The organism is Kitasatospora sp. NPDC005751 (assembly GCF_040630835.1).
Taxonomy (GTDB): Bacteria; Actinomycetota; Actinomycetes; order Streptomycetales; family Streptomycetaceae; genus Kitasatospora.
In genome coordinates this window covers 1-55,591 of the sequence record NZ_JBEXYC010000015.1, presented here as the reverse complement: position 1 = coordinate 55,591, position 55,591 = coordinate 1, and the positions used below count along the sequence as shown (strand labels likewise).

Sequence of the window (55,591 nt, the reverse complement as noted above, 5' to 3'; positions counted from 1 at the left end):
CCCAGCTGCCGACCCGCCGCAGCACCTCCTCGGCGGTCCACCCGGTGTGCTCCAGCAGCAGGCCGCGCTCGCGCCGGTTGGTCACCAGGCAGTCGGCGCCGGCCAGCACGGCCTCGGCGCCGGCCGTGCCCAGTTCCTCCGTCCGGCCGGCCACGTCCACCAGGTACGGCAGGCCGAGGCGCCGGCACTCGGCGGCGCGGGCGGCCATCACCTCCGCCGCGGCGGGGCCGAGGAAGACCAGCCCGACGCCCTCCGTCCAGCCCGGCGGGCCCGGGCTGACGTCCTCGGCCAGCGCCCCGGGGTGGAAGGAGGTGATCCGGTTGCGGTCGGCGTCGGTGGTGCTGGTGTAGCGGGCGGTGGCCAGCTCGGTCGAGACCCGGACCAGGGAGGTGTCCACCCCGGCCTCGGTCAGCCGGTCCCGGTAGTCGCCGAAGTCCCGGCCGGCCGCGCCCAGCAGCAGCGGCCGGCGGCCGAGGCGGCCGAGCCCGTAGGCGACGTTGGCGGCCACGCCGCCGTAGCGCACCTCCAGGTCGTCGACCAGGAAGGAGAGCGACAGGTGCTTGAGCTGGGCGGGCAGCAACTGGTGGGTGAAACGGCCGGGGAAGGTCATCAGGTTGTCGATGACGATCGGGCCGGTGACCGCGATTCTCATGGGGGTACCTGCCTCACCGTGGAGGGTCCGGAGTGACGTGGCCGGAGCGGCCGGAGCGGAGCGGAGGGGGGTGGGCGACGGCGGCGGGACGGGCCGGTCCGGCGCTCGTCGGCCAAGCCCTAGAGGGCCCAGAGGACCCAGCCGAGGAGCAGCAGGTTGGCGGTGCCCTGGGCGACGGCGCTGGCCAGCGCCGAGCCCGTCCAGGCGCGGCAGACGCCGAGTGCGAGGCCCATGGTGAAGACGGACGGCAGGACCCCGGTGATCACCCGGGTGTCGAACGGGTTGAGGCCGTAGTCGCCGAGGTGGACCAGCGCCCAGGCGGCCGAGGTGGCGGCGATCGCCACCACCGGGCCCCGGCCGCGCTCCACCGCGTGGTACAGCACGCCCCGGTAGCAGACCTCCTCGACCAGCGGCACCAGGACGCCCATGCAGACCACCATGGCCAGGCCCGCGACCACCGGGGCGCCCGGTGCCAGCTGCCGGAACAGCTCCGGGATCAGCGACGTCCAGTTGCCCCCGCCCCGCCCGAAGGCGGCGCGGGTGGCGAAGACGGTGTCGGCGTAGGCGAGCACCACCAGGGCGGTGCCGGCCGCCGCGGGCCCGAACCGGAAGCGGCGCAGCCCGGCGGCGGCGCGGTCCGGCCGGTCCAGCACGGTCAGGACCAGCGCGCTCAGGCCCACCGACAGGACCATCAGCGGGATCGCGAACGCGCCGGCGATCCGGACCGAGGCCAGCACCGCGAACAGCAGCGCGGCCGAAGCGACGGGCGTGGCGCGGTGGCGGTCGCGCAGGCGGTGCAGGGTGCGAGCCCGTCCGGTGGCGGCGGGCTCGGGGGGCGCGGGCGCCGCCACCGGACGGTTCGCGGTCATCGCGGGCCCACCTCCGCCACCGCGGGGGCGCGGCGCAGCGAGGGGAGCCACCAGTTGTAGCGGCGGAACAGCAGCAGCGTGGCCGGGACGAAGAGCATCCGGATCAGGGTGGCGTCCAGCAGGACGGCCAGGCCGAGGCCGGCACCGTACTCCTGGAGCATCACCGTGGAGGAGAGCACCATCGTGCCGAGGCTGCCGGCCATCACCAGGCCCGCCGCGTTGATCACCCGGCCGGTGTCGACCACCGCGCCGATGGTGGCGCTCTCCTGGTCGGCCCCGCCGCGCACCAGGTCGCGGACCCGGGTGACCAGGAAGATCTCGTAGTCCATGCCGAGCCCCATCATCAGGACGGTGAGGAAGATCGGCAGGTCGTCGATGATCGCCCGGTCGAGCCAGAAGTGGAAGATCAGCACGGTGATGCCGATCGCCCAGACGTTGCTCATCATGATCGTGAGGATCAGCCGGACCGGGATCAGCAGCGAGCGCAGGGCCACCACCAGCATCACGAACACGCCGACCGAGACCAGCCCGATCATCTGCCAGAAGCTGGAGTTGAGCGCGTTGCCGTACTGGCGGTCGACCTGGGTGGCGCCGCCGACCTGGAGCGCCCCGACGTCCTTCGCGCCCTCGGTGACGTCCTGGATCCGGTCCACGGTGGCGACCGCGGCCTCGGAGTAGGGCGGGTCGGCGAGTTCGACCACGATCCGCAGCGCGCCGTCGTCGGCCAGGTAGTCCCGCCGTACGTCCGCGGTCAGCGCGTCGACCTGGGCGGCCGGCAGCGGGCTGCCGAACGGCCTGGTCACCGCGGAGACCCGGGCGACGCCGGGGACGGCGGCCAGTCGGTCGGTGAGCGCCGTCACCGAGCCGAGGCCGCTCGCGGTGAGCCGGTGGGTGGCCGGGTCGACCACGCCGGCGGCCGGCCGGGTGACCACCAGGGTGGGCAGCACGGCCGCGTCGCCCCACTTCTCGGCGACCAGCTCGAAGCCGGCCTTGGAGTCGGTGGCCGGGCTGAGCGCCACCGGGTCGGCGGTCGAGCGGTGCTGGGCGGTGATCACCGCGAACGGCACCGTGATCACGGCGAACACCAGCACGATCGCCACCTTGCGGCGACGCGCCAGGTCGGCGGCCCTGGCCAGGTGCCGGCCCAGGGCGCTCTCGTGCTCCAGATCGCTCAGCGGGCGCCAGCCGAGCGCGAAGAACCGGTCGCCGAGCAGCACCAGCAGGGCCGGCGTCAGGGTGAGCGCGGCGAGCAGGACGATCGGGATGCCGATCAGCCCGCCGTAGCCGAGCGGCGGGATCCAGTCCACCGGGGAGAGCAGGGTGGCCCCGAAGGCGAGGACCACGGCCACCGCCGCGAGCAGCATGGACTCGCCCGCGTGCGCGGTGGCGTGCACCGCCGCCTCCTTCGGCGGGCGGCCGGCCAGCCGTTCCTGCCGGTAGCGCGAGGAGAGCAGCATGCTGTAGTCGACGCCCGCGCCCAGCATCACGAAGTTCATGATCGTGATGGTGAACTGGGTGAGCGTCACGCCGTGGCCGAGCGCGAACAGCGCCGCCTGGCTGACCGTCATGGCCAGCCCGATCGCGGCCACGGTCAGCACGGCGGGCACCACGGCGCGGAAGAACAGCAGCAGCACCACGAAGATGATCGCGTAGGCGACCGTCTCCATCAGGGCGTTGTCGTCCTCGGCCTTCTTGTAGGTGTCCTTGATCAGGGCGAGCTCGCCGGTCACGTGGGCGTCGACGTCCGGGCCGGCGCCGACGGCGCGCAGCGAGCCGTCGATGGCCGAGCGCAGCCAGTCCACGTCCGGATCGTGCCCGGCCTGTTTGGCGAAGCTGACCGTCACCAGGGCCGCCCGGCCGTCCTCGGCGAGCAGGCGGTTCACGGCGTCGGCGGGCACCGGCACCGGGAAGGAGCGCCAGTCGGTGGCGGCCGCGAAGCCCGCGGCGAGACCGGGCAGCGCCGCGTCGTCGGCGGCCACCCCCCGCTGCGCCAGGTCGGCGAGCCCGGCCGGGACCTGGCCGGCCGCCACCGCCGCGTCCACCGCCTGCCGGCGGGCCTCCGGGGAGGTGCCGGCCCCCGCGGCGGTGAGGTCGCGGTCCACCTGGGTGCGCAGTTGGCGCAGGTACTCGGTGGTGGAGTCCCGGTAGAGGGTGTACGCCGAGACGGACTGCCGGACCTCGCCGGTGCGCTCCTTCCCGGCGATCCGGCCGTCCAGCTCGGCCAGCAGCTTGCGCAGTTGCTCGCCCCGGACGTCCGGGGCGCCGATCGCGACGATCGACTCGCGCTGCGAGCGGTCGGGGAAGGACTGCTCGACGAGCTGGACGGCCCGGGCACTGCTGGTGCCCGGGACGACCTTGGAGGCGCCCTGTCTGGTCAGGACGTCGTTCAGCTGCGAGGCGAACGGGAAGCAGACCGCGATGACCACGGCCCAGACGGCGAGCACGGTCTTCGGGCGGGCGGTGAGCACCCCGGCGAGGCGCAGCAGGCGGCGTTGCACCGCGCCGTGGGTGGTCTCCGGTGGTGCGGGGGTGACGGTCGTGGTCATGCGGTGCCGACTCCCTCGCGGTGGCGCCCGCCCGGGCCGGTGCCGGCCGAGGGGGTGCTGGGGCTGGTGCCGGTGACCACCGCGAAGGTGTGCCGCAGCTCCAGCGTGCCGTTCCTGGCCACGTGTTCGGCCAGGCCGGCGCGGATCAGCTCCAGCGCGTGGTCCTCGCGGCGGTGGTCGACCGCGTCCTTGAAGCCGGCCGCCGCGCCGGAGCGCTGGACCCACTCCAGGGCCGCCTCCGGGGTGTCGGCGGGCAGTACCTGGTGGCCGTCGCGCTGGACGTCGACGGTCAGGCCGGCCTTGGTGAACCAGCGGGCCACCGTGGCGGCGTCCTTCGGCAGGTTCACCCGGACCAGACCGGTGAGCAGCGACGGGTCCGCGGCGAAGACCTTCTCCAGCTGGGTGATCAGGGTCTTGAGCGCGTCGCCGCGGGTCTCGATCACCACCACCCGGCCGCCGGGCCGCAGGACTCTCCTGATCTGCTCCAGCAGCTTGACCGGCTTGCTGTAGCAGATCGCCCAGCCGACCACCACGAGGTCCGCCGAGGCGGTCGGGCGGGGGCGCAGGAACTCCTCCATGTCGCCCTCCTGGAGGGAGACGTCGAGCTCCGGCGCGCGCAGGGTGTCGGGGAGGATCTTGGCCTGCGCCACGGCCAGCATGCCGGGGGACTTGTCCACCGCGTGCACCGAGCCGCGGCCCTCCAGCCGGCGGACGATCTCGTGGGTCAGGTGTCCGGTGCCACAGGCGAGTTCGATGACGTCATCGCCCGGGCGGATCTCCACCTCGTTCAGCGCGGCGACCGAGTGCACCCCCATCACCGGGCTGAAGTAGCTGTCGTAGCTGGAACTCGCGGCGTCGTAGTCGGGCGTGGTGTCGGCGTGGGTGCGGCTCAGGGTGAGGCGCAGGGCACGCGCGGCGAGTCCGAGGCGACTCATGGCTGGCTCCTTCTGATGTGGTCGGATTCCGAGGGCTGCGAGGCCGGTGCCGCGCAGGCGAGGAGCAGGAGGCCGGCCAGGCCGGCCAGGGTGCCGAGGACGCCGGCGGACACCGAGGGGGCGGTGGCCCCGGCGGCGACGCCCGCGACCAGGGCGAACACCGCGGGGGCCACCACGGGCGCCCGGGCGGCGGGGCGGTCCGGGCCGAGCGCCACCGCGACGGTCAGTGCGGCGACGGCGGTGACCACGGCCGCGAGGACGGGGCTCGCGGTGGTGGCCGAGGCGGGCAGGGCGGCGCCGAGCAGCAGCAGCCCGGCCGCCGGGGCCCGGTGGGGCGGGCCCGGCAGCAGGGCGGCCGCGGTCCGGCGCCGCGGCAGGGCGGCCGTCAGGGTGAGCGCGGCGCCGATCGCGGCGGCGGCGCACCAGGGCCAGTCGGGCGCGCCGCCGCCGGCCGGGGGCAGGCCGGCGCCGAGGACGGCACCGGCCGCGCCGCCGGCCAGCGCGGCGATCGTCGGGGGGCCGGGCGCCAGGGGCGCCCCGGGGCCGGCCGGCGGGCCGCCCGGTGCGCCCGCCCGGCTGCCCCGTGCGGGGTCCGGCGTCCGGTTCACGGCCGGGCGGCGGACGAGTCGGCGAGCTCCGCGAGCTCGGCCAGCTCGTCGGTGGCGTCCGGCTCGCCGTCGCGCAGGAACATGGCCGTCTCGTCGCTGAGCGCGTCCAGCACCCGGTTCAGGTGCTCGGTGGTGTGGGTGGCCATCAGGCTGAGCCGCAGTCGGGGCGAGGCGGCCGGCGGCACCACCGGGTTGGTGTAGACGCCCTTGTCGATGAGCCGGCGCCAGAGCAGCAGGGTGTCGACGACCCCGCGGGTGCGCAGCGGGATCACCGGGGTGCTGCTCTCACCCGGGCTGATGCCGAGGGAGAGCAGGCCGGCCCGCAGGTGGTCGGCGTTCTGCTGGGCCCGCTCGGGGCGCCAGGGCTCCTCGCGCAGGATCCGCAGCGCGGTCAGCGCGGCGGCCATGCTGGCCGGGGTCGCGGAGGCGCTGAAGATCAGGCTGCGGGCGTGGTGCTTGATGTAGTGGATGACGTCGTCGTCGCCGACGACGGCTCCGCCGAGCGAGGCCAGGGACTTGCTGAAGGTGACCGTGATGAGGTCGACCCGGTCGGTGAGGCCGAAGTGGGAGCAGGTGCCCCGGCCCTGGTCGAGGACGCCGAGGCCGTGCGCGTCGTCGACGATCAGCCGGGCCCCGTGGCGCTCGCAGACCTCGACGATCTCCGGCAGGGCGCAGAGGTCGCCCTCCATCGAGTAGACGCCGTCGACCACGACCAGCTTGCCGGCCTGGGCCGGGACGGCGGCCAGGCCGCGGTCCAGCGCGCGGGCGTCGTTGTGCCGGAAGCGCCGGTGCTTGGCGCCGCTGAGCAGGCAGCCGTCGACGATGGAGGCGTGCGCGTCGCGGTCGGCGAAGACGACGTCGCCGCGGCCGGCCAGGGCGCTGATCGTGCCGAGGTTGGCCTGGTAGCCCGTGGAGAGCACGGCCGCCGCGGGCTTGCCGTAGAAGTCGGCGAGTTCGCTCTCCAACTGGTCGTGCAGGTCGAGGTTCCCGTTGAGGAAGCGGGATCCGGTGCAGGACGGGCCGTACCGGTCGAGCGCGTCGGCGGCCGCCTTTCTGACCCGGGGATCGGAGGTCAGACCCAGATAGTTGTTGGAGCCGCACATCACCAGCTCACGGTCACCCAGGGTGACCGTGGTGCCTTCGTGGCCGGTGAGCGGGAGGAAGTAGGGATAGATCCCCGCCGCCATGGCATCCCGGGCAGCACGGTAGTCGGATACCTTGGAGAAAATGTCCACCAGATTCCCTCGAATTCGATGATCGGCGTATTCGACGCATCGGTTCACGCGAATTTTGACCCTGGTTTGAACGGAATACCCGCCGCTTGGGCATGGCCGGGCCGGCCGCATCGGACGGGGCCGTGCGGAAGCCTGCCCCGGGGCGGTGCGCGTCGTTGCGCAGCGGCCCCGGGCGTGGTCGTCGAAGCACGACCGGGCATGGCGGATGAGCCGACGGTGTGTTGACGCGGCGCGAACAGCCCACGCCTCAGCTTTGTTGACGTGTTGTCAGCTAGTGCTCGTGGGCTGCCGGCCTGCGCGGACATCGTCGAATCCGTATGTCTCGCATGATCCCCCGTGGATGTCGAACAGCGTTCCCCCTGGCGCGGAGAAAAATCCCGGCGCCGCTTCTTCGATCATCGTGCGCATGAATCTTGAGGTGGCCGGGCGGCGATCCCCGGGATCTCGCCTGTTTTCGGCCGAGGAAACGTAAGCACGCTCCATTCCGGGCTGTCAACACCCGTCCCTTTCGGGCCACTTGGAATTACCGGCGAGTCACATCGGTTCTGCTAGGGTGGGCGCCGACCGTCTGGACGGTCCGTGACGCGGAGAGAGGGACGGAACGGTGCGTGATCATCTGCTCGACGCTGTCGAGCGGCTGCTGGTGCGGGGAGGTCTGGACGCGGTGCGGCTGGACGCGGTGGCCGTCGAGGCCGGCGTCAGCAAGGGTGGGCTGCTGCACCACTTCCCCAACAAGCGGGCGCTCGTCCAGGGGGTCGTCGAGCGGCTGGCGGACCGGTTCGAGGCCGTACTGCCCGGGCCGCAGGCGCCTCCCGGCGCCTTCGCGCTCGCCTGGTTGGAGGCGAGCATCCCGGAGGAGTCACCGGCCGGGGACACCAGCGGGGCGGACCAGGTGCCGGTGGCGCTGCTCGCCGCGGCCGGCGGCCCGGAACTGCTCGACGTGCTGCGGTCCCGCTACGAGCGCTGGCAGCGGCGGCTCGTCGAGGACGGCCTGGACCCGGCCGTGGCCACCCTCGTGCGGATGGCCGTGGACGGCTGGTGGTCGGCCCGCCTGCTCGACCTCAGCCCGCCGCACGACGGGCTGCACCGTGAGTTGCGCAAGCTGCTGGTCGACCTCGCCGGCGGCAGAAGCTAGGTCATCCGAAACGAGACGGGGGACGGACATGACGGCGTACCTGCTGGTGGGAGCGGCCATCGCGGCCGAGGTGACGGCGACACTGGCCCTGCGGGCCTCGCACGGACTGACCAGGCTCGCGCCCAGCGTGGTGGTCGCGATCGGCTACGTCGCCGCGTTCGTGCTGCTGGCCCAGGCGCTGAAGTCGTTGAACGTGGGCCCGGTGTACGCCGTCTGGTCCGGGCTCGGCACGGTCGGGGCGCTGGTCGGCGGCGCGGTCGTGTTCGGCGAGCCGGTCAAACCGGCCTCGCTGATCGGGGCCGTGCTGGTGGTCGGCGGGGTCGCGGTGATGTACCTCGGCGGCGGGCTGAGCCACGAGTGAGCTCCTGATTCGGGGCGCCGCCCGGCGCCCCGCCGCGGGGTGCGCCCCGCTACTCCCACTCCCAGCGGATGCCGACGTGGCCGGGCTGCTGGTCGGGGGCGAGCACGTGGGCGCTGGCCGAGGCACCGATCCACAGCTGCTCGCGGCGGCGGTCGACGTCCTCGCCCGGAGCGCGGTCGTAGCGCTCGCAGTGGACGGGCACGGCCGCCGGGTCGAAGTGCACCTGGAGCACGTACTCGCGCACCGGGATGGCGAACCGGCGGCTGTACTCCATGGTCGGGCCGCCGGGCGGGATCTCCACCTCGTACTCGAAGACCGTGCTGTCCCCGTGGCCGAGCGGGCGGTCCAGCATCAGCTCGCCGACCACCAGGCCGGCCTTCGGCCTGCGGCGGACCCGGCCGAGGCGGCCGTGCCGGACCGAGGTGATCTCGGGGCAGCCGGTGGCCTCCTCGTCGGCCTTGTGCACCACCAGGCAGCGGCCGACGCCGCCGACGGTGGCGCGGACCACCTGGCGCATCCGCAGCAGGTTGCCGCGGCGCTCGGCGTCGACGTAGTACGAGTCGTGGATGGAGAGCCGCTCCAGCTCGCCGACCGGCGGGGCGTCCAGCTCGGCGAAGACCTCGGCGATCTGCTGCTCGCCCGGCCAGACGTCCTCCAGCCGCAGGTGCGCGGTGTTGGCGGCGGCGGCCCAGCGGCCCCGCGGGCGCGGCGGGCCGAGCAGGGCGGAGAGGGTGGAGTGCGGCAGGCCGAGCAGTTCCTCCAGCAGGTGGACGGCGCGCAGCGAACTGGCCCGCTCGGGCTGGCTGCGGCCGCGCCGCCAGTAACTCAGCGTGGTCACGCTGACCCTGACCCCGCGTTGGGCGAGAGCGGCGCGGATCCGGTCGAGGCTCAGGCCGCTGGCCTCGATGGCCAGGTGCAGGGTGTCGGCGAAGCCCCCGGCGGGGGCGGGCCGGCCGGCGCCCGGGGCGGCGGCGGGTGTGGTGGCGGTCGCGGCGGTGGTGACGGTCGTGGCGGGGGGCACGGCGGCGGGTGCGGGCGCGCCGGGGCGCGGTCCGACCAGCCGGAGCCGGGCGTCCTGGGGGTGTTGTGAGCCCATGCGGTTACCTTCCCCAGCAAGCGGGTTCGGCGCGGTCGGTCCGGCGCCGGAGGGCGCCGTGAACGGCTTCACCGAGCTGTGGGGAACCCTATGCACGGTCGAGAGGCTACGTCATCAGTCGTGCGTATGACAGTGGTCACGAGGGGTGGGCCACAGGGTTATCGATCTTGAAACAGAACGGAAACACGCCGTCGGGGCGGTCCCGGTGCGGACCGCCCCGACGGCGTGGGGTCGCGGAGGTGATCAGGAGACGCTGAGCGCGGCGTCGTCGATCACGAAGCTGGTCTTGAGCGAGGCGTCCTCGGTGCCGGTGAACTTGACCGTCACCGTCTGGCCCGCGAAGGCCGACAGGTCGAAGGACTTCTGGACGAAGCCGGTGGCCGCGTTGGCGTTCGACAGGGTGGCCAGCGTGGTCGAGCCGGCCTGGACGGTCAGCTTGTCGTACGCGGTGGAGCCGGACTCGGCGGTGTCGACGTGCACCCAGAAGGAGAGCGTGGCCTTGCAGCCGGCCGGGATCGACACGGTCTGCGCCAGGGTGTCGGTGTGGGCGCTGCCGTAGCCGTCCAGCCAGGCCTTCCAGGAGCCGGCGTGCGCGGCCTCGCCGGAGGCGTTGTCGACGACGCCGGTGGACGCCGTCCACGGCGCGGCGGTGCCGGTCTCGAAGCCGCCGTTGCCGATCAGCTGGGCCGCGGTGCAGCCGCCGGTGGGCGGCGTGGTGGTGCCGCCGAGCAGCGCCGCGTCCAGGGCGTCGGCGATCGGGCTGCCCCAGCCGGTGACCTGGTCGTAGCCGGCCTTGGTGGAGAAGTCCTGGTTCTTGCCGGTGGTCACGTCGTGGAACGTGGTGCCGTAGCCGCTGCCGTTGGCGACGGCGTACAGCCGCGGGCTGGCCTCACCGAGGACGGGCTGCCCGGCGGCCTTGGCCTTCTGGTTGAACTGCGCCGCGTAGCCGGACCAGAGCGGGGCGGCCGCGCTGGTGCCGCCGTAGACCTGCCAGCCGCCGGCGGTGTAGATGGCGAAGCCGCTGGCCGGGTCGGCGTTGGAGGAGACGTCCGGGACGGTGCGCATGGTGCCGCTCACCCCGGTGCCGGTCTGCCAGCTCGGCTTGGCGAAGACGGTGGAGACGCCGCCGCCGGCGGTGCTCCAGGCGCTCTCGGAGGAGTAGGCGCTGCCGGAGACCTTCAGGTTGGTCCCGCCGACGCCGGTCTGGTGCGGGCTGGACGCGGGGAAGTCGACCGCCTTGACGGAGGAGCCGCTGGTGGAGCGGGTGCAGTCGCGCGAGCCGTCGTCGCCGGAGGCCGAGAAGATCGAGATGCCCTGGGCGGCGGCCTGCTTGAAGGAGTTGTCGACCGCCGTCATGGAGGAGGCGGTGGTGTCGGGCTCGCAGGAGCCCCAGGAGATGGAGATGACCGAGACCCGGTTGTCCGCGACGATCTTGGCGGCCATGTCGATCTCGCCCTGGTCGCTGTTGGGGGCCTCGTAGACCAGCTGGGTCGCCTTGGGGGCGACGCCGCGCACGATCTCGCTGTCCAGCTCGACCTCACCCTGGCCCTCGCCGGGGGAGGAGTCGTAGTTGGCGCCGTCCACCGACACGGTGGAGACGGCCGGGCCGGTGAGCCCGTACTGGCTGTCGTACGTCTTCAGGTTGTTGGAGCTGTAGCCGTCGAACTCCCAGAGCGCGACGCTGACGCCGGTGCCGTCGGCGCCGGTCTTGTTCAGGTTGTACGCGCCGTCGTACTGGCTCGGGCCGAAGCCGCTGGGGGCGGCGGTGACCGCGTTCGGTGCGGCCGGCGTGGACGGCTTCACGTTGCGGGTGGTGCGGACGGTGTGGTTGTTCAGGCCGGATATGCCCTGCACCACGCCGGCGAGGTCGGCCGGCACGGAGGCCGCCGCGTCGTTGGCGAAGAAGGTGCGCTGCTGCTGCGGGTCCAGGTAGGCGCTCTCGTGGGTGCCGAAGGCCTTGGCGATCTGCTCGGCGGTGCCGTGCGCGTCGACCACCTGGCGGTTGTCGCTGACGGCGGAGACGGTCAGGCCCTGGGCCGTCAGGTAGCCGCGGACCTGGTCGACGGCGGCCTGGGTCGGGCCGAACCGGTCGGTGAACTGCTGCGGCGTCAGGTGGGTGCCGAACTCGGGGGCGCCGGGGGTGGCGATCGCGGCGAGGAAGCGGTCCAGCTCGGCGGTGTCACGCAGCTTCAGACTGACCGCGACGGAGAGCTGCTGCTCGGCGGGGACGTCGCCCTTCTTCTCGGAACGGGCCACCGCGGGGGTGACGGTGTTCGGCAGCGAGACGCGCGGCGCGGCGGCGTTGGGGGCCGGGGCGGCCTGCGCGGCGGTCACGCCGAGCGAGACCGCGGACAGCGGCAGGACGGCGAGTGCCGCGACGAGGGCGAGGGAGCGAGGGCGCACGGAATCCTCCTCTGGCCGGCATGTGGGGGCCGGCAGGGGCCAGGGCGTCTCTGGGGTGAAACGCTGGCTAGAACATGACAGAGCGGTTCCGGGAATTGGCTTATGGTCAAGCAATTCGTTGCTAAAGAACAGTCAACTGTGGAGAACGGAATGGAGGCGTCTTCATACAGTTAACGGCCGGAATTCACGCTCCGGACCGCCCCGATTCGGCGGCCGCGGGCGACGTAGAATCGGGTACCGGGCGAGACCGAGGGAGTATCCGATGACCGACCGGACGGCAGACCCGCGTGACCCCCGCCCGCTGACCGGCGAGCCGCTCGCGCTCGACCTGCTCAACACGCGGTGGGCGGGCAGCCCGGTGAACGACCTGCTGGACCGGCCGGACGGCTTCGGGGTCTGGCTCTCCTCCGCCGGGCTGGCGGACCGCTGCGAGGCCGACGACGCGGGGCTCGTGGCGCTGCGGCAGGCCCGGGAGGCGCTCGCCGCGGCGGTCCGGGACCTGGACGCCCGGGGTGAGGTGACGGCGCCCGCGGCGGCCGGTCTGAACGAGGTGCTGCGGCACGGGCGGCTGCGGCGCGAGCTCGGTCCGGCGGGGCCGGCGGCGCACGTCGAGGTGGACGGGCCGCAGTGGCTGGCGGCCTGGCTGGCGGTCGACGACTTCCTCGACCTGCTCGCCCGGGGCACCCTCCGGATCAAGAAATGTGCCCACGAGGCCTGCATTCTGCACTTCTTCGACACATCGCAGAACGGCCGCCGGCGGTGGTGCTCGATGGCGGTGTGCGGAAACCGCGCGAAAGCGGCCCGGCATTACGAGAAGGCGCGCGCCTAGGGCCGGCGGCGGGGGCGGTGAACCGCCCCCGCACGCGGTCCTCAGCTCTGGTCGGGGGCGCCGAGCCACTGGGCCAGCGCGGCGCGGACCTCGCCCTGGCCCGGGTCGACGGCGGCCCAGGCGGCGTAGCCGTCGGGGCGGACCAGCAGCACGGTGTCACGCAGCTTGCCGTGCGGGTCGGCCGGCGCGACGGTCTGCAGCCGGCCCGCCCACGGCTCGGCGGCGGGCAGCTGGTCATTGCTGACCAGCACGAACGTGCCCGCGCGCAGTGCCTCGTAGAGCCGCTCGGGCGCGGCCGGCCCGTCCTCCCGGGCCTCCTCCAGGGCGGTCAGCCGCAGGTCCGGCACGCGCCGGCCGGCCAGCGGGTGGGCGTCTTTCGGCGCCGCGTAGCGGATGCCGATCCCGGATACCGTCCGGGCGCCGCGCTCGGCGACCACGTCCAGGTGGTCGGCCAGCGTGGTGAGGGCGCCGCGCAGCACCCGGGTGGGAGCGGACTGGGCGAGGGCGAGCCGGATCAGCGCGCCGGAGGTGCGCAGCACCGACTTGCCGACCGGGTGCCGCTCGGTCTGGTAGGTGTCCAGCAGGGCGTCGGTGGCATGGCCCCGGACGGCGGCGACGAGCTTCCAGGAGAGGTTGGCGGCGTCCTGGAGGCCGGTGTTCATGCCCTGGCCGCCGGCCGGGGAGTGGCAGTGCGCCGCGTCGCCGGCCAGGAAGACCCGGCCGGAGCGGTAGTTCGGCACCTGCCGCTCGTCGCTGTGGAAGGTGGAGCTCCACCGGGCGTCGTGCAGCCCGTAGTCCTCGCCGAGGGCGGTGCGGGTCATCTCGGCGATCCGCTCCAGCGAGGGCGGGGCGCCGTCCGCGTGCTGCTCGGCGCGGTCCCAGGCGATGACCCGGTACCAGCCGTCGCCGAACGGCGCGAGGAAGGCGAAGCCGCCCTCGCCGGCGCCGACGGTCAGCAACTCGTCGGGCGCGCGGTCCAGCCGGACGTCGGCCAGGACGACGGAGTTGACCACCGACTCGCCGGGGAAGGGGATCCCGAGCAGGTCGCGGACGGTGGAGCGGACGCCGTCGGTGCCGACCACGTAGGCGGCCCGGTGGGTCTCGGTGGTGCCGTCCGCGGGCGCCTCCCCGCTGCGGGCGCGGGGGCGGGTCTCGACGGTGACGCCCTCGGCGTCCTGCCGCAGCCCGACCACCTCGGCGCCGCGCAGGAGGGTCGCGCCGGCCTTCAGCGCGCGCTCCTGGAGGAGGCGTTCGGTGTGGTACTGCGGGGTGATCAGGACGAACGGGAAGCGGCTCGGCAGGGCGGCGAGGTCGACCCGGAGCCGGTCGAAGAGCCGCAGCGAGCTGAGCGGGCGGCCGGTGGCGATCAGGTCGTCGGCCAGGCCCCGGGCGTCCAGCAGCTCCAGGCTGCGGGCGTGCACCGCGAAGGCCCGGGTGAGGTTGGACTCGGTGTCGCGCTTCTCCAGGACGGTGACCCGGATCCCGGCGGTGGCGAGGTCCCCGGCCAGCAGCAGGCCGGTCGGTCCGGCCCCGACGATCAGGACGTCGGTGACGGTCTGCTTCGCGGTCATGTGTCAGCTCCCGGTGCTCGGACGGAGGTTGGACGCCGGTCCGGGCGCCCTCCCGGCCTCCATCATCGCTGGCGCGGGCGGGGCTGTGAATTCCCGCGGGACGGAACCGGGCCCCGGCGTGGCACCGCCGGGGCCCGGAACCGGATCGGCTCAGCTGTGGCGGCGGATCTCCACGGTGCGGAACCGGTTGGCGACGAAGGCGCCGTCGCAGTAGGCGGCGTTGGCGGCCGGGTTGGCGCCGGTGCCGTGCAGGTCGGAGAAGGCGGCGGTCTGGTTGGCGTACACGCCGCCGGTGAGGTTGAGCGAGAGCGAGACGCCGGAGTCGAGCGCGGCCTCGACCAGCGCGGCCTCGACCTCGGGCGAGGTGGTGTAGCCGGAGGCGGTCATCGCGCCCTGGGTCCGGACGGTGTCGCGCAGCAGCTCGACCGCGGCGGCGGTGGACTCCACCGCGACGGCGAAGGAGACCGGGCCGAAGCACTCGTCGCGCAGGACCGCGCGGTCGTCCGGCTTGTCGGCGTCCAGCTTGACCAGCGCGGGGGTGCGGACGGTCGCGCCGGGGAACTCCGTGGAGGTCACCACCCGCGGGGCGAGGGCGAGTTCGCCGTACTCGCCGCCGGCCGCGGCGACCGAGCGCTGCAGCACACCGGGGTTGACCACGGCGCCTAGCACGGCCGTGGCGCGGGCGTCGTCGGAGAGCAGGCCCTCGATCGCGCCGGCGAGGTCGGTGACCACCTCGTCGTAGGACTTGGCGCCCTGGTCGGTGTCGATGCCGGTGCGCGGGATCAGCAGGTTCTGCGGGGTGGTGCACATCTGGCCGCTGTAGAGCGAGAGCGAGAAGGCCAGGTTGCCCAGCATGCCCCGGTAGTCGTCGGTGGAGTCGACGACCACGGTGTTCACGCCGGCCTTCTCGGTGTACACCTCGGCCTGGCGCGCGTTCTCCTCCAGCCAGTCGCCGAAGGCGGTCGAGCCGGTGTAGTCGATCAGCTTGACCTCGGGGCGGACGGCGAGCGTCTGGGCGACGGTGCCGCCCTCGTGCTCGGCGGCCAGGCAGACCAGGTTCGGGTCGAAGCCGGCCTCGGCGAGCACCTCGCGGGCGGTCCGCACGGTCAGCGCGAGCGGCAGCACGGCGCGCGGGTGCGGCTTGACCAGCACCGGGTTGCCGGTGGCCAACGAGGCGAACAGACCGGGGTAGCCGTTCCAGGTGGGGAAGGTGTTGCAGCCGATCAGCAGCGCGAGGCCGCGCGGGACGACGGTGAACTCCTTGGTCATCACCAGCGGGTCGCGCTTGCCCTGCGGCTTGGTCCAGCCGGCGCTGGCGGGCAGCCGGGTCTGCTCGGCGTAGGCGTAGGTGACCGCCTCCAGACCGCGGTCCTGGGCGTGCGGGCCGCCGGCCTGGAAGGCCATGCCGTAGGCCTGGCCGGTGGTGTGCATCACCGCGTGCGCGAACTCGTGCGAGCGCGCGTTGATCCGGGCCAGGATCTCCAGGCAGACGGCGGCCCGGGTGAGCGGGGTCGCGGCGGCCCAGCCGGGCCGGGCCGCGAGCAGCGCGGCGATCAGCGTGTCCGCGTCGGCGTGCGGGTAGCCGATGCCCATCTCGACGCCGTACGGGGACGCCTCGCCGCCGATCAGGTCGCCGTCGGCCGGGTGGCCGTCGAGGGCGAACGGGAGGTTCAGCAGCGCCTCGAAGGCGGCCTTGCCGTCCGCGGCGCCGCTCTCGCCGTAGGCCTTCGGGAACTCGGGGTAGGGCGACCAGTAGTCGCGGGACGCGGCGGCGGCGAGCGCGGCGTCCAGGGTGGCCTGGTGGCGTTCGACCAGCTCGGCGACGAGGGGGTGGGTGACCGCTGCGGACATGGTGTGCGCTCCTCAGAGGGGAGGACGGGACACGTCACAGAGTAACCGAACGATCGGTCGGCTCAAGAGGGTGTGCGGATCGGATCCGGAGAACGCGCAGGGGCGCGTCCGCAGCGGACGCGCCCCCGGGGCGGAGCGGGGTACCGGTCTACGGGATGCCGAGCTCGAAGATGACGTACCCGGCGTACCAGCCGGAGGCGATCGCGCCGGTGCCGAGCACCGTCGCCAGCACCGGCCAGCTCAGCTTGCGCATGGCCACCGCCAGGGCGATCAGCAGCGGGAAGGCCGGGAGCAGGTAGCGCGAGGTGTTGCCGAAGATCCCCAGGCTGCCCAGCACCGAGACGATGGTGGCCAGCGTGTAGGCGGTCAGCACCAGCGGCGGACGCAGCCGGACCAGCAGCACGATCAGCACCGGCAGGGTCAGCACGATCAGGGTGGCCAGCAGGTCGGTCACCGGCCAGGCGAACGGGTAGTCCGAACGGCCCAGCAGGACGCCGCGGATCGCCTCGAAGGTGCCGTGGCCGAAGTCGAAGTAGTGCAGCCAGGCGTCGTGCTGGAGCTTGAAGTAGCCGCCCCACTCGCCCGTCCGCCAGCCCACCCAGCCGACGTAGCCGAGCAGGCCGAGCGGGGCCAGCAGCATCGCGGCCACCGGGCGGGCGACGCCGCTCCCCCGCCGGTACAGCTCGACCAGCGCGGCCAGGCCGACGGCGCCGATCAGGGCCGCCGAGGTCGGCCGGTTGAGGCCGGCGACCAGCGTGATCACACCGGCGGCGATCCACTGCCCGGTCATCACGCAGTAGCAGGCCCAGGCCGCCAGCGCGACGAACAGCGAGTCGGAGTAGAGCGCCCACTCGGCGCCGGAGCCCGGGGCGATCGCCCAGAGCCCGGCCGCGATCACGCCCGCGCGCGGGCCGGCCAGCTGGTCCACCACCGCGTAGATCCCGGCCGCGGCGAACAGCGAGGCCACCACCGAGACCAGCATCCCGGCGCCGTACAGGCCGAGCCCGGTGCCGTCCGAGACCAGCCGCATCAGCCCCGGGTAGAGCGGGAAGAAGGCGGCCGAGTTCTGCTCGACGGTGAAGCCGGGGAGGCCGCCCGGGACGGGGACCAGCGCGGGGTGGTAACCGAACTGGGCGATCTGCTGGTACCACCAGCCGTCCCAGCTGGCCAGCACGTCCCAGGGGTTCGCGCCGCCGCCGAACCGCGGGTGCTTCTTGACGTAGTCGCCCGAGAAGGAGAGCAGCTTCATGAAGACCGTGAAGCCGATCAGCTTGAGCACCGCGTAGCACCACACGGCCGGCCCGAAGCGCAGGACCAGGGCGCGGCCGCGCTCGCGCCAGTCGGCCCGCGCCGCGTCCCCCGGCTCCTCGCTGCGCTGCTCGGGCACGTCGGAGGCGACTGCCGGTATTGCGCTCATGAGACTGGACCCCACCCTGCTGGCCGTGGACGCTGGTCCGCAGATTCTAGGCCGTCGGCCGCGCCGCTGGTGCGGACCAATGGACCCGGGCGCATCGGGCGCAGCGGGGCCGGGGATACTCGGAGGATGGCCGATCACACCACGCGTACCGCCTACACCGTGGAGTCGCTGCTCGCGGTGACCGTCGACGTCTTCAACGAGCGCGGCTACGACGGCACCTCGATGGAGGACCTCTCCCGGGCGGCCGGGATCTCCAAGTCCTCGATCTACCACCACGTCCGCGGCAAGGAGGAGCTGCTCCGGCTGGCCGTCGGGCGGGCCCTGGACGGGCTCTTCGGCATCCTCGCCGAACCGGGCGCGGTCGAGGGCCCCGCGGTGGAGCGGCTGGAGCACGTGGTGCGGCGCACCGCGGAGGTGCTGCTCACCGAGCTGCCGTACGTCACCCTGCTGCTGCGGGTGCGGGGCAACACCGTGACCGAGCAGTGGGCGCTGGAGCGCCGCCGGGACTTCGACCACCAGGTGGCCGAGCTGCTGAGGGCCGCCGTCGCGGACGGCTCGCTGCGGGCGGACGTCGAGCCGCGGCTGGCCACCCGGCTGCTCTTCGGCATGATCAACTCGATCGTGGAGTGGTACCGGCCCGGCGTGAAGGCGGCCGACGGCGTCGCGGACGCGGTGGTCCACCTGGCCTTCGACGGCCTCCGCGCCCGGTAGCACCGGGAGGGGCCGGGGCCGGAAGGTCCGCGCCAAAGGGCCACCCACCCGTCCCGAAAGGGCACCCGGCTCGGGCCCTCATCGGGCCCGGGGGCGCCCGCCGGTCCCCCAACGGTCACCCCGCCCCGGCACTGCCCGGGTCCAGGGGGCGCTCCGCCGGGCTCCCAACGGGCGCCCCGCCCCGGCACTACCCGGCCCAGGGGGCGCTCCGCCGGGCTCCCAACGGCCACCCCGCCCCAGTGCGCCCCGAGCCGAAGGGGCGCGCCGGTGCCGAAAGGGAGAAGCGAGGACGCCCCGAGGAACGAGGGGCGTTGGAGCGCCGACCGTCGGCGCCGGGTCGAAGCGCCCCGGAGGCGAGCGGGCGAGGACACTGAGCGCCGACCGTCGGCGCCGGGTCGAAGCGCCCCGGAGGCGAGCGGGCGAGGACACTGAGCGCCGACCGTCGGCGCCGGGTCGAGCGCCCCGGAGGCGAGCGGGCGCCCAATCAGAGGGGCGGCACCTGGTCGGTCTCCTCGAAGACCAGCATGGTGCGGGTGCCGAGCACCTGGGGGATGGACTGGATGCTGCCCAGCACCAGTTCGCGCAGCGCGTGGTTGTCGGCGGTGTGCACCAGCAGCAGCACGTCGAAGTCTCCGCCCACCAGCGCGATGTGCGCGACGCCGGGCAGCTCCAGCAGCTGCTCGCGGACCGTCCGCCAGGAGTTCTGCACGATCTTCAGGGTGACGTAGGCGGATGCGCCCTGACCTGCCTTTTCGTGGTCCACGCGGGCGGTGAAGCCGCGAATGACGCCGTCCTCGACCATCCTGGATATCCGGGCGTACGCATTCGCCCGGGACACGTGCACCCGCTCGGCCACCGAGCGGATCGAGGCGCGACCGTCCTGCTGCAGCAGCCGCAGGATCGCCCGGTCGACACGGTCGAGTCTGGACGTCTGTTCAGCCGACATGACCCCCACCCCCACGGATTGGACGCACTGCCACCAGTCGACCGCCACCCGGGCCGATTGTCCACCACCTTGTCACGCTTCTGGTCAAGATGAACAGACGACCGAACAATCGGTAGGGAGCCCCCGCTACCCCTGGAGGTGCCCGAGATGACCGTTCTCGATCACAGACACCACACGGCGGTGCCCGGTTGGCTGCCCGGGGCGACCGCCCCGCGCAGCGACCCGGCCCCGCTGCTTCCGGACGCCTCACCGGTCCGCGTGCTCGGCACCCCCGAGCTGGAGAAGTACGACCCCGCGCTGCTGCGCGAGCTGTACCGCCGCCTGGTGGTCGGCCGCCGCTACAACCAGCAGGCCACCACCCTCACCAAGCAGGGCCGGCTGGCCGTCTACCCGGCGTCCACCGGCCAGGAGGCCTGCCAGGTCGCCGCCGCGCTGGCGCTCGGCGAGCAGGACTGGCTCTTCCCGAGCTACCGCGACACCCTCGCGGTGGTCTCCCGCGGCGTCGACCCGCTGGAGGCGCTGACCCTGCTGCGCGGCAACGCCCACACCGGCTACGACCCGCTGGCCACCCGGACGGCGCCGCTCTGCACCCCGCTGGCCACCCAGGCCCCGCACGCCGTCGGCCTCGCGCACGCCGCCCGGCTCGGCGGCGACCCGGTGGTCGCGCTGGCGCTGCTCGGCGACGGCGGCACCAGCGAGGGCGACTTCCACGAGGCGCTGAACTTCGCCGCGGTGCTGAACGCCCCGGTGGTCTTCCTGGTCCAGAACAACGGGTACGCGATCTCCGTCCCGCTCACCGCGCAGTCCGCCGCGCCGACGCTCGCCCACAAGGCGGTCGGCTACGGGATACCGGGCCGGCTGGTGGACGGCAACGACGCGCCCGCCGTGCACAGCGTGCTGACCGAGGCGGTCGAGCGGGCCCGGACCGGTGGCGGCCCGACCCTGGTCGAGGCGCTCACCTACCGCGTCGAGGCGCACACCAACGCCGACGACGCCACCCGCTACCGGGACGACACCGAGGTGGCGGCCTGGCGGGAGCACGACCCGGTCCTGCTGATGGAGCGGCACCTGCGCCGGATCGGCCTGCTGGACGACGCCCTGGTGCAGGAGTCGGCCGACGAGGCGGAGGCTCTGGCGGCCCGGATGCGGGCCGAGTTCCACGCCGACGCCGAGCTGGACCCGATGGCGCTGTTCGCCCATGTGTACGCCGAGCCGACCCCGCAACTGCGGGAGCAGGCAGCCCAGTTGTCCGCCGAGCTGGCCGCCGAGGCCGAGGTGCAGCACCCATGAGCAACACCGCCCAACCGTCGCCCGCCGCCACCCTCGGCCGGCCCGCCGCGCGACCCGCCCCGGCCGGTCCGCGCACCGCCACCATGGCGCAGGCGCTCAACTCCGCGCTGCGGGACGCCCTGCGCGCGGACCCGGCCGTGCACGTGCTCGGCGAGGACGTCGGCGCGCTCGGCGGCGTCTTCCGGATCACCGACGGCCTGACCGCCGAGTTCGGCGCCGACCGCTGCCTGGACACCCCGCTGGCCGAGGCCGGCATCCTCGGCACCGCGATCGGCATGGCGATGTACGGGCTGCGCCCGGTGGTCGAGATGCAGTTCGACGCCTTCGCCTACCCGGCGCTGGAGCAGCTGTTCTCGCACGTCGCCAAGATGCGCAACCGCACGGCCGGGCGGCTGCCGCTGCCGATCACCGTGCGCATCCCGTACGGCGGCGGCATCGGCGGGGTCGAGCACCACAGCGACGCCTCCGAGGCCTACTACACCAGCACCCCCGGGCTGCACGTGGTCACCCCGGCGACGGTGGCGGACGCCTACGGGCTGCTGCGGGCCTCGATCGCCTCGGACGACCCGGTGGTCTTCCTGGAGCCCAAGCGGCTCTACTGGGGCAAGGCGGAGTTCGACCCGGCGGCGCCGGTCGAGCCGATCGGCCGGGCCGTCCTGCGGCGGACCGGGACGTCGGCGGTGCTGATCACCTACGGCCCCTCGCTGCCGGTCTGCCTGGAGGCGGCCGAGGCGGCCAAGGCCGAGGGCTGGGACCTCGCGGTGCTCGATCTGCGCACCCTGGTCCCGTTCGACGACGAGACGGTCTGCCGGGTGGTGCGCTCGCTCGGCCGGGCCGTGGTGGTGCACGAGGCGACCGGCTTCGGCGGCACCGGTGCGGAGATCGCCGCCCGGGTGACCGAGCGCTGCTTCCACCACCTGGCGGCCCCGGTGCTGCGGGTCACCGGCTTCGACATCCCGTACCCGCCGCCGATGCTGGAGCACCACCACCTCCCCGGGGTGGACCGGATCCTGGACGCGGTCGCCCGGCTGCAGTGGGAGGCCTGAGGATGATGCCGGTCGTACGCGAGTTCACGCTGCCCGACCTCGGTGAGGGGCTCACCGGGGCGGAGGTGGTGCGCTGGATGGTCGAGGTCGGTGAGGTGATCGCCGTGGACCAGCCGGTGGTGGAGGTGGAGACCGCCAAGGCGGTGGTCGAGGTGCCCTGCCCGTACGGCGGGGTGGTCACCGCCCGGTACGGCGAGCCGGGTGAGGAGGTGGCGGTCGGCGCACCGCTGGTGACGGTCGCGGTGTCGCCCGCCGCGGGCGCGCCGTCCCCGTCCGCCGAGGTGGAGCGTCCGCTGGTCGGGTACGGGGTCGCGGAGCCGGACAAGGGCGGCCGGCGCCGCCGGGTCGGGGCTCCGGCCATCGCTCCGGCGCCTGTTCCGACGGCCGTCGCCGCGCCGGTGGCCGTGGTGGCGACCGCCGCTCCGCCGGCCGTGGCCGTGGCCGTCGCGCCGGTGGTGGTGCCGGTGATCTCGCCGCTGGTCCGGCGGTCGGCCCGGGAGCACGGGATCGATCTGGCGGCACTGACGGGCAGCGGGCCGGACGGTCTGATCATGCGCGCGGACGTCGAACGGGCGATCGCGGCGCTGGCCCCCGGCGGTGCGCCGGCGGCGGTGCCGGTGTCCAACGGGGCGACCGCGCCGGCCGGGGCCGAGGTGGTGCCGCTGCGCGGTCTGCGCAGGGCGGTGGCCGAGAAGCTCACCCGCAGCCACCGGGAGATCCCGGCGGCGACCTGCTGGGTCGACGCGGACGCCACCGAACTGATTGCGCTGCGAAGGCAGTTGAATGCCACCGCCGGTCCGAAGGTGAGCGTGCTGGCGCTGCTCGCCCGGATCTGCACGGTGGCGCTGGCCCGCTTCCCCGAGCTCAACTCCAGTGTCACCGAGGACGGTTCGGGCATCCTCCGGCACTCCGCGGTGCACCTGGGCTTCGCCGCCCAGGGCGAGCGGGGCCTGGTCGTTCCGGTGGTGCGCGACGCCCAGCGGCTGAGCACCGAGCAACTCGGCGCCGAACTGGCGCGGTTGACCGAGTCGGCCCGGACCGGGGCGCTCACCCCGGCCGAGCTCACGGGGGGGACCTTCACCCTGAACAACTACGGGGTGTTCGGGGTGGACGGCTCCACCCCGATCCTCAACCACCCCGAGGCGGCGATGCTCGGGGTGGGCCGGATCGTCGCCAAACCCTGGGTTCACCAGGGCGAGTTGGCGGTGCGCGAGGTGACCCAGCTGTCGTTCACCTTCGACCACCGGGTCTGCGACGGCGGTACCGCGGGCGGGTTCCTGCGGTTCGTCGCGGACTGCGTCGAGCAACCGGGCATGCTGCTGCGGCAGTTGTGACCGGCGTCCGGGCGGTCGCCTTGGGTGGCTGCCCGGACACCCAGGGCGACCGCAGATCGAGCGAGAGTAGCGCGTACGGGGGGCGGGTGTCCGGCCTTCGCGCGATTTGTCGGATGAGCACTTCGGGCGTGCCACGCTGCCTAGGCGTCAGCAGGAACAAGCCAGGTGGTGGCACAGGCCGGCCGGAGGCGAAACGATTCTCTTGGGTACTCGAAACGTTGCGGTGAAGTCACGCAGAACTCTCCTGGTCCGCACCGGACACGGCTCGGCGGCAGCCGCGGCCGTCCCGGGGATGCCGGACTCCGGCCCGGAGTCGGCCCCGGACACCGTGCCGACCGCGGCGGCGGCCGTCCCGCCGATGCCGCTGGACCCGCCGGACCTCCCGCCGGTCTCCGCCGCCCCGGTGCCGGTGGCTCCGCTCGTCCCGGCCCCCGCCGCCCCGGTGCCGGTGGCTCCGCTCGTCCCGGCCCCCGCCGCGGCGCTGCGGGTGGCGATCCCCGACCCGCCGGCCCGGCCGCCCGCGATCCCGGCGCCGTCGACGCCCGCCGGGCCGCCGGTGCCCGCGATCGAGCCGCTGTTCACCCGGGCCCCCGGCCTCAACTGGACCGCCGTGGGCGGCGATCCCGCCCGGCCGCCGGTCGCCGCCGTGGCCGGCGGGGCGACCGCAACCGAGCCGGCGCCCGCCGCCGTGTCCGGCCCCGGGGCCGCCGCCGCGCAGCAGCCGCCCACCGCCCGGGACATCGAGCTGATCCGGGCCAGCCTGGCCGTGGTCGAGCCGGTCGCCGACCGGGCCACCGCGCACTTCTACGCGCTGATCTTCCTGCACCACCCCGAGGTCCGCGCGCTCTTCCCGGCCGCCATGGACGTCCAGCGCGACCGGCTCTTCCGCGCGCTGCTGATGGCCGCCCGCAGCGCCGGCGACCCGGAGGGCCTGCGCGGCTACCTGAGCGCCCTGGGGCGCGGCCACCGCCGGTACGGCACCCTGACCGGTCACTACGGACCGGTGGGGGAGTGCCTGGTGGCGGCGCTGGCCCGGTACTCGGGCAGCCGCTGGGACGCCGAGACCGAGCTGGCCTGGCGGCGGGTCTACCGGCTGGTCTCCTCGATCATGATCGAGGCCGCCGAGGATGACGCCCGTACCTCGCCGCCCTGGTGGCAGGCCGAGGTGGTCGGGCACGAGCTGCGCACCCCGGACGTCGCGGTGCTCACCCTCCGCCCCGACCAGGCCTATCCGTACCGGGCCGGGCAGTACACCAGTCTGGAGACGCCCTGGTGGCCGCGGGTCTGGCGGTACTTCTCGTTCGCCTCCGCGCCCCGGCCGGACGGTCTGCTGACCCTCCACGTCAAGGCCGTCCAGGCGGGCTGGGTGAGCAACGCGCTGGTGCACCGGGCCGCACCGGGCTCGGTGCTGCGGCTGGGCCCGGCGGCGGGCACGATGACCGTCGACCACACGTCCGGGGCGGACCTGCTCTGCCTCGGCGGCGGCACCGGGATCGCCCCGATCAAGGCGCTGGTGGAGGAGGTGGCCGAGTACGGCGCGGCGGGCCGCGCGGTGGACGTCTTCTACGGGGCCCGGCGGGCCGCCGAACTCTACGAGCTGGCGGCGCTGCGCGCGCTGGCCGAGCGCCACCGCTGGCTGTCGGTGCACCCGGTGCTGTCCGGGCCGGGGCCGCAGGCCGGTGGTCCGGTGCCGGGCGGCGGAATGCTCACCGGTGAACTGCCCGAGGTGGTCGGCCGGTTCGGACCGTGGGCGGACCGGGAGGCCTTTCTGGGCGGGCCGGCCGCGATGGTGCGGCGCGGCGCCGGGGTGCTGCTGCGGGCCGGGGTGGCGCCCGAGCGGATCCGGCACGACCTGGTCGGCGATCTGGCGGCGGGCTGAGCCGGGAGCCGGACCGCCCGGCTCCGGCTCCTGCCCTGGGCCCCGGGCCCGTCAGTCGAAGTCGGGGGCGAGCAGGGCCCGGACGCCCTCGATGTTGGCCGCCAGGTACGCCCGCAGGCTGGGCGGGACGACGTTGACCGAGGTGACGCCCTCCCGGGTGAAGGGCACCCGGACCACCTCGTACTCGCCGTTGGGCTCGTCCACCTCCGGCCCGTGCCGGCGGTCGAGGTCCATCGAGGCGAGCCGGCAGACGAAGAAGTGCTGGACCTTGACCCCGTGCGGGTGGAGCAGCGTGCCGTCGTCGTGGTGGGTGTGGCTGATGGTGTCGACGAAGGCGGGGACGAGGTCCACGACCTTGCCGCCGAGCTCCTCGTCCACCTCGCGGTGCAGGGCGTCGGTGACCGTGCGGTCCTCGCTCTCGACCCCGCCGCCGGGGGTGATCCAGTACGGGTGCGGGGAGCCGGGCCGGGTGCGTTTGATCAGCACGATCGAGGCCGGTCCATGGGGATCGGCCGGGTCCAGCTCCAGCAGGATCGCCCGCGCGGTGCGTTTGACGACGGGTCGGGGCGGGGTGCGCATGGCCACCTCCGGGGCTGGAGCGTTGTGCGGGAGTCTCCCGCACGCCGACCGGCCCGAAACTCGGACCTGCTCGGGTGCGTCCGTTCGGGGCGTGTTCACAGCGCCGATGGATCTTGGATAGCCAAGGTGAATGTTCACCTGATCTTCAAAATATCGAACCGATCTCCACCGTTACCTTCAATCCAAAGGAATTTGTCGATCGAACGGTCGGAGAGTGATTGCAGCCGCGCCCGGCCTGTGCTGCGATGAGCGACCAGCCACCCGGCCGGGCAGAACGAGAGGTACTGGCGCCATGCAGCACAGCACAGTCCAGGGTCACCTGGTGATGAGCCTCGTGGTCTCCACCGAGCTCTCCTTCCGCCTCGTGGCCGAGCTGGAGTACGACCCCGCCGACCCGTTCGCGGTCCGCCTCACCTTCCACCTGCCCGGCGACGCCCCGGTCACCTGGGTCTTCGCCCGGGAGCTGCTGTTCGACGGGGTCGACCGGCCGACGGGCGAGGGCGACGTGCACGTCCACCCGGCCGGCGAGGAGCTCTCGGAGGTCTGCGTCGTGCTGCGCTCCCCCGAAGGACATGCCCGGTTGCGCGCCTGCGCGGCGCCGCTGACCGCCTTCCTCGCGCGGACCGACCGGCTGGTGCCGAGGGGCCGGGAGCTGACCGGCGGGGAGATCGACGCGCAGCTCGCCGACATCCTCGGGGGCTGCGAGCGGTGACCGGTCGCCCGCCGGCGACGGTGGGACGAAGGGGCCCGCCCCGGTGCGGAACCGGGTGCGGGCCCCTTTCGCGCGCCCGGGCACGCGGACCGCGGCGCGTCGCTCAGTCGTCGTCGCCGAGCGCCAGGTTGAGGCCCCAGGAGACCAGGCTGATGATGAGCGCGCCGAACAGCGCCGCCCAGAAGCCGTCGACGTGGAAGTCCAGGTCGAGCTTGTCCGAGGCCCAGGAGGTCAGCCAGAGCATCAGGGCGTTGATGACGAAGGTGATCAGGCCCAGGGTGAGGATGAACAGCGGCAGCGAGAACAGCTTGACCACGGGCTTGATCAGCCAGTTGACCACGCCGAAGATCAGTGCGACGGCGATCACCGTCAGGGTCTTGCTCTGCCAGTCGTCGCCGGTCAGCGTGATCCCGGAGACGATCCAGGCGGCCACCCAGATGGCGGCCGCGTTGATAAGTGTCTTGATGACGAAACCCTTCATGGGGCCAGCGTCCCAGGCCGGTCGGGGCGGGGGAAGCGCCCGACCGGCATGTTTGGTGTTGAATGCCCCCTGGACCCGGGCCAAGGACGAGGAGGGGCACCCCCGATGAAGCTGTTCCGGCTGGACGAACTCGACGCCGAGCGCGCCGCCAACGACGGTGCCTATCTGCGCTTCCTGCGCGAGCCGCGGATGTCCGCCGGGCTCTACGCGCTGTCCCCCGGCGCCACCGACCCGCAGACCGCGCACGCCCAGGACGAGATCTACCAGGTGGTCAGCGGCCGGGCCGAGTTGACCGTCGGGAACGAGACCACCACGGTGGCCCGCGGCACCGTGGTCTACGTCCCGGCGGGAGTGCCCCACCGGTTCCACCACGTCACCGAGGAGTTGCGGGTCCTGGTGGTGTTCTCCCCGCCGGAGGACTGACGGCCGGGGCCCGGGGCGGTCCGGCTAGGGTCGGGGCATGAGCCTGAGCCTGACGGAAGAACTCTGGGCGGCGATCGAGCCGATCTACGCCGAGATCCTCGACCACCCCTTCATCGGCGGCCTCACCGACGGCACCCTGCCGCGCGAGGCGTTCCGCCACTTCGTCGTCCAGGACTCGCACTACCTGCGCGACTACGCCCGCGCGCTCGCCGTCTGCGCCGCCAAGGCGCCCGGCGAGGAGGACGTGCGGGCCTTCGCGGACGACGCGGTCGGCGCGCTGGCGGCCGAGCAGGGCATGCACGCGGAGTTCATGACGGCCTTCGGCGCCGACGCCGAACAGGCCGCCGCCGAGCCGGTGCTGCCCACCACCCGGGCCTACACCAGCTACCTGCTGGCCACGGTGTACGGCGGCTCCTTCGCGGAGGCGGTCGGCGCCGTGCTGCCCTGCTACTGGATCTACGCCCGGGTCGGCGACCGGCTGCTGGCCGAGGGCTCCCCCGACCCGCTCTACGCCAAGTGGATCGCCACCTACGGCGACGAGGCCTTCCAGTCCGTGGTGCGCCGCGTCCTCGCGCTGGCCGACCGGCTCGGCGAGGAGATCTCCCCGGCCGAACGCCGCCGGGTGGTGGAGCACTTCACCACCACCTCGCGGTACGAGTGGATGTTCTGGGACGCCGCCTGGCGCGGCGAGACCTGGCCGGTCTGACACCCTCCGGGGCCGGCGTCCGGGCCGTTCCCCCGAGCCCTTCCGGAGCCTTCCCGGGTGCCCTTTCGGGCGTCCTCCCCCGGGTCTCCCCGGGGGCCGGAGTAGGGGTGATCTCCGGGTTCTCTCCGGGCCATCGGCCCTCGTTCCGACCCGTGCGTCACCGTACGATCGAAGTATCGAAGCAAGCGGGATGCGGCACCGGACGGCAGCCGGCCCGAGGGGAGAGAAGGAACGGACATGGCTGAGTTCTGGAAGTCGCTGCCCTCGTGGGTGCGCAACATCGTCGTTCCGGTGCTGGTGCTGATCCTGGCCTGGAACATCATCGGATTCGTCTTCGGCGTGGTGGGCGCGCTGCTGAGCCTGATCATCAAGCTGCTGGTGGTGGTGGGGATCGCGGCCGCCGTGGTGATCCTGGTGAAGAAGGCCGCCAGGAGCTGAGCCGCCGGTCCCGGACGCCCGTACCCCCTCGGGGGTGCGGGCGTCAGTCGTCGGCGGACGCGCCCCGGGCGGCGGCGGTGGCCCGGTCGAGCAGCAGGACCGTGTCGAGGTCCCAGAGCGGCCGCCAGTGCTGGGTCCGGGACCGGCCGAGGTCGAGGGTGACGCCGGTGGCGAGCTGGTCGACCGCGTACGGGGTCAGCCCGGGGACGCGGCCGGTCCGGGCGGCCAGCCGGGCGAGCGGCGCCGGCACGTGGCCGATCCGGGCCCGCACGCCGTGCGCGGCGAGCACCCGGCGGACGGCGTCGTCGCGCCGGTAGTGCCGGTCGTCGGCGATGTTGTACGCGCCGGGCGTCCAGGCGCGGCCGCCGGTCAGGCCCAGGGCGGCCAGGCAGGCGTCGGCGAGGTTCTGCACGGCGGTCAGGCTGATCCGGACGTCGCCGCCGGGGAGCAGCAGCAGTCCGCGCCGCACCCGTGCCAGCAGTTGGGGCGCGAGGTGCGGATCGCCCGGCCCGTAGACGGCGCGTGGGCGAAGGACGACGGCGCCCGCCTCCAGCGCGAGCCGTTCGGCGGCCGCCTTGGTGCGCCCGTAGGCGTTGAGGTGGCCGCCCTCGGTGGAGTGGTGCTCCATGATCCAGGAGCGGCCGATCCGGGGGTCGTAGACGCTGGCGCTGCTCACCTGGACCACCGGACGGCCGGCGGCGGCGCGCAGCAGCCGTGCGGTACCGGTGACGTTCACGGCGTACTGCCCGGCCTCGCCGGCGGAGCCCCGGGGGAGGTCGGCGACGGCCGCGGCGCAGTGCACCACCAGGTCGGCGCCGGCCAGGTCGGGGTCGCCGGTGGTGGCGTCCCAGTGGACGTGGCGGCCGACCGGGCCGGGGGACCGGCCGTAGCAGAGCACGTCGAGGCCCAGCGCGGCGGCGGCGAGGGCGACGTGCGAGCCGCAGAAGCCGCCGGCGCCGGTGACGGCTATCCGCATCGGGACTCCTCAGGCCGCTCGGGTGTCGTGGGACGGGCCGCCCCGGGCTCCGGTGCGCGCCGGACGGTGAGCTCCGCGTAGCCCGGGAGCGCGGACCGCCGGTCGACCCGGGCCCGGACGACCACCGGGCGGTGCGGGGCCAGCGCGAGCAGCACGTCCGTGAGCAGGGCCCGGGCGAGGCCGGCGCCCGGGCAGGCGTGCGGGCCGGCGCCGAAGACGGCCTGGGTGGCGGCCGGGCCGGGGGCCGGTCCGGTCCGGTGGGCCCCGGCGGCGTGCCGGGCGACCAGGACCAGGCGGTCGCCGGCCCGGACGGGGCAGCCGGCCAGCGTGGCGTCGGCGGCGGTGACCCGGGGGAGCAGTGGCGAGGGCGCGGTCAGCCGGAGGAGTTCGGCGGCCAGGCCGGGGGCCGTCCCGGCGTCCACCCCGGTCCAGAGGCCGGCGTCGGCGCACCAGGCGGCGGCCCGGGGCAGGGCGGCGACGGTGGTGGTGACGGCGGCGACGGTGAGCATCGCGTCGAGCGGGTCCGGGAGCAGCGCGGTGAGGTCGGCCGCCCTGGCGGCGGCGGTGGCTCCGGCCCTCCGGTGGCCGGGCAGCCGAGGGCCGGGCAGGTGGTCCCGGGCGGTGGCCGCGGCGACGGCGGCGCAGGCCTGGGCGAGGGTGCGCGGGTCGGCGCCGGAGCCGGTCAGCGCGGCCGCCGTCACTCCGGCCAACTCCTCTGCCAGGGTGACGAGTTCGAGTGAACCGGTGGCCAGTTCGGGGACGCGTTCGGCGAGCACGGCCTGCCAGTGCGGGCGGATCCGGTCGAGTGCTCCGGTGCCGAGGTCGGCCGCCACCGCCCGTCGCGCGGCGCGGTGCCGGACGCCCTCCTGGTCGAACAGCAGCCCCCCGCCGCTGAGTCGGGCGGCGGCCCCGCCGGTGGTGCCGGCCGCCGTGCGGTCGAGCGGGACGCGGGTGAGCGCCTCGCGGTAGGCCTCGGTGCCGTGGACCAGGACGGTTCGGCCGAGCCGGACGACCGGGCGGCGGCGGGTGAGGCAGAGCAGCGCGAACAGCACGGGGTGGCTGCGCAGGTAGACCCGGCGGTCGCGGCGGCGCGCGGCCCGGTCGGCGGCGGCGGGTGCGTGGGCGGCGGGTGCGTGGGCGGACGTGGGGCCGGGCGTCGGGGTGGGTGCGCGGGCGGGCGCGGGGGCGGGTGCGCGGCCGGTGCCGCGGTCGGTGGTCATGCGGACAGCTCCCGTGCGCAGTGGGCGGCGGCCGCCGCCCGGTCGGGCTTGCGGGAGCGCCCGGCCAGCGGGACCTCCCCGAACAGCACGGCGTCCGGCCGGGCGCCACCCATCCGGTCGAGCGGGTCCCTCAGGGCGGCGCGCAGCCGCCGCGGATCGGCGCCGGGACGCGGCTGGACGAGGGCCACCAGCCGTTCGTCGCCCGGCGCGCCGGCGGCCGGGACCCCGACCAGGACGGCGAGTTCGACGTCCGGCAGGTGCAGCGCGGGCTCGTACAGGCCCGGGTAGATGTTCTCGGCCCGGCGCAGCACCATGTCTTTCAGCCGCCCGGCGAGCACGATCCGGCCGTCCGGGTCGAGGGTGGCCCGGTCGCCGGTGCGGACCCAGGGGTCGGGTTCTTCGCCGAGGTAGCGGTGCCGGGCGCCCGGGCCGGTGAGCAGGAGCTCGCCCTCCGGGGTGAGGCCGGTGCGCACCCCGGGCAGCGGTGCGCCGACCAGGTCCCCGGGCCCGGTGTGGGCGCTCTTCCCGGCCTCCTCGACGGCGGCGGCCGGGAACAGCTCGGTGAGCGCGTACACGCCCCAGGCCTGGTCGGCGCCGGCCTGCTTGACCCGGCGCAGCAGGGCGGCGTCGGCGGGCGCGGAGCCGGTCCAGACCCGGCCGTGGAAGCGGGCTCCGGCGCCGAGCGCGGCGCGCAGGGCGGGCGGGGTGAGGTAGGTGTGGGCCGGTGCCAGCCGGGCGAGTTGGCCGGCCAGCGCCCGCGGGCGCCGGGCCGGCAGGGCGACGGCGGCGCCGGCCGCCAGCGCGGGCACCAGGACGAAGAAGGTGCCGCCGAGCACGGTGCTGCCCGGGCGGGGGTCGACCAGGTCGGTGACGGTGCGCAGACCGGCCGCCAGGCCCTCGCGGGTGTGCACGACGGCGCGCGGGCGGGCGGTGGTGCCGGAGGTGAAGACGATCACCGCGTCGGTGTCCGCGCCGCCGTCGCGGGGCGCGGGCGCGGCGCCGCCGGTGACCGCGAGCCGGGGGGCGCAGCCGGGCAGCCGGCGGCCCAGGGTGGCGACCGGGCCGAGCGCCGACAGCCGGGGCAGCGCGAGGTCGGCGCGGCGGGCCAGCGGCCCGGCCCAGCCCGCCACCGCCTGGGCGGCGGCGTCGGCGAGCACGAGGTCCGGCCGGGCCAGGGCGAGCCGGGCGGCCAGCACGTCCGGCCCGGCGGTCGGGTCGAGGACGGCGGCGCGCAGGCCGAGCCGGTGGGCGGCGAGCAGGACGGCGAGCGCCCGGGGGCCGGGGCGGACGGCGACGCCGAGGGTGGCGCCGGGGCCGAGGCCGCGGGCGTGCAGGGCGGCGGCGTAGCGGTCGGCCAGGTCGGCGAGTTCGCCGCGGCGGATCAGGACCCTGGTGCCGCCGGTGCGGCCGCGGCCCAGGACGGCGGGCCGGTCGGGGTGGACGGTGCGCAGGGCGTGGGCGAGCCGGTCGAGCACGGGGCCCTCCTCGACGGGGTTGCGGTGGTCGGTTCTCCGGGCGCTCGGTTCTCCGGGCGCCCGGTTCCGGGGGTGCGCGGCCAGCGGGTGCGCGGTTTTCCGGGCGTGCGGCCGGTTCAGCGGACGTCGACCGAGCGCCGGCCGGCGCCGCGCTCCAGGTACCAGCGGGCGGTGCCGACCACGCCGTAGGCGCGGATCCGCCGGGTGGAGTTCTGCACCACCATGTCGCGGCGGTGGACGATCGCGGTGGTGTGGCGGCGCACCCGGTTGATGAACATCCGGTCGGTGGGCGACGGCCGGCGCGGCATCCCGCCGACGGCCCGGTACAGCTCCGCGGTGATCGCCATGTTGTTGCCGGCGTGCATCCGGTAGGGCGTGAGGTAGCCGTGCCGGCGGCGGTGCGCGGGCCGGATCCGGCCGAAGAGGGCGCCGAGCGCGACCAGCACCAGGAACACCGCGCGCCCGGCCGGCCCGTGCTCGTCCCGGCGGGCGGTCACCCGGCCGCAGACCAGCCCGCCGCAGGCGCGCATCCCGGCCCGGGCGGCCGCCGTCCAGCCGGGTTCGGGCAGGCAGTCGGCATCGGTGCGGGCCAACAGGGTGGCGCCGTGCGCGATGGCGTATCGGAAGCCGGTGTCGATCGCCGAGCCGACGCCCTTCTCCGGCTCGACCAGCACCTCGACCGGGAACGGCGCCCGGGCGGCGAAGGCCCGGACCTTCGCCACGGTGGCGTCGCTGGAGCCGTTGTCGGCGACCAGCAGGGTGAACGCGCGGTCGCGCTGCGCGGCCAGGGCGGCCAGGGTGTGCTCGATCCTGGCCTCCTCCTGGTAGGCCGGCACGACCACCCAGAGGTCCGTCCCGGTGCTCATGACGCCTCCCAGACCATCGTCATCAGGCTGACGCCGCCACCGAGGCCGATCAGCAGCACCTTGTCCCCCGGGTTCAACTCCGGGGTTGTTCGTTCGAGTTGGATGCCCAGGGTGGCGCTGGCGACATTGCCCAGCTCCGGCACGGTGAGGACCAGCTTCTCCGCGGGCACGCCGGTGAGCTCGACGAAGCGCTCCAGGTAGGGGACGGTCACCTGGTGCACCAGCACCCGCGCGTAGTCGTCCCAGCCGAGGCCGGTACGGGCCGCGACCCTGGTCAGGATGGCGCCGCCGATCTGCTCGAAGACCCCGCGCAACTCCTTTCCGCCGCCCCGGAAGTAGCTGTACTCGTCGCCGCGCGGGTGGCGCGACCCACCGCCGGGGATGCCGCCGGCCGCCCAGTGCTCGGAGGCCGTCTCGGTCTCGATGTCCAGGATGCCGCCGCGCTCGACCGCCTCGACGACCACGGCCGCGCCGGCGTCGCCGAAGGTGTACCCGGCGAAGCCGTCCCGGAAGTCCTCCTGACCGGCCGGATCGCGGCGCATCGCCCGGCTCGGCGTCTCGCCGGTGACCACCAGGGCGCGCCGGGCGCGGCCCGCCAGGATCATCGCGCGGGCCAGGTCGATGCCGTTGAGGAAGCTGTTGCAGGCGTTGCTGACGTCCAGCGCGTGGGCCCGGGAACCGAGTTCGGCCTGGACGAGGTGGGCGGTGGCGGGCTCGCAGACGTCCCGGGTGGCGGAGGCGTACAGCAGCAGGTCGAGGTCGAGCGGGTCCAGTCCGCGGGCCGCCAGGGCGCGCCGGGCGGCGCCGACCGCCAGCGTGGAGGCGTACTCGCCCTCGGCCGCGAAGTGCCGGGTGACGATCCCGGTCGCCTTCTCGAACATCCGCTCCGGCAGCCGGAGCCGACCGCCGGCGGTGACCTCGTCCTGGAGCTGCTGGGAGGTCAGGCGGTGGGCGGGGAGGTGGGCTCCGACGGCGGTGATGCCGATCCGCGCGGTGGCTGGAGGGTGCATGCCCCCATGCTCCGGCCGGCGCCGCCGCGCCCACCTGAGTACGGGTACTCAGGTGGGCGCGGGCGGCTACTCGACCGGGCCGGGAGCCGTCACTCCTCGACCGGGATCTGCTGGACGGGCACCACGACGGCCGCGCCGCCCGCGGCCGTCCCGGCCACCGCCGGTGCGGCGGCTCCGCCCGGCGCCGCGGTGTCCGGCGCCGGGCCGGGCTGCCCCGGCCCGTGCAGGGTGGTGAGCAGTTGGCGGGCCAGGCCGAGGCCGGTCCCGCCCATGGTGAGCGCCTTGGCGAACAGCTCGCCCACCCCGTCGGCGCCGTTGAGCAGCACCATGTGCTCGACGTTGCCGAAGGACTGCGCGGCGGCCAGCACGATGTCCGGCCACTTCTCCGCCAACTCCTGTGCCACCACGGCGTCCTGGTTCTCGGCGAGGGCGGCGGCCCGGGCCTGGATGCCGGCGGCCTTGGCGAGCCCGATCGCCTTGGCGGCCTCCGCGTCCGCCAGCCCGCGGGCCTCGGTGGCCGCGGCCTCGGCCTGTCCGGTGGCCCTGGTCGCCTCGGCCTCGGCCAGGGCGCGCAGCCTGGTGGCGTCCGCCGCGGCCTGGGCCGCGATCCTGACCTGGCCGGCCTCGGCGGCCGCCTTCAGCTCGGTCTCCTGGGCCTGGGCCTGCGCCGCCGAGATCCGCGCGTCGCGGTCGGCGTCCGCCCGGGTGCGGGTCTCGTACGCCTTGGCGTCGGCCGGCTTGCGGACCTCGATCTGCAGCTGCTGCTCCTTGCGGCGCGACTCCAGTTCGGCGACCTTCGTCTCCTGGACGACGACCTCCTGCCGGGAGGCGGCCTCGGCGAGCGGCCCGGCCTGCTGGGCGCGGGCGTTGGCGGTGTCCCGTTCGGCCTGGTAGGCGGACTGCTGGATGGCGCTGTTGCGGGTCGCCTCGGCCTTGCGGGCGGCGGCCTCCTGCTCCGCCTCGGTGGCCATCCGGTCGGCCGCGGCCTGGGCGATCCGGGCGTCCCGCTGGACGGCGGCGGCGTGCGGGATGGCGAGGTTCTTGATGTAGCCGGTCGGGTCGATGATCTCCTGGATCTGCAGGGTGTCGATGATCAGCCCGAGCTTCTCCATCTCCAGCCCGGAGGCGGCCCTGGTCTCCCCGGTGAGCCGCTCGCGGTCCCGGATCATGTCCTCGACGGTGAGCCCGCCGACGATCGAGCGCAGGTGGCCGGCGAAGACGTTGTGGACCCGCTGGCTGATCAGCTTCTGCTGGTCCAGGAATCGCCGGGCGGCATTGGCGATGGAGACGTCGTCGTCGCCGATCTTGAAGATCACCACGCCCTTGACCCGGACCGGGATGCCCTGCGTGGTGACGCATTCGACGTCCAGCTCGGCCTCGTTGAGGTCCAGCGAGAGCCGGCGGACGCCCTGCAGCCCCGGCGTGACGAAGGTCCCCCGCCCGGTGACGATCCGGAAGCCCAGGCCGTCCCCGACCCCCTCGGTCCGGTGCCGGGAGCCGGAGATGATCAGGGCCTCGTTGGGCTCGGCGACCCGCCACATGAGCTTGAAGAGCGTGACACCCACCAGCAGTACCCCGGCGGCGGTCCCGATGATGACGAACACCATGGTTCAACTCCCCCTTTCGGCGCATGAGATGCGCCGACTCGGATTGTCCGCCCGGGGCACCCGGAGGAGAAGGGATCGCACATGACCGTCCGTCACAACCCTGTCACGGCAGGATCGGTGCCACGTAGACGGTCCGGGGCGGGTGGTACTCGATCACCACCACGGGCGTCCCGACCGACAACCGGTCACCCGGCACGGCGAGATAGGCGAGGAACGCCTCCGTGCCCCGGCGCTCCGGGACGTGCACCATCACCTCGCCGACCAGTCCCGCGCCCACCGCTCCGCTGACCCGCCCCGTGCTCCCGATCACTGCGCTCCTCCTTCGCCGCCCGCCCCGCGTGACTGCCAGTCTGCCCGCCCCGGAGCGCCGCGGCGCCCCGTGGTCCGGAGCGCCGCCCGGGACCCCCTCTGGACCAGCGGCGATCCGCTCGCTACGGTGTTGGACGTCATGCGCAGGCAACACCGCCTGCGGACACGGGAGCTCGGAGCACCGGGCTGAGAGGGCGCTGACCGGAACGTCACTGGACGTGCCGACCGCTGCGTCGACCGCAGGAACCTGACCGGGTAATGCCGGCGTAGGGAGTAGAGGGTCTGATGACCACGTTCGACGCACAGCCGCAGTCTGCCCGGAACCAGGCCGCCGGAAGCGCGGCCACCGGCTACCCGACCCCGGCCTGGCGCAAGGCCTACCGCCAGGGGTCCCGCCCCGACCTGCGGGTCCCGTACCGCGAGGTCGTCCTGACCAACGGCCGGACCGTCCCGCTCTACGACACCTCCGGCTCGTACACCGATCCCGCCTACGAGGCCGACGTGCGGCGCGGCCTGCCGCCGCTGCGGGACGCCTGGATCCGCCAGCGCGGCGACGTCGAGGAGTACGACGGCCGCGAGGCCCGCCCGGAGGACGACGGGATCAAGCACACCTCGCCGCGCGGCGGGAACCTGCGCAACCTGGACGCCGTCTTCCCCGGCCGCCCGCGCCGCCCGCTGCGCGGCCGGTCCGGCGCCTCCGTCACCCAGCTCGCCTACGCCCGGCGCGGCGTGGTGACGCCGGAGATGGAGTTCGTGGCCCTGCGCGAGGGCCTGGACCCGGAGTACGTCCGCGCCGAGGTGGCGCGCGGCCGCGCCGTCATCCCGGTCAACGTGAACCACCCCGAGGTGGAGCCGTCGATCATCGGCACCAACTTCCTGGTGAAGATCAACGCCAACATCGGCAACTCCGCCGTCACCTCCTCGATCGAGGAGGAGGTGGAGAAGATGACCTGGGCCACCCGCTGGGGCGCCGACACCGTCATGGACCTCTCCACCGGCCGCAACATCCACACCACCCGGGAGTGGATCCTGCGCAACTCCCCGGTCCCGATCGGCACGGTGCCGCTCTACCAGGCGCTGGAGAAGGTCGACGGCCGGGCCGAGGAGCTCAGCTGGGACGTCTACCGGGACACCATCGTCGAGCAGTGCGAGCAGGGCGTCGACTACATGACCGTGCACGCCGGCGTGCTGCTGCGGTACGTGCCGCTGACGGCCCGTCGCAAGACCGGCATCGTCTCGCGCGGCGGCTCGATCATGGCGGCCTGGTGCCTGGCCCATCACCGGGAGAACTTCCTCTACACCAACTTCGAGGAGCTCTGCGAGATCCTCGCGAGCTACGACGTCACCTTCTCGCTCGGTGACGGCCTGCGCCCCGGCTCGATCGCCGACGCCAACGACGAGGCGCAGTTCGCCGAGCTGCAGACGCTGGGCGAGCTGGGCCGGATCGCCCGGGAGCGGGACGTCCAGGTGATGATCGAGGGCCCGGGCCACGTCCCGATGAACAAGATCAAGGAGAACATGGATCTCCAGAAGGAGATCTGCGACGAGGCGCCGTTCTACACCCTCGGCCCGCTGACCACGGACGTCGCCCCCGGTTACGACCACATCACCTCGGGCATCGGCGCCGCGATGATCGCCTGGTGGGGCACCGCGATGCTCTGCTACGTGACCCCCAAGGAGCACCTGGGCCTGCCCAACCGGGACGACGTGAAGACCGGCGTCATCACCTACAAGATCGCCGCCCACGCCGCCGACCTGGCCAAGGGCCACCCCGGCGCCCAGGCCTGGGACGACGCCCTCTCCGACGCCCGCTTCGAGTTCCGCTGGGAGGACCAGTTCAACCTGGCCCTCGACCCGGAGACGGCCCGCGAGTTCCACGACGAGACCCTCCCCGCCGAGCCCGCCAAGACGGCCCACTTCTGCTCGATGTGCGGCCCGAAGTTCTGCTCGATGAAGATCAGTAAATCCATCAATGAGAAGTTCGGCGCCGGCGCGGCCTCGCCGGAGTACGACGAGGCCGCGGTCGAGGGCATGAAGGCGATGTCCGAGGAGTTCAAGGCCCAGGGCAACAAGGTCTACCTGCCGATGGCGGACTGACCACACACCACCGCGCTCGGTGGGGGCCAGGAGCTCCGTTCGGCTTCTGGCCCCCACCGAGTTACCGCATCCGTCCCCCGAGACGGGTAGGGCCTCCCAGGACGCCCTACCCGGCGACGGCTCGCCAGGGATCGGGACAGTCCTGACCTCAGCCGCCGTAGAGGTTGTACCCAGCCATCTCATGCTTCCTGTCCGTCATCTCTCGGATGCCTGTATCGGCGGCGTCGAGTACCCCGGCAATGCCCACCATCACGTTGTGGAAGTGACGGATGTGGATGCGGGTAACGCCGTCGAGCGTGGCATCACCACTGTTGCGGACCGGGTAGCGGAAGCCCTCGGAGCTCGGATCCATGCCATGGAGTTGGAAGAGCACACGCTCCGTGTTGTCCAGCTCCGCTTGGTCATCGCCAGGGAACGAACGCTCCAGAAGTGGCCGTGCCCTGCGCCACAGGACCTCGATGCTGTGGCTCCGCACCAGCTCATGTGGCTCATCGAGATAGACGCTCGCCAGCTCGATCAAGGTCTTGAGATGAAGCTCGACGTAGTGTCGCCAGCACATTGCGAAGGGGTAGATCAGCGTGTCTTGGCCCCGCCCAGTGGACATGACCTCGTCTACGATGATCTCCGCGGCCTTCGCGTAGCCGCGGAGGTAGCCAAGCCAGCGATCCCGAGGAAAGTCGAGACAGGCCACGGCCTGCCAGTCAGGCTCCTCATGCAGAAGGTCAGCCTCTGCATGAGGCCACGCCGGCGGATCCGTGAAGCTCATCGTCTCGTCAGATGCGTCCATGCTTGTGAGTCTCCTCGGGCGCCTTGGACGGCGCACCCGATTTCATAGTCACACTGCCACAGAGCAGTTCACGCGCGGGACGGAGCAGCATGTTGGCCTCTTCCCGGTGGTGCGCGCATCGGTCATGACAGCGATGTACCGATGTATCTGGCTTCAAGACCGTCGAAGAACTCACGCAACTTGGCAGCCGCTGAAGGATCCTGAGTCAACTCGTAGCCGCCGTACCGGTAGACCTCATACCCCTTGAGTCGGAGGGTTCGATCCTCGGCCACCATCTCGGATTACGACTGCGGTGCTGCGACGTCGCCCTTGGCGTAGTGCTGCTTACCGTCCGCCTCGATCACGATGCGGATGTTGCCAGGCATCATCAAGAGGAAGTCCATACGCTCACGGTTCAAGCGCCGGCCCTTGTGGAGCTTTGCGCGCTCACGCTTGGTGAACGGGTGGTCGTACGAGAGCTTCTGAGCGAGTGGCCTCGCGGAGAGGCCAGCACCCGCTGGTATTCGTCGGTCTGACGCGAATTGGTCAAAGCAATCGGCGGGCCGCCCGTCTCTGACATGCTGAAGGTCCACGGAGAGGGGCCGCAGCGATGCAGTGGAAGATCCACGGGGAACGTCCGATCTACGAGAACCCCTGGGTGAACGTCTGGTTGGTCGACGTCGAGCAGCCGGACGGGAACCGGTGGGAGCATCATGTGCTCAAGCTGCGGCACCTGGCGGTGGCGGCGGTGGTGAACGATCAGAAGCAGGTGCTGATGATGTGGCGGCACCGGTTCATCACCGACTCGTGGGCTTGGGAGCTGCCCATGGGGTTGATCGAGGCAGACGAGACCCCGGCGGAGGCCGCCGCCCGCGAGGTGCTGGAAGAGACGGGTTGGACCGTCGAGCAGGTCAAGCCGCTGATCTATGCCCAGCCGGCGAACGGGATCACTGACTCGGAGCACTTCATCTTCCGGGCCGACGCCGTCGAGTACGCCGGGCCGCCGAGTGAGCGCAACGAGTCGGATCGGATTGAGTGGATCCCGCTGTCCGAGCTGCGCGGAATGATCGACCGACGCGAGATCGTGAGCAGCGGTTCGCTGGTCGGTGTGCTGTACCTGCTGCTTGATGAGGCCGGTCTGTAGTCAGGCGCTCATCTCCTGGATGCGGGCCGATAGTTCGGCGACCAGCCGGTTGCTGCGGTAGGGGGTCAGTAGGTGGCGGAACTCCCGAAGGTGCGCGAGCACGCGCGGGGATCCGACCTCGGTTGCCAGGGCAAGGGCTTGGCCAGCCGTAGTGCAGGCCAAGTCGATCTCGTGGCGCTGGAGCTGGGTGCGGGCCAGCCAGTAGGAGTGGAACGCGCGGCCGCGCAGGTTGGCGGCTGCTTCGGCCCGTAGCGCCTCCTGGATGAGCGGTTCGGCGGCCACGGTGTCGCCGAGCTGGCCCAGCGCGATGCCGGTGTCGACGGTGAGCTTCGTCTGATCGAAGTACTGGACCCAGAGCGGGTCGTCGTCTGCTGGATCGACGCGCTCGAAGTGCCGCCGTGCGTCATCGAGGGCCTGGTGGGTGGCCTCTCGGTCATGCGCGCTGGCGTGACCGAAGGCTTCTCGCATCGCCAGCATGGCCATCAACCTTGGCGTGCCGCCGTTGAGTCGTGCGGTGTCCTGTGCGGTCCGGGCAAGGACGATCGCCTCATGCGCCCTGTCCTCGTACGTGGCCTGGAGGCTGAGACAGGAGAGCACGTTGGCGACGAACGGGCGGTCGTCGATCTCGCGCGACAGACGCAGAGCTTCGGTGAAGTAGCCACGGGCAGTGCTGTACTGCCGGGCGTCGAAGTAGGTCCATCCGGTGAGGCGCGCGAGTTCGGCCGCGATGCCATGCAGGCTGCGCTGGTAGTTGGGATCGGTCGTGTCGCGCAGAACGTCCAGGACATAGCGAAGTTGGCCCATGACGGCCGGTCGGAGGGCTTCGCCACCGTGCTCGTCGTCGCGTCGCCAGTAGTCCTCGATGGAGGCCTGAAGGGATCGGAGAACCGTCGGCGTGACCCTGGTGCTGGCCGCTATGGCGAGGATGTCATCCAGCTCGCGGCTCGGCAGCACCGAATCCGCAGGAGCTGTGGCCCGTTGCCGGGCTGGTAGCGCCACGGGCTGAGCCGGGACCTGCGGGCGTTCCCAAGCTCGGGGGGCCAGACCGACCAGGTGGCCGGGGATTCGGAGGCCGTCGGCGATGCGCTCGATGACGGTCATGTTGGCGATCTCCCGGCGCCCCGCGATCACCTCGCCGACACGGCTTGGAGTCAGCCCGCACACCCGCGCGATGCGGGACGGGTGGAAACCACCTCGGGCTTTGGCCAGCCGAAAGATCACCGCGAAGTCCCGTGCCCTGCACGCGGCCACCATCTCGGGGTCGGCCAGCAGGCGACTCGGCAACCCGGGCGATCGTGCGGAATCGCTCATGTCCGGCACCCCCAGCACCGGGAAAGGTATCACTCGGTGTCACGTGGCGTAACTGACCGCGAGTTTACCCATGGTGGGTAATCACGTGGCCCTTATCCCGGAACTGCCCGCTCGGAAATCCTGGGGTCCTCCGAGCGCGAGCCCGGAGGAACGACCCGACCAGTACGAAGGGCGGCCAGTGCTGATGAGCGAGGCAGCTTCGTTCCCAGTGCCGCAGGAGTGGGATGTTGAGCCGGATGCAGCGGCCATCGCCTCGGCTCGACGGCTGGTCGTCGACGTAGCGCGGTTCTGGCGCGTGCCGCTGTCGGACGACGCGTTGCGCGATGTCGAGTTGTGCACGAGCGAGTTGTTGGCGAACGCCATGGAGCACACGCAGGCTCGTTGCAAGGTGATGGTGCGTTGGACTGGCACTCACCTGCGGGTGGAGGTTACGGACACCAGCCTCCGGCTCCCGAACCCGGACTCGGCGCAGGACATCGTGACCGGCGGCGGGGGCCTGATCCTGGTCGCGGGGCTGTCGCACTCGTGGGGGTGGCACCCCGCAGGGGTCGGGAAGGTCGTGTGGTTCGAGATCGCGGCCGACCAGTTGGTGACGGGAGACGCGCGACTCTCCGTGCTCGTCCATGCCGCACAGGCCCGGCCGGATCCGGTCGCGCGGACCGTCTGAGCTCCCTCAAGCTCCACCTGGCCACGCTAGGGAATCCCGGCCGGGTGGATCGGCGGCGCCGACCGCTTCAACCCCACGGTCGGCGCCGTCACAGCTCCACACCCACGTGCCCGAAGCACAGGGCGATACACCTCAGACCTTCCGCCCAGAGGTGGGCGGAAGCCATGTAGGAAGGAGCACCGACGTGGAGAACACCACGAAGAAGCCGGCGACGGAGGCGAGCGGGTTGCTGGTCGCGGTCGAGGAGTTGACCGCCGTTCAGGACCGGTACGACAGCCTCCGCTCCGACAATGCCGGATCGTCCGGCGACTCGCCGTGGCCCGGCGGTGACGGCAACCTGACCGACGTCGAGTAGGCCCGGTCACTCCAAGGGGGCGGGGGCTTCGCGGCTCCCGCCCCGTTTCCAGCACGCTCCCATGGAGGTAGATAGTGGAACACCATCTGGTCACCGCCATCGAGACGGCCTTGGGCTGGGGCAGCTCCGAGCCGATCGGCAACGGCTTCGCGCTCGGCCAGATCGAGGACGACTCGCTGCTGTCGCGCATCCTCACCCCGAACAAGCTGCTCGACGTCGCGATGCGACGCAGCCTCAACCGGCCGCAGTTCCGCGCCTTCCAGAAAGGCGAGGAAGTCCACCCGGCCGTGTACTTCACCGACACCGTCAGCCCGCGCGGACAGTCCATCCCGATGGCCAACATGCACCGCCTGGCCGACCTGCTCCGCGACGGCGCGACGCTCATCATGGACCAGGTCAACGTCTTCGACCCCACCATGGAGGTCACCTGCCGCGCCTTGCAGTGGTGGGCGCACGAGCGGGTGCAGGTGAACGCGTACCTCACCACCAACGACGCCGCCGGCTTCCCGCTGCACTGGGACGACCACGACGTGATCGTCGTCCAGCTCTCCGGGGAGAAGGACTGGGAGGTGCGAGGCACCTCGCGCACGGCGCCCATGTACCGGGATTCCGACCCCAACAACACCCTGAGCGACACCGTGATCTTCAACGGCACGCTCCAGGCCGGCGACGTCATGCACATCCCGCGCGGCCACTGGCACCAGGCCACCCGCACCGGGAGCGGGGCCGGTCACAGCCTCCACGTCACCTTCGGCATCACCAAGCGCACCGGTGCCTCCTGGATGGCCTGGCTGGGCGACTGGTGCCGCGAACAGGAGGTCTTCCGCCTCGACCTCGACCGCTCCGGCTCCGGCAGCGGCGCGCTCGTGGAAGCCGCCACCCGCCTCGTCGGCCAGCGCGGACCGGAGGACTTCCTTACCGCCCACAGCCAGCAGACCACTCCCGGACGCCACGTGCCCTACCTCGGCATCTTCGGCCCGCTCCACGGAGTGGTGTGCACCGCCCACTTCCCGCCCCGGATCGCGGAGCTCGGGGACGTCGTGGACGTGTGGGCAGCCGGGAAGAAGCTGACCTTCGCCGCCAGGGCCCTGCCCGCCCTGCGGCTGCTGCTCAGCGGCTGCCCGGTCCAGCTCGACCAGGCCGCGGCCGTCGCCGGGGCTGAGATCCACGAGGTTGCGGAGATCCTGATCAAGGAGGAGTTGTGCGCACCGCTGACCGACGAGTTGTCCTCGGGCTACACCGGTCTCGTCACCGACGCGACCTCCTGACCAACGCTCTGGACCTCGGCGTCACCGCGCTCGACACCGCCTCGAACTACCTCGGGCACCGATCCCACAGCACCCTCGCGGCGCGCGCCGGCGACCTGCTCCCGAGGTTCTCGATCTCCACCAAGGTCGGGTATTTCGAGGGCGGGCACAGCCTCGACCAGGCCCGGCTCCGGGACGCTGTCGAACAGGCTGTGGTGGGTCTCGGCCGCGAGCCGGACACGGTGCTCCTGCACAACCCCGAGCACTCCGCTCCGGATGCCGAGACCCTGTCGCAGGCGTGTGCGGTCCTGGCCGACGCGGCGGAGAGAGGGCTGTGCGGTTCCTGGGGGATCTCCACCTGGGACCCGCGCCTGCTGGTCGGCATCGACCTGCCCCGGCCCGACACGTTGATGGTTCGCTCCGGGCTCCTGGTCAGCAGCAGCGTCCTCAACGCTGCCGAGGCACTGGTGACCGCATGGCGGCCGACAGCGGTGTGGGGCATGAGCCCCTTCGGTGGCAGCACCACCGCACCTGTCTGGCAGAAGGTGGACCCGAGGATGTTCCTGCGGTCTCCAGTTGCCACTCCGGTGCAGGCGGCGTTCCGAGTCGCCTTCGCGCTGCCCGCAGTGGACGCGGTGGCCGTCAGCACCGACGACGCCGAGCACCTGCGGGAACTGCTCGGCGGCCTGGGCCAGGAGATCGACACCGAGGTCGTCCAGGCCTACCGGCAGCTTCTGTGTCAGTCCCCCTGAAGTTCCTTCACCGCTTGCTCCGCCAGCGCGCGAGCACCATCGCGGCGCGGGTCCTCGGAATGCCCGTACGGCCCGAGGATCTTCGCCGCGACGAACAACGCCATCAACGTGCCGTCCCGGCTCGCGAAGTCGGCGCTCCGCTCGGCGCGGACGCGATCGGCCAGCTCCGGCACGGCGATCGACGCCGCCCACAGCGTGGCCGCGTCCAGGCCGCGCGGGGCCATCCCCCAGTCCTCCCAGTCGAAGACGCAGAACTCCGGCGCCGTCACGTTCGCCCAGTTCAGATCCGCATGCGCCGGACACCACTCGCTCACCGTCGCGTCGACAGCTGGGAACACTTGATGGATCGTCCGGGCCACCAGCTCCTGCGTGATGGTCTCCGTGTCGGGGGTGGCGATCCGGTTCGTCCGCTGCCGAGCGAGTGCATCGAGAGACGCGTTCAGCTGTGCCCACCACCCGGGAGGTAGCTCGGGTTCGTCCGCCACGACTGCGGGCCCCGCCGGTTCGGCTGGTAGAAGCCTGGTTTCGTCGGCTCGCCACATCACCGGCTCGGCCTCGTCCCGCCATGCGAGGCCGGCCAGCCACGCGGGTTTCGCGATGCCGTCCAGTGCCTCGGCCGCGGGCGTGCCGTCCCCGCCCTGCACACCGATCCGGTCCAACCCGCGCCGCTCGATCCGCACCCACGTGCCGCGCCCGGTGCGAGCGCCTACGGATCGACGCTTGCGGACAACCGTCGCACGATCGAGCTGGGTCCCCAACGCGGTCTCGACCCGTTCCAGTACCTCGTCAACCGGCACCCGGCGCAGATCTGTCATGGGGCAACGGTAGCGATTCCGGGCCAAGTTGGAGGCACTTCGCTGGTCGTGCCGCATCCGATTCGCTCTCGTGGCAAGGGTTTTCGGCAAGCGGTGACCACTCCGGCCGGGCGCCCCGATAGCTGCCGAGATTAGGGGCGGGCGGGTTCGGTCAAGGCCGTGCGTACGGGCCTGCACCTGGTAACGGTGGTGAGCGGCGCGGGCTTGACGGGTTCCGTTCGCCCCGGATCATCGAGTAGCGGGGAGCCCGGACGAACGGCGGTCAGCCATCGGCCGTGACCTGTACGGTCTACGCCTCGGTGTTCGTCCGGAGCCCTACCGGCTCGGTGTCGTCCTTCCGACTCGTTCTTGCGCCTCCTCGGGCTCTGAGCGGCCGTCGCCCCGGAGGTCGGCGGGGCGGGGGAGTTCGCCCGCCGGGGTGACCGCGCCGCGCTGACCCGTCCGGACGGTCAAGCGATGGGGTGAGGGGCCGTCAGGCCAGCCACGCGGTCGGCGGTGAGGATGCCGAGGAGGTAGCCGTCGTCGTCGATGACCGGCCAGATCGCGAGGGACTTGATCCTCATCGCCAGCGCCGCCAGGCCGAGGGCCATCCCGGGCCAGGCGAACGGGCCCCGCTGGTGCGCGGTGGCGCGCAGCGGGGTCCGCTCGGCGTACCAGGAGCGGGTCAGGAACGAATCGAGACCGGCCCGCGTCACCAGCCCCTCGCAGCGGCCGTTGTGGTCGCGGACCAGCACGTAGGCGACGTGGGCACCGCGGAAGATCTCGTCGGCCCCGTCGACGGTGATGTCGTCGGCGATCTGGTACTCGTAGGGCTCCATCGCGTCCGACACCGCGAGGCCGTGGCTCGCGGACTGTGCGTACTGGGTGGTCATGACGTCGACCCGACCCGCCTCCGGGCGGTTCTGCGCCGCCCGGTGCTGTCCTGCACCCAGAACGAAGCCGGAACGGGACCGGATGCGGAATGCCCTGGATGAAGCCCAGGCTACGCCGGTCGGGCCCGACCCGGCGAGGTCCGGAGCAGTCTCGGGAAACGGTCCAGGGCGCTTCGCACACGCGGGGCGCGGCCGCGCGGGGAACCACACACCGGCGGAGGCGCCACTCAACCTGAGTCTGCCCAACCGGGACGACGTGAAGGCCGGCGTCATCACCTACAAGATCGCCGTCCGTGCCGCCGACCTGGCCAAGGGCCACCCCGGCGCCCAGGTCTGGGACGACACCCTCTCCGACGCCCGCTTCGAGTTCCGCGGGGAGGACCAGTTCAACCTGGCCCTCGACCCGGAGACGGCCCGCGAGTTCCCGCGACCCGAAGGGGGGAGTCGCGGGCCGGTGCGCTTCCACGTCCGGGCGACCGCGCCGGGATCGCGGTGTCCGGGCGCGCCGTCGGGGGTGGAATGCATTTGACAGCAGCATGTTGATCACACGAATGTGTGCTCCGCCGTTCTGGCGCCATCGCGTGAATCTTGGGGGAACCACCGTGCGAAGAGCACGTATTCCGGCTGCAGTCGTTCTGGTCCTGTCGGTCACCGGGGCGATCACCTCGGTCGCCACCGCGAGCGCCGACGCCACCGATCTGTACGTGGACAACACGTCCGCGTCCTGCTCCGACTCCGCGCCCACCGCGGGGGGCCAGGGCACGCCCTTCTGCACCATCGGCGCCGCGACGGACGCCGTCCGGCCGGGGCAGACCGTGCACATCGCGGGCGGTGACTACAACGAGCCGATCGCGCTCACCCGCTCCGGGACGCCGACGGCGCCGATCACCTTCGTCGGGACGCCCTACACCGAGGATCCGGCCGTCCGGGGGACGGTCCTCGGGGAGTACGGGGGCCTCAGCAACGTCGTCGCCCTCACCGGCGTCCACGACGTCGTGGTCCGGCACCTCTTCGGGCGCTCCGGTCGGGAGGCCGTCCTGGTCACCGACTCCAGCCGGGTCACCATCGACGACCTGGTCGTCTACAGCTCCGGCTGGGACAGCACGGTCGGCACCGGGTACCCGAGCGCGCGGATCACCGGTGCGAGCAGTGACGTCACCCTGAGCCGCAACGACATCAGCGCCTCGCACGCGGGCGGCGTCCAGGTCGACGCCGGAGTGCGGCACGCGGTCCTGACGACCAACTACCTCAGCTCCAACTCGGGCGTCGGGGTGCGGATCACCGACGCTCCGGACGCGGTGGTCACCGGCAACACCGTCCAGGCCTCCTGCGGGCCGCTGGTCGAGCTGGCCGGGGCGTCCACGGGCGCGACGGTCGAGAACAACGTGCTGGACGGGGACGAGAACGGCCATCCGAGCTGGGGCGGCTGCGCGTCCACCGGACACGAGGACCTCTCGGTGTCCGTCGGCTCGACCGCGGGGACCAAGGCGGACTACAACCTCGTCACCACGCTGACGCGGACGCCGTACAGCTGGGCGGGCCGGACGTACGCCACGGTCGCGCAGTTCCAGCAGGCCTCCGGCCAGGGCGCGCACGACCTGTCCGCCTCCCGTGCGGACCTGTCGCGCCCCGACTCCCCCGCCGTCGACTCGGCCGACGCGACCGCACCCGGCACGCTGACCACCGACGGGCGCGGCAGGCCGCGGGCCGACAACCCGGTGGTCGCCAACACCGGGACCGGTGTCGGCTACTACGACCGCGGCGCGGTCGAGGCGCAGGACCCGCTGGCCGTGTCGCTGAGCGTCTCGTCGACCCCGCCGGCCGGGCAGCCGCTGACCGCCGTGATCAACGGCCGGGTCGATTCGCCCTGGTCCCCCGCGACCGCCACGCTGGACTTCGGCGACGGCAGCGCGCCGGTCGGCCCGGTCACCTTCCCGGCGCGGCACGACTACGCCCCGGGGACCTACACCGCCACGCTGACCGCGACCGACGGCCTGGGCCTGACGAAGACCACGTCCACCCGGGTCACGGTCGCGGCTCCCGGCCCGGTCCGGCCCGCCCTCGCGCTGTCGCCCTACGACACGGGCGGCCAGGAGGTGCTGGCCGACGGCACCGCGACGGTCAGTCCGTGGCCGGTGGCCACCCGGAGCTTCGACTTCGGTGACGGCACCGCGCCGGTGGCGGGGAGCGCCACCACCGCGCGCCACTACTACGCGAAGCCCGGCACGTACACCGTCACCCACACGGTGACGGACGACCACGGCCGCTCGGCCTCGATCACGTACCCGGTCTCGGTGGCCACTCCGATCGCCGGCCGCTGGACCGCCGGGCAGCCCGCCACGGTGGCGTTCTACCGGAACGGCGCGCTGACCCCGCTGACCACCAACGCGCCGACCGGCCAGGGTGAGCGGATCTCCCTCGGCCAGGCCGGTGACACTCCGGTCGCGGGCGACTGGGACGGCACCGGGCACGACCAGGCGGGCATCTACCGGCCGGGTTCGAGCACCTTCGGCCTGCGACACCAGGACGGCAGCGTCACCGCCGTGCCGATGGGCGACCCGGGGGACGTCCCGGTGCCGGGCCGCTGGGACGGCAACGGGCACGCGCAGCTGGCCGTCTACCGTCCGAGCACCGGGGCGTTCATCGTGCGGCACGACGACGGCAGCTTCAGCAGCGCCGTCTTCGGCGACGCCGGCGACCTGCCCGTGGTGGGCGACTGGGACGGCGTCGGCCACACCCAGCTGGGGATCTACCGGCCGGCCGAGGGCCTGAAGGGCCTCGGTGTCTTCGCGCTGCGGCACGACGACGGCAGCGTCTCCACCGCCGGCTTCGGCGCGCCCGGCGACCTGCCGATCGTGGGTGACTGGAGTGGCACCGGCCGCACCACCTACGGTGTGTACCGGCCGTCCGAGGCCCGCTTCCTGCTCAGCCGCGCGTACACCGGGCAGTCCGACATCGACTTCGTCCACCCGAACGTGTAGGCGGTACGGCCGGGGCCGCCAGCGGCCCCGGCACCCCCGCCGGATGTCGGCCGAGGGCACGCCGGACCCCTGTACCGGCGTGTCCTCGGCCTGTTCGTGGGCCGGGTCCGGCGCTCAGGAAGCGTCCTCGGGGTACCAGCGGAGTTCGACGGTGTTGCCGTCCGGGTCCTGCACGTAGACCGAGGTGGCGCTGCCGCGGGCGCCGTAGCGGGGGACGGGGCCTTCGAGGACGGTGAAGACGCCGGAGTCGATGACCTCCTGCCAGTCCAGGGGGTCGACGGTGAGGCAGATGTGGTCGACGTTGGACCCGCCGCGCTCGCGGGCGGTCAGGTCGATGATGGTCTCCGGGCTGACCCGCACGGAGGGGAACGAGACCTTGCCGGCCCGCCACTCGTCGACGCGGACGGGGGCCAGACCGAGCAGGCCGGCGTAGAAGTCCAGCGAGCGCTCGACGTCCCGGACGTTGAGGACGAGGTGGTCGAAGGCCTTGACGCGGACGGCGCTCACTGGGGACTCCCGGGGGTGGGGCGGGCGGGGTGACGTGCTTCCATGATCGGACCGCCCCGGGCGGGGGATCAACGCTCGATCGGTCCAGGATCGTTCACCGGAAGTAAACGATGGGAGCCGGCCGTGTGGGAGCGCCACGAGATCGAGGCGCTGCTGACCCTCGCCGAGGAGCTCCACTTCGGGCGGACCGCCGAGCGCCTGGGAGTCAGCACCGGCCGGATCAGCCAGGTGATCGGGAAGCTGGAGCGGCGGATCGGCGCCCGGCTGTTCGAACGCACCAGCCGGAGCGTGCGGCTCACCGCGATCGGGCAGCGGCTGGCCGGGGACCTGGCGCCGCTGGCCGCCGGGATCGAGGCGTCGGTGCGCCGCGCCGTCGACGCCGGGCGCGGGGTGACCGGGGAGCTGCGGGTCGCCTTCCTCGGCGAGTGGACCGCGCCGGTGCTGCTCAGGGCCGTGCGGCTGTTCACCGAGCGCCACCCGGGCTGCCGGGTGGACGTCCGGGAGGTGCAGCTGTTCAACTCCCGGGCCAGCCTGCTGGACGGCTCCGTCGACCTCCTCATCGCGGCCTTCCCGTTCGACGGGATGGCCCGCGGGCCGGCGCTGATGGAGGAGCGGCGGGTCCTGGCGGTGGCCGCCGGGCATCCGTTGGCCGGGGCGGAGTCGGTCTCGCTCGAAGTCCTCGCCGAGCACCCGGTGGTGCAGTACCCGGCGGTCACCTCGGTCGAGTTCAAGCGGGACCGGACGCCGGAGCGCACCCCGGCGGGCCGGCCGGTGCCCAAGGGGCCGGTCGGCAACACCTTCTCGGAGATGCTCTCGCTGGTGGCGATGGGCCGGGGCGTCCTGCCGGTGGGCGAGCACTCCCGGCGGTACTACCCCCGCCCGGACGTCGCCTACGTGCCGATCCACGACGCGCCGCCGATCGAGCGCGGGCTGGTCTGGTTGGAGAGCAACACCACCGAGCGGGTCCGCGCGTTCGTCCGCGCCGCGACGGACGCCGGCGCGGGGCCGGGGCCCGGCGCCGATCCGGTCGCGGGGGCAGATCCGGTCGCGGGGGCCGATCCGGTCGCGGCCGCGGCGAACTGACGCCGGGTGGGTCCGGGCGGCGGCCCACCCGGGCCCACCCGCCCCGGCCCACCCGCCCGTCCCTCGGGGTCAGACCTCGTCCGGCCCCGTGAACCCCGGCCCGGTGTAGCCGGGGCCGGTGAAGTCCGGGGTGCTGAAGGAGGCCGTGCGCGGCTCCCGGCCCTGCGGGTCGGTGAGCCCCTCGGCGCCGGGGCTGGTGAAGCCAGGCCCGCTGTAGCCCGGCCCGCTGTAGCCGGGGCTGCTGAAGTCCGGGCGGGCGGTGTCCGGGCGGGTGGCGTCGGGGTGGGCGGTGTCGGGTCCGGCGCCCGGTCCCGGTATGCCCGGCGCCGTGGTGGGGTCGGCGCGCAGGGCGGTGTGCAGGTAGGGCAGCAACGCCCGCTCGCGCAGCGCGCGCTGCCAGTCGCGCCGGGCCTCGGCGAGCTCGGCGGCGAGGTCCGGGTCGGTGCCGGGGGGCGTCGGGGTGCCGGCGCCGTCCCGCAGGGCGGTGAGGATCAGCCCGACGATGCCCACCGCCATCGCGACCACGCCGGCCGCCAGCGCCAGCCAGCCGGCGGTCAGCAGCGAGCGGGCCAGCCGCAGCTCGGGGTCGGCGGCCCGCAGCGTGTAGCCGATCAGCAGCAGGACGAGTGCGGCGGCCCAGGCCAGGATCGGGGTGAGCACGGTGAGCACCGGGAAGAGCCCGGCGCCGCCGTTGGCGGAGCGCAGCTGGGTGAGCAGGCCGGGCGCGCTGGGCTCGCCGCTCCGGGCGGGCGGTGGTGTCTCCCGCAGGCTGTCGCGGAGCCGGAGGTAGTGCGTGTACTCGGTGGCCGCCGCGGCCGCGACGCCGTCGGCGGCGCGCAGGGCCTTGATGCGCAACTGGTCGGCGGTGAGTGCGCCGGGCGTGCGCAGGGCGGTGAGGACGGTGCCGTCACGCAGTGCTTCGTCGAGGAGGCGCTCGTAGTCTGGGCGGTCCTCGGCGAGCAGGTGCGGGGCGTTGTTCATGGGGACCCCGTTCATGCCAACCCCGTTCGCTCCGTCGCGGTGCACGGAGACGGGTAGGGAGACGGGCCGTCACACGGGCGGCCGGGTGTGGTGTGCCCTCGATGGTAGGGGTGGTCACGGCCGCGCAGACAGTAAGTTTCCGGAATTTCGCGCCCCGGGCCGCGCGTGCGCTACGGCCCGGGCGCCGGGAACGGGTGTTCGCCCTGGGGTCGGTGGGGCGGCCGGGAGGTCAGATCGGCAGCCGTGCGACGAGCAGCCGCCCCTCCATGGTGACCCCGCCGTCCATGGCGACGGCGAGCTCGTCGGCGTAGACGTACGGGCCCGGGATGTGCGGCGGCGCGCCGTCGTCGGCGTGCACCGCGCCGGTCAGGTACGGGATGGGGCTGTGGCCGTGCACGATCCGCGCGCCGCCGTAGGTGTCGAGCAGCTCGTGGGCGGCCGTCGGGCCGCCGTCGCCGCGGAACGCGAAGCGCTTGGTGAACCGGCGGAAGCAGTCCCACCACTCGTCGACGCCCTCGTCCGCGAGCAGGTGGTGGACGGCGTCGTTGACCTCGGCGATGGAGTCGCCGTACTCCAGGTACGCGGTGGTGTCGGAGTGCAGCAGCAGGTGGCCCTCCTCCAGCGCGATGGCGGGCAGCCGGGAGAGCCAGCTGATGTGGTGCGTCTCCAGGCGGTCCAGGTCGTGCTGCTGGCCGCCGTTGAGCCGCCAGGCGGCCAGGAAGGAGGCCGTACCGGCGGTGGACTGGACGGGTTCGTCGCCGTACCGGGCGGCGCCCAGGAAGAGCAGTTCGTGATTGCCCATCAGGGCCCGGCAGTAGCCGCCCGCGGCGGCGGCCTCGGCGGCGAGCTGCATGACCAGGTCGATGACGCCGATGCCGTCGGGGCCGCGGTCGGTGAAGTCACCGAGGAACCAGATCCGCGAGCGCCCGGCGGCCCAGTGGCCCTCGGCGTCGATCAGGCCCTGGTGGCGCAGTTCGGCGAGCAGCTCGTCGAGGTAGCCGTGCACGTCGCCGACCACGTAGAGCGGGCCGGGCGGCTCGTTCGGGGCGGGCGCCGGGTACGGGTGGTAGGGCAGGCCGGGCTCGGGCAGCGGGGGCCCGAGTTCGATGGTCGGCGGGTCGTCGTTCTGGTGCGCGGGCGAGGGCCGGTCCGGCAGGGTCGGCTCGTACCCCCCGTGCTCGGTCTGCGCGGCGTGCGGGTGCCCGACGTCGTGCGGGTGACCGGTGTTCTGCGGGTGCCCGGCGGCCGGCCAGTGCTGTTCGAGGTAGCGGGCGCCGCCGTAGCCGCTGTAGGTCTCCGACTCGTAGGCCGCCTCGGCGTACCCGGTCGGCTCGGGTTCGTAGTAGGTGCCGAAGGGCAGCACGTCGAGGTCCGGCTGGTGGCGGGGGCCTGAGTCGGGGTGTTCAGGCCCGGGGAAGCGGTCCTCGGGTGTCATTCGCCCATCATAGGAAGACCACTCTCCCGGCGTCGTCACCTGGTGGGTATCCAATCCTCCGGAGCGTCAGCCGGGCGGTCCGTCAGGTCCGATTTGTCCCGGCTAGGTATGGTCTAGACCGCAAGATGATCACCTGCGGCCGTCCGTGGCGATGCGTGCCGGTCCGTGACAGGACCATGCCGAGCCGGGAGCCCGGGACCGGCCGCCGCACCGGTGCTCGGCCCACGCACCGGGCCGGGCGGCCGGCCCGGACGGGCTGCCCGACCGCCAGCGCCGGCCCGCGCACCGCCCGTCTGCCCCCCTACACCTCGCCCGGCGGGCGCGGCGGGCTGACGGTGGTGCGCGGACTCCGCCGTTGGGAGGACGCGCGGACGATCAGCTCGGTGGGCATCAGCGTGCCGGGCGGCGGCCCCGTCCCGGCGGTGCGGAAGCGGGGCGGGAAGAGCCGGGCGATGTCGACGCCCGTCCCGGAGTCCACCCCCTCGATGGCGTCGATGAGCAGGTTGACCACCGTCGTCCCGATCCGCCGGGGCTTGAGCGAGAGCGTGGTGATCGGCGGCTCGGTGGTCGCGTACACATCGCTCTCGCTGCAGCAGACCAGCAGCAGGTCGTCCGGCACCCGCAGGCCGTACCGCCGGGCGGCGGCGAGCAGGTCGGTGCCGTTCGGGTCGAAGAGCCCGTAGACGGCGTCGGGCCGGTCCGGGCGGGCCAGCAGCCGGTCGGCGGCGACGGCCCCCGCGGCCGGGTCGTGCGCCGGGTAGGTCTCGTAGACCGGCTCCTGGCCGACCTTGGCGCACCAGCCGAGGTAGGCCTCGGTGGAGAGCCGGGTGTAGGTGTCGGTGCTGGTGCCGGTGAGCAGGCCGATCCGGCGGGCGCCGGCCTCGGAGAGGTGGTCGAGGATGCCGAGCACGGCGGCCTCGTGGTCGTTGTCGACCCAGGCGGTGACCGGGCAGTTGCCCGGCTTGCCGTCGCTGACCACCGGGACGCCGGACCGGTACAGCTCGCTGACCAGGGGGTCCTGGTCGGGCGGGTCGATCACCACGGTGCCGTCCAGGGCGATGTTGCCCCAGACGTCGTGCCGGGAGGAGGCGGGCAGCACCACCAGGGCGTAGCCGCGGCCGAGCGCGGCGCTGGTGGCGGCCCGGGCCATCTCGGCGAAGTAGGCGAACTCGGTGAAGGTGAACGGCTCTTCGCCGTAGGTGGTGACGGTCAGTCCGATCAGGCCGGAGCGCCCGGTGCGCAGGGTTCGGGCGGCGGCCGAGGGGCGGTAGCCGAGGCGCTCGGCGACTTCGCGCACCCGGCTTCTGGTCTCGTCGGGCAGGCGGCCCTTACCGTTGAGCGCGTCGGAGACGGTGGTGATCGACACTCCTGCGGCTGCTGCCACATCCCGGATGCCGGCCCGCTCCAGACGCCGCGAGGTGGTGGGTCGCCGACCGCTCTGGTTGGCTGCTGCTGTCATGGCGGACCGATCGTATGGCTCCTGACAAGGGTCTGTGACCGGCGCATCGGGGGTCCTTGGAGATACGTTTCTCCAAGAGTGAGCCCGTGTGCGCCCCTTCGATACCCGCACGAAACCAGCCGTCTTACCTCTGACATGTGCCAAAGGAACCCTGCAGAATGGCTGATCTGCACCAGTAACCCGACCGGGCATCTCACTCCTACGGGTGAGCCGCGGTCGGTATCGTTCAGGGCACCCGACCGGGGTGGTCCGGTGCGTTGCGAGATCCCGGGGCACGGCGGCGATCCCGTCCGGCGCGGGAGCGGACGCACCAGCGGGCCCGACGCAGTGGGCCCGACGGAGAGAGAAGGAGAAGGACCGTGAGTGGAACGGCAGCGCAGGGGCCTCGGCTGAGGTCGAGCCTGGACGGCATCCCCACCTACAAGCCCGGCAAGCCCGCCGGCGCCGACGCCTACAAGCTGTCCTCCAACGAGAACCCGTACGAGCCGCTGCCCGGCGTGCTCGAAGCGGCCGTCGCGGCGGCCGGCTCGCTCAACCGGTACCCGGACATGGCGGTCACCGAGCTGACCGCCGAGCTGGCCCGGCGCTTCGACGTCCCGGCCGAGCACATCGCCACCGGCACCGGCTCGGTCGGCGTCGCCCAGTCGCTGATCCTCGCCACGGCCGGCCCGGGCGACGAGGTGATCTTCGCCTGGCGCTCCTTCGAGGCCTACCCGATCATCACCCAGGTCGCCGGCGCGACCCCCGTCCCGGTGGCGCTCACCGCGGGCGGCGACCACGACCTGGACGCGATGCTGGCCGCGGTCACCGACCGCACCCGGCTGATCTTCGTCTGCAACCCGAACAACCCCACCGGCAACGTGATCCACCGCGCCGAGCTGGAGCGCTTCCTGGACGCGGTGCCCGCCGACATCCTGGTGGTCGTCGACGAGGCGTACATCGAGTTCATCCGCGACGCCGACGTCCCCAACGGCATCGACCTCTACCGCGACCGCCCCAACGTCTGCGTGCTGCGGACCTTCTCCAAGGCGTACGGCCTGGCGGGCATGCGGGTCGGCTTCGCGATCGCGCACGAGCCGGTGGCGAACGCGCTGCGCAAGACGGCGGTGCCGTTCGGCGTCACCCAGCTCGCGCAGAACGCGGCCGTCGCCTCGCTGCGGGCCGAGGAGGCCCTGATGGTCCGGGTCGACGCACTGGTCGAGGAGCGCACCCGGGTGGTCGCCGGGCTGCGCGCCCAGGGCTGGGAGATCCCGGACTCGCAGGCCAACTTCGTCTGGCTGGCGCTCGGCGAGCGCTCCCAGGAGTTCGCGGCGGCCTGTGCCGACGCCGGCGTGATCGTCCGCCCGTTCCCGGAGGGCGTCCGGATCTCGATCGGCGAGGTCGAGGGCAACTCGATCTTCCTCACGGTGGCCGAGGCGTTCCGCAAGACGATCGACGGCTGACCTCGTACGGACACCGGCTTCACCAGGGGCGCACCGCTCGGCGGTGCGCCCCTGCGTCGTCCTGCCCGGGTGCTGCCCCGGTGCTGCCCCGAGCCGGTGACGCCGTGGTCCGACGGCCCGACCGGCGGAGTGGGAAGTCGGCCGGTCCGACTTCCCACTCC

General features: G+C 73.3%; 50 protein-coding genes, 1 pseudogene and 1 riboswitch (1 of these 52 cut by a window edge). Of the genes and pseudogenes, 22 read left to right on the top strand and 29 right to left on the bottom strand.

Annotated elements, in window-relative coordinates; all coding sequences use genetic code 11:
• The 6 genes from ABZ497_RS16925 to ABZ497_RS16900 all read right to left on the bottom strand — a co-directional run.
• A protein-coding gene (locus ABZ497_RS16925) for a PfkB family carbohydrate kinase (protein WP_359805864.1) crosses the window boundary here: on the bottom strand, positions 1–652 show its 5' portion. Its footprint begins 302 nt before the window's first position; the window shows 652 of its 954 coding nt (coding positions 1–652); it begins with the start codon at positions 650–652; the stop codon falls past the left edge of the window.
• A gap of 119 nt (positions 653–771) precedes the next feature.
• Positions 772–1,521 (bottom strand): CPBP family intramembrane glutamic endopeptidase, encoded by a 750-nt coding sequence (locus tag ABZ497_RS16920; protein WP_329488836.1) that lies wholly within the window; start codon positions 1,519–1,521, stop codon positions 772–774.
• The gene (locus ABZ497_RS16915) at positions 1,518–4,067 is read right to left on the bottom strand and encodes an MMPL family transporter (protein ID WP_359805861.1); all 2,550 of its coding nucleotides are present in this window, start codon (positions 4,065–4,067) and stop codon (positions 1,518–1,520) included. Before ABZ497_RS16915 ends, ABZ497_RS16920 begins: the two co-directional genes overlap by 4 nt.
• A complete protein-coding gene (locus ABZ497_RS16910; protein WP_359805858.1) occupies positions 4,064–5,002 on the bottom strand; it encodes a class I SAM-dependent methyltransferase in 939 nt (312 codons plus the stop codon). The genes ABZ497_RS16915 and ABZ497_RS16910 overlap by 4 nt, the downstream gene beginning before the upstream one ends.
• Positions 4,999–5,610, bottom strand: a complete 612-nt coding sequence (locus ABZ497_RS16905) for a hypothetical protein (protein WP_359805855.1) — start codon at positions 5,608–5,610, stop codon at positions 4,999–5,001. The genes ABZ497_RS16910 and ABZ497_RS16905 overlap by 4 nt, the downstream gene beginning before the upstream one ends.
• On the bottom strand, positions 5,607–6,845 hold the full coding sequence (locus ABZ497_RS16900; RefSeq protein WP_352294988.1) for an aminotransferase class I/II-fold pyridoxal phosphate-dependent enzyme: 1,239 nt from the start codon (positions 6,843–6,845) through the stop codon (positions 5,607–5,609). The genes ABZ497_RS16905 and ABZ497_RS16900 overlap by 4 nt, the downstream gene beginning before the upstream one ends.
• Positions 6,846–7,449: 604 nt before the next feature.
• Here ABZ497_RS16900 and ABZ497_RS16895 point away from each other — a divergent pair.
• Entirely contained in the window at positions 7,450–7,980 is a 531-nt protein-coding gene (locus ABZ497_RS16895) for a TetR/AcrR family transcriptional regulator (protein ID WP_329488841.1), read from the top strand.
• The gene (locus ABZ497_RS16890; protein ID WP_329488842.1) at positions 7,934–8,341 is read left to right on the top strand and encodes a multidrug efflux SMR transporter; all 408 of its coding nucleotides are present in this window, start codon (positions 7,934–7,936) and stop codon (positions 8,339–8,341) included. Before ABZ497_RS16895 ends, ABZ497_RS16890 begins: the two co-directional genes overlap by 47 nt.
• 49 nt (positions 8,342–8,390) lie before the next feature.
• Here ABZ497_RS16890 and ABZ497_RS16885 read toward each other — a convergent pair whose 3' ends face one another.
• Together ABZ497_RS16885 and ABZ497_RS16880 are read right to left on the bottom strand one after the other, a co-directional pair.
• Positions 8,391–9,437, bottom strand: coding sequence for a hypothetical protein (locus tag ABZ497_RS16885; RefSeq protein ID WP_359805853.1), 1,047 nt, complete (start codon positions 9,435–9,437; stop codon positions 8,391–8,393).
• Positions 9,438–9,680: 243 nt separating this feature from the next.
• Positions 9,681–11,840: a protease pro-enzyme activation domain-containing protein gene (locus ABZ497_RS16880; RefSeq protein ID WP_359805851.1), complete on the bottom strand. Its 2,160-nt coding sequence runs from the start codon at positions 11,838–11,840 to the stop codon at positions 9,681–9,683.
• Between the two features lie 262 nt (positions 11,841–12,102).
• Here ABZ497_RS16880 and ABZ497_RS16875 point away from each other — a divergent pair, with 262 nt between their 5' ends.
• Complete coding sequence (locus ABZ497_RS16875; protein WP_329488845.1) at positions 12,103–12,669, top strand: CGNR zinc finger domain-containing protein; 567 nt, start codon at positions 12,103–12,105, stop codon at positions 12,667–12,669.
• Positions 12,670–12,710: 41 nt separating this feature from the next.
• On the opposite strand, the gene ABZ497_RS16870 is transcribed toward ABZ497_RS16875, so the two are convergent.
• The 3 genes from ABZ497_RS16870 to ABZ497_RS16860 all read right to left on the bottom strand — a co-directional run bounded on the left by ABZ497_RS16870 (position 12,711) and on the right by ABZ497_RS16860 (position 17,508).
• Positions 12,711–14,240 carry an FAD-dependent monooxygenase gene (locus ABZ497_RS16870; protein WP_359805848.1) on the bottom strand — a complete coding sequence of 510 codons (1,530 nt, stop codon included), beginning with the start codon at positions 14,238–14,240 and terminating at the stop codon, positions 12,711–12,713.
• A 150-nt stretch (positions 14,241–14,390) separates the two neighbouring features.
• A complete protein-coding gene (paaN, locus tag ABZ497_RS16865) occupies positions 14,391–16,091 on the bottom strand; it encodes a phenylacetic acid degradation protein PaaN (protein WP_359805845.1) in 1,701 nt (566 codons plus the stop codon).
• 148 nt (positions 16,092–16,239) lie between these two features.
• Positions 16,240–17,508 carry a hypothetical protein gene (locus ABZ497_RS16860; RefSeq protein WP_329488848.1) on the bottom strand — a complete coding sequence of 423 codons (1,269 nt, stop codon included), beginning with the start codon at positions 17,506–17,508 and terminating at the stop codon, positions 16,240–16,242.
• Between the two features lie 126 nt (positions 17,509–17,634).
• Between ABZ497_RS16860 and ABZ497_RS16855 the strand changes: the two genes are divergently transcribed.
• Complete coding sequence (locus ABZ497_RS16855; protein ID WP_329488849.1) at positions 17,635–18,219, top strand: TetR/AcrR family transcriptional regulator; 585 nt, start codon at positions 17,635–17,637, stop codon at positions 18,217–18,219.
• A gap of 484 nt (positions 18,220–18,703) precedes the next feature.
• Here the strand turns inward: ABZ497_RS16855 and ABZ497_RS16850 are convergent, their stop codons facing one another.
• Positions 18,704–19,165 (bottom strand): Lrp/AsnC family transcriptional regulator, encoded by a 462-nt coding sequence (locus ABZ497_RS16850; protein ID WP_329488850.1) that lies wholly within the window; start codon positions 19,163–19,165, stop codon positions 18,704–18,706.
• A 147-nt stretch (positions 19,166–19,312) separates the two neighbouring features.
• Between ABZ497_RS16850 and pdhA the strand changes: the two genes are divergently transcribed.
• The 4 genes from pdhA (at position 19,313) to ABZ497_RS16830 (ending at position 24,714) form a co-directional block, all read left to right on the top strand.
• Entirely contained in the window at positions 19,313–20,455 is a 1,143-nt protein-coding gene (gene pdhA, locus ABZ497_RS16845) for a pyruvate dehydrogenase (acetyl-transferring) E1 component subunit alpha (RefSeq protein ID WP_359805842.1), read from the top strand.
• Between the two features lie 83 nt (positions 20,456–20,538).
• Complete coding sequence (locus ABZ497_RS16840) at positions 20,539–21,501, top strand: alpha-ketoacid dehydrogenase subunit beta (RefSeq protein WP_329492182.1); 963 nt, start codon at positions 20,539–20,541, stop codon at positions 21,499–21,501.
• Positions 21,502–21,506: 5 nt separating this feature from the next.
• Positions 21,507–22,835 (top strand): dihydrolipoamide acetyltransferase family protein, encoded by a 1,329-nt coding sequence (locus ABZ497_RS16835; RefSeq protein WP_359805967.1) that lies wholly within the window; start codon positions 21,507–21,509, stop codon positions 22,833–22,835.
• 223 nt (positions 22,836–23,058) lie between these two features.
• A complete protein-coding gene (locus tag ABZ497_RS16830) occupies positions 23,059–24,714 on the top strand; it encodes a globin domain-containing protein (protein ID WP_359805839.1) in 1,656 nt (551 codons plus the stop codon).
• Positions 24,715–24,765: 51 nt separating this feature from the next.
• Here ABZ497_RS16830 and ABZ497_RS16825 read toward each other — a convergent pair whose 3' ends face one another.
• A complete protein-coding gene (locus tag ABZ497_RS16825) occupies positions 24,766–25,293 on the bottom strand; it encodes an NUDIX hydrolase (protein WP_329488853.1) in 528 nt (175 codons plus the stop codon).
• 292 nt (positions 25,294–25,585) lie between these two features.
• On the opposite strand from ABZ497_RS16825, the gene ABZ497_RS16820 reads away from it, so the two are divergent.
• The gene (locus tag ABZ497_RS16820; RefSeq protein ID WP_359805836.1) at positions 25,586–26,005 is read left to right on the top strand and encodes an SsgA family sporulation/cell division regulator; all 420 of its coding nucleotides are present in this window, start codon (positions 25,586–25,588) and stop codon (positions 26,003–26,005) included.
• A gap of 103 nt (positions 26,006–26,108) precedes the next feature.
• On the opposite strand, the gene ABZ497_RS16815 is transcribed toward ABZ497_RS16820, so the two are convergent.
• Complete coding sequence (locus tag ABZ497_RS16815; protein WP_329488855.1) at positions 26,109–26,486, bottom strand: phage holin family protein; 378 nt, start codon at positions 26,484–26,486, stop codon at positions 26,109–26,111.
• Positions 26,487–26,591: 105 nt separating this feature from the next.
• On the opposite strand from ABZ497_RS16815, the gene ABZ497_RS16810 reads away from it, so the two are divergent.
• From ABZ497_RS16810 to ABZ497_RS16800, 3 genes are all read left to right on the top strand, one after another.
• Positions 26,592–26,909 (top strand): cupin domain-containing protein, encoded by a 318-nt coding sequence (locus ABZ497_RS16810; RefSeq protein ID WP_329488856.1) that lies wholly within the window; start codon positions 26,592–26,594, stop codon positions 26,907–26,909.
• Positions 26,910–26,946: 37 nt separating this feature from the next.
• A complete protein-coding gene (gene tenA, locus ABZ497_RS16805; RefSeq protein ID WP_352295008.1) occupies positions 26,947–27,615 on the top strand; it encodes a thiaminase II in 669 nt (222 codons plus the stop codon).
• A 237-nt stretch (positions 27,616–27,852) separates the two neighbouring features.
• On the top strand, positions 27,853–28,053 hold the full coding sequence (locus ABZ497_RS16800) for a DUF5326 family protein (protein ID WP_359805832.1): 201 nt from the start codon (positions 27,853–27,855) through the stop codon (positions 28,051–28,053).
• A 43-nt stretch (positions 28,054–28,096) separates the two neighbouring features.
• Here ABZ497_RS16800 and ABZ497_RS16795 read toward each other — a convergent pair whose 3' ends face one another.
• The 7 genes from ABZ497_RS16795 to ABZ497_RS16765 form a co-directional block, all read right to left on the bottom strand.
• Positions 28,097–29,029, bottom strand: coding sequence for an NAD(P)-dependent oxidoreductase (locus tag ABZ497_RS16795; RefSeq protein ID WP_359805830.1), 933 nt, complete (start codon positions 29,027–29,029; stop codon positions 28,097–28,099).
• Positions 29,020–30,249: a cytochrome P450 gene (locus ABZ497_RS16790; protein ID WP_359805827.1), complete on the bottom strand. Its 1,230-nt coding sequence runs from the start codon at positions 30,247–30,249 to the stop codon at positions 29,020–29,022. Before ABZ497_RS16790 ends, ABZ497_RS16795 begins: the two co-directional genes overlap by 10 nt.
• Positions 30,246–31,724, bottom strand: a complete 1,479-nt coding sequence (locus ABZ497_RS16785) for a class I adenylate-forming enzyme family protein (RefSeq protein WP_359805824.1) — start codon at positions 31,722–31,724, stop codon at positions 30,246–30,248. Before ABZ497_RS16785 ends, ABZ497_RS16790 begins: the two co-directional genes overlap by 4 nt.
• Before the next feature lie 116 nt (positions 31,725–31,840).
• Positions 31,841–32,590, bottom strand: coding sequence for a glycosyltransferase family 2 protein (locus ABZ497_RS16780; RefSeq protein WP_359805822.1), 750 nt, complete (start codon positions 32,588–32,590; stop codon positions 31,841–31,843).
• Positions 32,587–33,600, bottom strand: coding sequence for a 3-oxoacyl-[acyl-carrier-protein] synthase III C-terminal domain-containing protein (locus ABZ497_RS16775; protein ID WP_359805819.1), 1,014 nt, complete (start codon positions 33,598–33,600; stop codon positions 32,587–32,589). The genes ABZ497_RS16780 and ABZ497_RS16775 overlap by 4 nt, the downstream gene beginning before the upstream one ends.
• An 89-nt stretch (positions 33,601–33,689) precedes the next feature.
• Positions 33,690–35,207 carry an SPFH domain-containing protein gene (locus ABZ497_RS16770; protein WP_359805816.1) on the bottom strand — a complete coding sequence of 506 codons (1,518 nt, stop codon included), beginning with the start codon at positions 35,205–35,207 and terminating at the stop codon, positions 33,690–33,692.
• A gap of 103 nt (positions 35,208–35,310) precedes the next feature.
• Positions 35,311–35,517, bottom strand: coding sequence for a hypothetical protein (locus ABZ497_RS16765; RefSeq protein WP_329488866.1), 207 nt, complete (start codon positions 35,515–35,517; stop codon positions 35,311–35,313).
• A 154-nt stretch (positions 35,518–35,671) separates the two neighbouring features.
• Positions 35,672–35,806, top strand: a riboswitch (TPP riboswitch).
• On the opposite strand from ABZ497_RS16765, the gene thiC reads away from it, so the two are divergent.
• Positions 35,802–37,613: a phosphomethylpyrimidine synthase ThiC gene (thiC, locus tag ABZ497_RS16760; protein ID WP_359805813.1), complete on the top strand. Its 1,812-nt coding sequence runs from the start codon at positions 35,802–35,804 to the stop codon at positions 37,611–37,613. (Overlaps the previous riboswitch by 5 nt.)
• A 148-nt stretch (positions 37,614–37,761) precedes the next feature.
• Here the strand turns inward: thiC and ABZ497_RS16755 are convergent, their stop codons facing one another.
• Complete coding sequence (locus ABZ497_RS16755) at positions 37,762–38,400, bottom strand: hypothetical protein (RefSeq protein ID WP_359805810.1); 639 nt, start codon at positions 38,398–38,400, stop codon at positions 37,762–37,764.
• Between the two features lie 589 nt (positions 38,401–38,989).
• Between ABZ497_RS16755 and ABZ497_RS16750 the strand changes: the two genes are divergently transcribed.
• Positions 38,990–39,523 carry an NUDIX hydrolase gene (locus tag ABZ497_RS16750; protein WP_359805807.1) on the top strand — a complete coding sequence of 178 codons (534 nt, stop codon included), beginning with the start codon at positions 38,990–38,992 and terminating at the stop codon, positions 39,521–39,523.
• On the opposite strand, the gene ABZ497_RS16745 is transcribed toward ABZ497_RS16750, so the two are convergent.
• Entirely contained in the window at positions 39,524–40,834 is a 1,311-nt protein-coding gene (locus ABZ497_RS16745; protein WP_359805804.1) for a hypothetical protein, read from the bottom strand.
• Between the two features lie 184 nt (positions 40,835–41,018).
• Here ABZ497_RS16745 and ABZ497_RS16740 point away from each other — a divergent pair, with 184 nt between their 5' ends.
• From ABZ497_RS16740 to ABZ497_RS16725, 4 genes are all read left to right on the top strand, one after another.
• Complete coding sequence (locus ABZ497_RS16740) at positions 41,019–41,501, top strand: ATP-binding protein (RefSeq protein WP_359805801.1); 483 nt, start codon at positions 41,019–41,021, stop codon at positions 41,499–41,501.
• Between the two features lie 184 nt (positions 41,502–41,685).
• Positions 41,686–41,856 carry a hypothetical protein gene (locus ABZ497_RS16735; RefSeq protein ID WP_359805799.1) on the top strand — a complete coding sequence of 57 codons (171 nt, stop codon included), beginning with the start codon at positions 41,686–41,688 and terminating at the stop codon, positions 41,854–41,856.
• 74 nt (positions 41,857–41,930) lie between these two features.
• A complete protein-coding gene (locus ABZ497_RS16730; RefSeq protein ID WP_359805797.1) occupies positions 41,931–43,124 on the top strand; it encodes a cupin domain-containing protein in 1,194 nt (397 codons plus the stop codon).
• Entirely contained in the window at positions 43,058–43,855 is a 798-nt protein-coding gene (locus ABZ497_RS16725) for an aldo/keto reductase (RefSeq protein WP_359805794.1), read from the top strand. The genes ABZ497_RS16730 and ABZ497_RS16725 overlap by 67 nt, the downstream gene beginning before the upstream one ends.
• Here the strand turns inward: ABZ497_RS16725 and ABZ497_RS16720 are convergent.
• On the bottom strand, positions 43,843–44,670 hold the full coding sequence (locus ABZ497_RS16720; RefSeq protein WP_359805792.1) for a phosphotransferase: 828 nt from the start codon (positions 44,668–44,670) through the stop codon (positions 43,843–43,845). The genes ABZ497_RS16725 and ABZ497_RS16720 overlap by 13 nt on opposite strands.
• 449 nt (positions 44,671–45,119) lie before the next feature.
• Positions 45,120–45,542: a CBS domain-containing protein gene (locus ABZ497_RS16715; protein WP_359805789.1), complete on the bottom strand. Its 423-nt coding sequence runs from the start codon at positions 45,540–45,542 to the stop codon at positions 45,120–45,122.
• Between ABZ497_RS16715 and ABZ497_RS16710 the strand changes: the two are divergent.
• Both ABZ497_RS16710 and ABZ497_RS16705 read left to right on the top strand, forming a co-directional pair.
• Positions 45,541–45,963, top strand: a pseudogene (locus ABZ497_RS16710) (phosphomethylpyrimidine synthase ThiC); the annotation flags it as partial. The gene ABZ497_RS16715 and the pseudogene ABZ497_RS16710 overlap by 2 nt on opposite strands.
• A 181-nt stretch (positions 45,964–46,144) precedes the next feature.
• Positions 46,145–48,523 (top strand): PKD domain-containing protein, encoded by a 2,379-nt coding sequence (locus ABZ497_RS16705; RefSeq protein WP_359805787.1) that lies wholly within the window; start codon positions 46,145–46,147, stop codon positions 48,521–48,523.
• Between the two features lie 114 nt (positions 48,524–48,637).
• On the opposite strand, the gene ABZ497_RS16700 is transcribed toward ABZ497_RS16705, so the two are convergent.
• A complete protein-coding gene (locus ABZ497_RS16700; RefSeq protein WP_352295022.1) occupies positions 48,638–49,030 on the bottom strand; it encodes a VOC family protein in 393 nt (130 codons plus the stop codon).
• A 123-nt stretch (positions 49,031–49,153) separates the two neighbouring features.
• On the opposite strand from ABZ497_RS16700, the gene ABZ497_RS16695 reads away from it, so the two are divergent.
• Positions 49,154–50,113 (top strand): LysR family transcriptional regulator, encoded by a 960-nt coding sequence (locus ABZ497_RS16695; protein ID WP_359805784.1) that lies wholly within the window; start codon positions 49,154–49,156, stop codon positions 50,111–50,113.
• A gap of 69 nt (positions 50,114–50,182) precedes the next feature.
• Here the strand turns inward: ABZ497_RS16695 and ABZ497_RS16690 are convergent, their stop codons facing one another.
• The 3 genes from ABZ497_RS16690 to ABZ497_RS16680 all read right to left on the bottom strand — a co-directional run bounded on the left by ABZ497_RS16690 (position 50,183) and on the right by ABZ497_RS16680 (position 53,988).
• The gene (locus ABZ497_RS16690) at positions 50,183–51,109 is read right to left on the bottom strand and encodes a hypothetical protein (RefSeq protein WP_359805781.1); all 927 of its coding nucleotides are present in this window, start codon (positions 51,107–51,109) and stop codon (positions 50,183–50,185) included.
• A gap of 214 nt (positions 51,110–51,323) precedes the next feature.
• Entirely contained in the window at positions 51,324–52,529 is a 1,206-nt protein-coding gene (locus tag ABZ497_RS16685) for a metallophosphoesterase (protein WP_329488875.1), read from the bottom strand.
• A 301-nt stretch (positions 52,530–52,830) separates the two neighbouring features.
• On the bottom strand, positions 52,831–53,988 hold the full coding sequence (locus ABZ497_RS16680; protein WP_078879728.1) for a LacI family DNA-binding transcriptional regulator: 1,158 nt from the start codon (positions 53,986–53,988) through the stop codon (positions 52,831–52,833).
• 359 nt (positions 53,989–54,347) lie between these two features.
• On the opposite strand from ABZ497_RS16680, the gene hisC reads away from it, so the two are divergent.
• Complete coding sequence (hisC, locus tag ABZ497_RS16675; protein ID WP_352295028.1) at positions 54,348–55,430, top strand: histidinol-phosphate transaminase; 1,083 nt, start codon at positions 54,348–54,350, stop codon at positions 55,428–55,430.
• The last annotated feature ends 161 nt before the right edge of the window (positions 55,431–55,591 follow it).

What these genes read in the sequence shown, in the direction of transcription:
- tenA (WP_352295008.1), top strand. Translation starts at nt 26,947, where the DNA reads ATGAGCCTGAGCCTGACGGAAGAACTCTGGGCGGCGATCGAGCCGATC.
- ABZ497_RS16840 (WP_329492182.1), top strand. Translation starts at nt 20,539, where the DNA reads ATGGCGCAGGCGCTCAACTCCGCGCTGCGGGACGCCCTGCGCGCGGAC.
- ABZ497_RS16810 (WP_329488856.1), top strand. Translation starts at nt 26,592, where the DNA reads ATGAAGCTGTTCCGGCTGGACGAACTCGACGCCGAGCGCGCCGCCAAC.
- ABZ497_RS16795 (WP_359805830.1), bottom strand. Translation starts at nt 29,029, where the DNA reads ATGCGGATAGCCGTCACCGGCGCCGGCGGCTTCTGCGGCTCGCACGTC.
- ABZ497_RS16815 (WP_329488855.1), bottom strand. Translation starts at nt 26,486, where the DNA reads ATGAAGGGTTTCGTCATCAAGACACTTATCAACGCGGCCGCCATCTGG.
- ABZ497_RS16685 (WP_329488875.1), bottom strand. Translation starts at nt 52,529, where the DNA reads ATGACACCCGAGGACCGCTTCCCCGGGCCTGAACACCCCGACTCAGGC.
- ABZ497_RS16755 (WP_359805810.1), bottom strand. Translation starts at nt 38,400, where the DNA reads ATGGACGCATCTGACGAGACGATGAGCTTCACGGATCCGCCGGCGTGG.
- ABZ497_RS16825 (WP_329488853.1), bottom strand. Translation starts at nt 25,293, where the DNA reads ATGCGCACCCCGCCCCGACCCGTCGTCAAACGCACCGCGCGGGCGATC.
- ABZ497_RS16860 (WP_329488848.1), bottom strand. Translation starts at nt 17,508, where the DNA reads ATGAGCGCAATACCGGCAGTCGCCTCCGACGTGCCCGAGCAGCGCAGC.
- ABZ497_RS16750 (WP_359805807.1), top strand. Translation starts at nt 38,990, where the DNA reads ATGCAGTGGAAGATCCACGGGGAACGTCCGATCTACGAGAACCCCTGG.
- ABZ497_RS16720 (WP_359805792.1), bottom strand. Translation starts at nt 44,670, where the DNA reads ATGACAGATCTGCGCCGGGTGCCGGTTGACGAGGTACTGGAACGGGTC.
- ABZ497_RS16715 (WP_359805789.1), bottom strand. Translation starts at nt 45,542, where the DNA reads ATGACCACCCAGTACGCACAGTCCGCGAGCCACGGCCTCGCGGTGTCG.
- ABZ497_RS16740 (WP_359805801.1), top strand. Translation starts at nt 41,019, where the DNA reads ATGAGCGAGGCAGCTTCGTTCCCAGTGCCGCAGGAGTGGGATGTTGAG.
- ABZ497_RS16875 (WP_329488845.1), top strand. Translation starts at nt 12,103, where the DNA reads ATGACCGACCGGACGGCAGACCCGCGTGACCCCCGCCCGCTGACCGGC.
- ABZ497_RS16800 (WP_359805832.1), top strand. Translation starts at nt 27,853, where the DNA reads ATGGCTGAGTTCTGGAAGTCGCTGCCCTCGTGGGTGCGCAACATCGTC.
- ABZ497_RS16920 (WP_329488836.1), bottom strand. Translation starts at nt 1,521, where the DNA reads ATGACCGCGAACCGTCCGGTGGCGGCGCCCGCGCCCCCCGAGCCCGCC.
- thiC (WP_359805813.1), top strand. Translation starts at nt 35,802, where the DNA reads ATGACCACGTTCGACGCACAGCCGCAGTCTGCCCGGAACCAGGCCGCC.
- ABZ497_RS16775 (WP_359805819.1), bottom strand. Translation starts at nt 33,600, where the DNA reads ATGCACCCTCCAGCCACCGCGCGGATCGGCATCACCGCCGTCGGAGCC.
- ABZ497_RS16780 (WP_359805822.1), bottom strand. Translation starts at nt 32,590, where the DNA reads ATGAGCACCGGGACGGACCTCTGGGTGGTCGTGCCGGCCTACCAGGAG.
- ABZ497_RS16745 (WP_359805804.1), bottom strand. Translation starts at nt 40,834, where the DNA reads ATGAGCGATTCCGCACGATCGCCCGGGTTGCCGAGTCGCCTGCTGGCC.
- ABZ497_RS16680 (WP_078879728.1), bottom strand. Translation starts at nt 53,988, where the DNA reads ATGACAGCAGCAGCCAACCAGAGCGGTCGGCGACCCACCACCTCGCGG.
- ABZ497_RS16885 (WP_359805853.1), bottom strand. Translation starts at nt 9,437, where the DNA reads ATGGGCTCACAACACCCCCAGGACGCCCGGCTCCGGCTGGTCGGACCG.
- paaN (WP_359805845.1), bottom strand. Translation starts at nt 16,091, where the DNA reads ATGTCCGCAGCGGTCACCCACCCCCTCGTCGCCGAGCTGGTCGAACGC.
- ABZ497_RS16850 (WP_329488850.1), bottom strand. Translation starts at nt 19,165, where the DNA reads ATGTCGGCTGAACAGACGTCCAGACTCGACCGTGTCGACCGGGCGATC.
- ABZ497_RS16790 (WP_359805827.1), bottom strand. Translation starts at nt 30,249, where the DNA reads ATGACCACCGACCGCGGCACCGGCCGCGCACCCGCCCCCGCGCCCGCC.
- ABZ497_RS16820 (WP_359805836.1), top strand. Translation starts at nt 25,586, where the DNA reads ATGCAGCACAGCACAGTCCAGGGTCACCTGGTGATGAGCCTCGTGGTC.
- ABZ497_RS16855 (WP_329488849.1), top strand. Translation starts at nt 17,635, where the DNA reads ATGGCCGATCACACCACGCGTACCGCCTACACCGTGGAGTCGCTGCTC.
- ABZ497_RS16915 (WP_359805861.1), bottom strand. Translation starts at nt 4,067, where the DNA reads ATGACCACGACCGTCACCCCCGCACCACCGGAGACCACCCACGGCGCG.
- pdhA (WP_359805842.1), top strand. Translation starts at nt 19,313, where the DNA reads ATGACCGTTCTCGATCACAGACACCACACGGCGGTGCCCGGTTGGCTG.
- ABZ497_RS16835 (WP_359805967.1), top strand. Translation starts at nt 21,507, where the DNA reads ATGCCGGTCGTACGCGAGTTCACGCTGCCCGACCTCGGTGAGGGGCTC.
- ABZ497_RS16910 (WP_359805858.1), bottom strand. Translation starts at nt 5,002, where the DNA reads ATGAGTCGCCTCGGACTCGCCGCGCGTGCCCTGCGCCTCACCCTGAGC.
- ABZ497_RS16870 (WP_359805848.1), bottom strand. Translation starts at nt 14,240, where the DNA reads ATGACCGCGAAGCAGACCGTCACCGACGTCCTGATCGTCGGGGCCGGA.
- ABZ497_RS16690 (WP_359805781.1), bottom strand. Translation starts at nt 51,109, where the DNA reads ATGAACGGGGTCCCCATGAACAACGCCCCGCACCTGCTCGCCGAGGAC.
- ABZ497_RS16770 (WP_359805816.1), bottom strand. Translation starts at nt 35,207, where the DNA reads ATGGTGTTCGTCATCATCGGGACCGCCGCCGGGGTACTGCTGGTGGGT.